Source organism: Trichocoleus desertorum AS-A10, assembly GCF_039962155.1.
In the GTDB taxonomy this organism is placed as follows: domain Bacteria; phylum Cyanobacteriota; class Cyanobacteriia; order FACHB-46; family FACHB-46; genus Trichocoleus.
In genome coordinates, this window is record NZ_JAMPKN010000002.1 from 575,030 (window position 1) to 631,506 (window position 56,477).

56 protein-coding genes and 1 tRNA gene (2 of these 57 running past the window's edge) are annotated in these 56,477 nt (G+C 49.2%); 31 read left to right on the forward strand and 26 right to left on the reverse strand.

Annotated features, from left to right (window positions below; genetic code table 11):
- The 6 genes from NDA01_RS06375 to NDA01_RS06400 all read left to right on the forward strand — a co-directional run.
- Positions 1-207, forward strand: partial view of a four-carbon acid sugar kinase family protein gene (locus tag NDA01_RS06375; RefSeq protein WP_348227272.1) — the 3' end only. It extends 1,119 nt beyond the left edge of the window; only the last 207 of its 1,326 coding nucleotides appear in the window; the start codon falls outside the window, past its left edge; it ends in the stop codon at positions 205-207.
- Between the two features lie 89 nt (positions 208-296).
- Positions 297-1,322 (forward strand): septum site-determining protein MinC, encoded by a 1,026-nt coding sequence (gene minC, locus NDA01_RS06380; protein ID WP_348227273.1) that lies wholly within the window; start codon positions 297-299, stop codon positions 1,320-1,322.
- Between the two features lie 190 nt (positions 1,323-1,512).
- Positions 1,513-2,319 (forward strand): septum site-determining protein MinD, encoded by an 807-nt coding sequence (gene minD / locus NDA01_RS06385; RefSeq protein WP_348227274.1) that lies wholly within the window; start codon positions 1,513-1,515, stop codon positions 2,317-2,319.
- A 113-nt stretch (positions 2,320-2,432) separates the two neighbouring features.
- Positions 2,433-2,714, forward strand: coding sequence for a cell division topological specificity factor MinE (gene minE, locus NDA01_RS06390; RefSeq protein ID WP_190431102.1), 282 nt, complete (start codon positions 2,433-2,435; stop codon positions 2,712-2,714).
- Entirely contained in the window at positions 2,711-3,229 is a 519-nt protein-coding gene (locus NDA01_RS06395; RefSeq protein ID WP_348227275.1) for a (2Fe-2S) ferredoxin domain-containing protein, read from the forward strand. The genes minE and NDA01_RS06395 overlap by 4 nt, the downstream gene beginning before the upstream one ends.
- 405 nt (positions 3,230-3,634) lie before the next feature.
- Positions 3,635-4,267 (forward strand): response regulator transcription factor, encoded by a 633-nt coding sequence (locus NDA01_RS06400; RefSeq protein ID WP_431193330.1) that lies wholly within the window; start codon positions 3,635-3,637, stop codon positions 4,265-4,267.
- 107 nt (positions 4,268-4,374) lie between these two features.
- On the opposite strand, the gene NDA01_RS06405 is transcribed toward NDA01_RS06400, so the two are convergent.
- The 5 genes from NDA01_RS06405 to NDA01_RS06425 form a co-directional block, all read right to left on the reverse strand.
- Positions 4,375-4,734 carry an NIL domain-containing protein gene (locus tag NDA01_RS06405; protein ID WP_348227276.1) on the reverse strand — a complete coding sequence of 120 codons (360 nt, stop codon included), beginning with the start codon at positions 4,732-4,734 and terminating at the stop codon, positions 4,375-4,377.
- Entirely contained in the window at positions 4,734-5,099 is a 366-nt protein-coding gene (locus tag NDA01_RS06410) for an NIL domain-containing protein (RefSeq protein ID WP_431193331.1), read from the reverse strand. The genes NDA01_RS06405 and NDA01_RS06410 overlap by 1 nt, the downstream gene beginning before the upstream one ends.
- A 10-nt stretch (positions 5,100-5,109) precedes the next feature.
- Positions 5,110-5,991 carry a sulfate ABC transporter permease subunit CysW gene (gene cysW / locus NDA01_RS06415; protein WP_190431098.1) on the reverse strand — a complete coding sequence of 294 codons (882 nt, stop codon included), beginning with the start codon at positions 5,989-5,991 and terminating at the stop codon, positions 5,110-5,112.
- Positions 5,981-6,841, reverse strand: a complete 861-nt coding sequence (cysT, locus tag NDA01_RS06420; RefSeq protein WP_348227277.1) for a sulfate ABC transporter permease subunit CysT — start codon at positions 6,839-6,841, stop codon at positions 5,981-5,983. The genes cysW and cysT overlap by 11 nt, the downstream gene beginning before the upstream one ends.
- A 153-nt stretch (positions 6,842-6,994) precedes the next feature.
- Positions 6,995-8,188: a sulfate ABC transporter substrate-binding protein gene (locus NDA01_RS06425; RefSeq protein ID WP_190550931.1), complete on the reverse strand. Its 1,194-nt coding sequence runs from the start codon at positions 8,186-8,188 to the stop codon at positions 6,995-6,997.
- 193 nt (positions 8,189-8,381) lie between these two features.
- On the opposite strand from NDA01_RS06425, the gene NDA01_RS06430 reads away from it, so the two are divergent.
- Positions 8,382-8,454: transfer RNA gene (locus tag NDA01_RS06430), tRNA-Thr, on the forward strand.
- Positions 8,455-8,532: 78 nt separating this feature from the next.
- Here NDA01_RS06430 and NDA01_RS06435 read toward each other — a convergent pair.
- Together NDA01_RS06435 and NDA01_RS06440 are read right to left on the reverse strand one after the other, a co-directional pair.
- Positions 8,533-9,642, reverse strand: coding sequence for a PAS domain-containing protein (locus tag NDA01_RS06435; protein ID WP_348227278.1), 1,110 nt, complete (start codon positions 9,640-9,642; stop codon positions 8,533-8,535).
- Positions 9,643-9,923: 281 nt separating this feature from the next.
- A complete protein-coding gene (locus NDA01_RS06440; protein ID WP_348227279.1) occupies positions 9,924-11,138 on the reverse strand; it encodes an acetamidase/formamidase family protein in 1,215 nt (404 codons plus the stop codon).
- 257 nt (positions 11,139-11,395) lie between these two features.
- On the opposite strand from NDA01_RS06440, the gene NDA01_RS06445 reads away from it, so the two are divergent.
- The gene (locus NDA01_RS06445; protein ID WP_348227280.1) at positions 11,396-12,106 is read left to right on the forward strand and encodes a hypothetical protein; all 711 of its coding nucleotides are present in this window, start codon (positions 11,396-11,398) and stop codon (positions 12,104-12,106) included.
- A 25-nt stretch (positions 12,107-12,131) separates the two neighbouring features.
- On the opposite strand, the gene NDA01_RS06450 is transcribed toward NDA01_RS06445, so the two are convergent.
- Positions 12,132-13,673 (reverse strand): SagB/ThcOx family dehydrogenase, encoded by a 1,542-nt coding sequence (locus tag NDA01_RS06450; protein WP_348227281.1) that lies wholly within the window; start codon positions 13,671-13,673, stop codon positions 12,132-12,134.
- 413 nt (positions 13,674-14,086) lie between these two features.
- On the opposite strand from NDA01_RS06450, the gene NDA01_RS06455 reads away from it, so the two are divergent.
- Positions 14,087-14,626 carry a pentapeptide repeat-containing protein gene (locus NDA01_RS06455; RefSeq protein WP_190550921.1) on the forward strand — a complete coding sequence of 180 codons (540 nt, stop codon included), beginning with the start codon at positions 14,087-14,089 and terminating at the stop codon, positions 14,624-14,626.
- A complete protein-coding gene (gene nfi, locus NDA01_RS06460) occupies positions 14,623-15,282 on the forward strand; it encodes a deoxyribonuclease V (RefSeq protein ID WP_348227282.1) in 660 nt (219 codons plus the stop codon). Before NDA01_RS06455 ends, nfi begins: the two co-directional genes overlap by 4 nt.
- A 12-nt stretch (positions 15,283-15,294) precedes the next feature.
- On the opposite strand, the gene NDA01_RS06465 is transcribed toward nfi, so the two are convergent.
- Positions 15,295-15,582, reverse strand: a complete 288-nt coding sequence (locus NDA01_RS06465) for a hypothetical protein (RefSeq protein ID WP_190431089.1) — start codon at positions 15,580-15,582, stop codon at positions 15,295-15,297.
- Positions 15,583-16,037: 455 nt separating this feature from the next.
- Between NDA01_RS06465 and cynS the strand changes: the two genes are divergently transcribed.
- Positions 16,038-16,478 (forward strand): cyanase, encoded by a 441-nt coding sequence (gene cynS, locus NDA01_RS06470; protein WP_190550915.1) that lies wholly within the window; start codon positions 16,038-16,040, stop codon positions 16,476-16,478.
- A gap of 104 nt (positions 16,479-16,582) precedes the next feature.
- Positions 16,583-17,569: a cation diffusion facilitator family transporter gene (locus NDA01_RS06475; protein WP_348227283.1), complete on the forward strand. Its 987-nt coding sequence runs from the start codon at positions 16,583-16,585 to the stop codon at positions 17,567-17,569.
- Here NDA01_RS06475 and NDA01_RS31850 read toward each other — a convergent pair.
- Positions 17,528-18,514 carry an SAM-dependent methyltransferase gene (locus NDA01_RS31850; RefSeq protein ID WP_431193332.1) on the reverse strand — a complete coding sequence of 329 codons (987 nt, stop codon included), beginning with the start codon at positions 18,512-18,514 and terminating at the stop codon, positions 17,528-17,530. The genes NDA01_RS06475 and NDA01_RS31850 overlap by 42 nt on opposite strands.
- A gap of 230 nt (positions 18,515-18,744) precedes the next feature.
- Here NDA01_RS31850 and xth point away from each other — a divergent pair, with 230 nt between their 5' ends.
- Positions 18,745-19,551 (forward strand): exodeoxyribonuclease III, encoded by an 807-nt coding sequence (gene xth / locus NDA01_RS06485; protein WP_348227284.1) that lies wholly within the window; start codon positions 18,745-18,747, stop codon positions 19,549-19,551.
- A 70-nt stretch (positions 19,552-19,621) separates the two neighbouring features.
- Positions 19,622-20,509 carry an SDR family oxidoreductase gene (locus NDA01_RS06490; protein ID WP_348227285.1) on the forward strand — a complete coding sequence of 296 codons (888 nt, stop codon included), beginning with the start codon at positions 19,622-19,624 and terminating at the stop codon, positions 20,507-20,509.
- Between the two features lie 90 nt (positions 20,510-20,599).
- Here NDA01_RS06490 and NDA01_RS06495 read toward each other — a convergent pair whose 3' ends face one another.
- The 3 genes from NDA01_RS06495 to mnmE all read right to left on the reverse strand — a co-directional run bounded on the left by NDA01_RS06495 (position 20,600) and on the right by mnmE (position 27,803).
- Complete coding sequence (locus NDA01_RS06495; protein ID WP_348227286.1) at positions 20,600-25,225, reverse strand: ELWxxDGT repeat protein; 4,626 nt, start codon at positions 25,223-25,225, stop codon at positions 20,600-20,602.
- Positions 25,226-25,541: 316 nt separating this feature from the next.
- Positions 25,542-26,318: a TIGR00297 family protein gene (locus NDA01_RS06500; protein ID WP_348227287.1), complete on the reverse strand. Its 777-nt coding sequence runs from the start codon at positions 26,316-26,318 to the stop codon at positions 25,542-25,544.
- A gap of 93 nt (positions 26,319-26,411) precedes the next feature.
- Positions 26,412-27,803 carry a tRNA uridine-5-carboxymethylaminomethyl(34) synthesis GTPase MnmE gene (mnmE, locus tag NDA01_RS06505; RefSeq protein ID WP_348227288.1) on the reverse strand — a complete coding sequence of 464 codons (1,392 nt, stop codon included), beginning with the start codon at positions 27,801-27,803 and terminating at the stop codon, positions 26,412-26,414.
- A gap of 85 nt (positions 27,804-27,888) precedes the next feature.
- Here mnmE and NDA01_RS06510 point away from each other — a divergent pair, with 85 nt between their 5' ends.
- Both NDA01_RS06510 and NDA01_RS06515 read left to right on the forward strand, forming a co-directional pair.
- Entirely contained in the window at positions 27,889-28,974 is a 1,086-nt protein-coding gene (locus tag NDA01_RS06510; protein WP_348227289.1) for a mechanosensitive ion channel family protein, read from the forward strand.
- A gap of 6 nt (positions 28,975-28,980) precedes the next feature.
- Complete coding sequence (locus NDA01_RS06515; RefSeq protein WP_348227290.1) at positions 28,981-30,087, forward strand: mechanosensitive ion channel family protein; 1,107 nt, start codon at positions 28,981-28,983, stop codon at positions 30,085-30,087.
- A gap of 23 nt (positions 30,088-30,110) precedes the next feature.
- Here NDA01_RS06515 and NDA01_RS06520 read toward each other — a convergent pair whose 3' ends face one another.
- Entirely contained in the window at positions 30,111-31,547 is a 1,437-nt protein-coding gene (locus tag NDA01_RS06520; RefSeq protein WP_348227291.1) for a protein adenylyltransferase SelO, read from the reverse strand.
- Positions 31,548-31,636: 89 nt separating this feature from the next.
- Positions 31,637-33,886 (reverse strand): RelA/SpoT family protein, encoded by a 2,250-nt coding sequence (locus NDA01_RS06525; RefSeq protein ID WP_348227292.1) that lies wholly within the window; start codon positions 33,884-33,886, stop codon positions 31,637-31,639.
- A 384-nt stretch (positions 33,887-34,270) separates the two neighbouring features.
- Between NDA01_RS06525 and patD the strand changes: the two genes are divergently transcribed.
- The 4 genes from patD (at position 34,271) to NDA01_RS06545 (ending at position 37,605) form a co-directional block, all read left to right on the forward strand.
- Positions 34,271-34,642, forward strand: a complete 372-nt coding sequence (gene patD / locus NDA01_RS06530; protein ID WP_190556670.1) for a heterocyst frequency control protein PatD — start codon at positions 34,271-34,273, stop codon at positions 34,640-34,642.
- Between the two features lie 74 nt (positions 34,643-34,716).
- Entirely contained in the window at positions 34,717-35,313 is a 597-nt protein-coding gene (locus NDA01_RS06535) for a TFIIB-type zinc ribbon-containing protein (RefSeq protein ID WP_348227293.1), read from the forward strand.
- Positions 35,314-35,522: 209 nt separating this feature from the next.
- The gene (locus NDA01_RS06540; protein WP_348227294.1) at positions 35,523-37,244 is read left to right on the forward strand and encodes a dipeptide ABC transporter ATP-binding protein; all 1,722 of its coding nucleotides are present in this window, start codon (positions 35,523-35,525) and stop codon (positions 37,242-37,244) included.
- A gap of 154 nt (positions 37,245-37,398) precedes the next feature.
- Positions 37,399-37,605 (forward strand): hypothetical protein, encoded by a 207-nt coding sequence (locus NDA01_RS06545; RefSeq protein ID WP_348227295.1) that lies wholly within the window; start codon positions 37,399-37,401, stop codon positions 37,603-37,605.
- Positions 37,606-37,620: 15 nt separating this feature from the next.
- Here NDA01_RS06545 and NDA01_RS06550 read toward each other — a convergent pair whose 3' ends face one another.
- Together NDA01_RS06550 and nrtS are read right to left on the reverse strand one after the other, a co-directional pair.
- Positions 37,621-38,385, reverse strand: coding sequence for a class I SAM-dependent methyltransferase (locus tag NDA01_RS06550; RefSeq protein WP_348227296.1), 765 nt, complete (start codon positions 38,383-38,385; stop codon positions 37,621-37,623).
- 78 nt (positions 38,386-38,463) lie between these two features.
- Positions 38,464-38,733 (reverse strand): nitrate/nitrite transporter NrtS, encoded by a 270-nt coding sequence (gene nrtS, locus NDA01_RS06555; protein WP_190556678.1) that lies wholly within the window; start codon positions 38,731-38,733, stop codon positions 38,464-38,466.
- A gap of 304 nt (positions 38,734-39,037) precedes the next feature.
- On the opposite strand from nrtS, the gene NDA01_RS06560 reads away from it, so the two are divergent.
- A complete protein-coding gene (locus tag NDA01_RS06560) occupies positions 39,038-39,757 on the forward strand; it encodes a methyltransferase (protein WP_348227297.1) in 720 nt (239 codons plus the stop codon).
- Positions 39,758-39,887: 130 nt separating this feature from the next.
- On the opposite strand, the gene NDA01_RS06565 is transcribed toward NDA01_RS06560, so the two are convergent.
- From NDA01_RS06565 to NDA01_RS06575, 3 genes are all read right to left on the reverse strand, one after another.
- Positions 39,888-41,012, reverse strand: coding sequence for an iron-containing redox enzyme family protein (locus NDA01_RS06565; RefSeq protein ID WP_348227298.1), 1,125 nt, complete (start codon positions 41,010-41,012; stop codon positions 39,888-39,890).
- 431 nt (positions 41,013-41,443) lie between these two features.
- Positions 41,444-41,587, reverse strand: coding sequence for a hypothetical protein (locus NDA01_RS06570; RefSeq protein WP_190556684.1), 144 nt, complete (start codon positions 41,585-41,587; stop codon positions 41,444-41,446).
- Positions 41,588-41,723: 136 nt separating this feature from the next.
- Positions 41,724-41,957 carry an acetyltransferase gene (locus tag NDA01_RS06575; protein ID WP_190431066.1) on the reverse strand — a complete coding sequence of 78 codons (234 nt, stop codon included), beginning with the start codon at positions 41,955-41,957 and terminating at the stop codon, positions 41,724-41,726.
- Positions 41,958-42,325: 368 nt separating this feature from the next.
- Here NDA01_RS06575 and NDA01_RS06580 point away from each other — a divergent pair, with 368 nt between their 5' ends.
- Entirely contained in the window at positions 42,326-42,496 is a 171-nt protein-coding gene (locus NDA01_RS06580) for a hypothetical protein (protein ID WP_190431065.1), read from the forward strand.
- Between the two features lie 145 nt (positions 42,497-42,641).
- On the opposite strand, the gene NDA01_RS06585 is transcribed toward NDA01_RS06580, so the two are convergent.
- Positions 42,642-42,842 carry a chlorophyll a/b-binding protein gene (locus NDA01_RS06585; RefSeq protein WP_190550864.1) on the reverse strand — a complete coding sequence of 67 codons (201 nt, stop codon included), beginning with the start codon at positions 42,840-42,842 and terminating at the stop codon, positions 42,642-42,644.
- Between the two features lie 312 nt (positions 42,843-43,154).
- Between NDA01_RS06585 and NDA01_RS06590 the strand changes: the two genes are divergently transcribed.
- Positions 43,155-43,646 carry a hypothetical protein gene (locus NDA01_RS06590; protein ID WP_348227299.1) on the forward strand — a complete coding sequence of 164 codons (492 nt, stop codon included), beginning with the start codon at positions 43,155-43,157 and terminating at the stop codon, positions 43,644-43,646.
- 188 nt (positions 43,647-43,834) lie between these two features.
- Positions 43,835-43,990, forward strand: a complete 156-nt coding sequence (locus tag NDA01_RS06595; RefSeq protein ID WP_348227300.1) for a hypothetical protein — start codon at positions 43,835-43,837, stop codon at positions 43,988-43,990.
- Here NDA01_RS06595 and NDA01_RS06600 read toward each other — a convergent pair.
- From NDA01_RS06600 to NDA01_RS06610, 3 genes are read right to left on the reverse strand one after another with little or no spacing between them, the layout of a single operon-like run.
- Positions 43,987-45,129, reverse strand: a complete 1,143-nt coding sequence (locus NDA01_RS06600) for a CO2 hydration protein (protein ID WP_348227301.1) — start codon at positions 45,127-45,129, stop codon at positions 43,987-43,989. The genes NDA01_RS06595 and NDA01_RS06600 overlap by 4 nt on opposite strands.
- A gap of 4 nt (positions 45,130-45,133) precedes the next feature.
- Entirely contained in the window at positions 45,134-46,702 is a 1,569-nt protein-coding gene (locus tag NDA01_RS06605) for an NADH-quinone oxidoreductase subunit M (RefSeq protein ID WP_348227302.1), read from the reverse strand.
- Between the two features lie 12 nt (positions 46,703-46,714).
- Positions 46,715-48,586 (reverse strand): NAD(P)H-quinone oxidoreductase subunit F, encoded by a 1,872-nt coding sequence (locus NDA01_RS06610; protein WP_348227303.1) that lies wholly within the window; start codon positions 48,584-48,586, stop codon positions 46,715-46,717.
- A gap of 406 nt (positions 48,587-48,992) precedes the next feature.
- Here NDA01_RS06610 and NDA01_RS06615 point away from each other — a divergent pair, with 406 nt between their 5' ends.
- The 7 genes from NDA01_RS06615 to ccmO all read left to right on the forward strand — a co-directional run bounded on the left by NDA01_RS06615 (position 48,993) and on the right by ccmO (position 54,362).
- Entirely contained in the window at positions 48,993-49,127 is a 135-nt protein-coding gene (locus NDA01_RS06615; protein ID WP_348227304.1) for a hypothetical protein, read from the forward strand.
- Positions 49,128-49,411: 284 nt separating this feature from the next.
- The gene (locus NDA01_RS06620; protein WP_190431058.1) at positions 49,412-49,720 is read left to right on the forward strand and encodes a carbon dioxide-concentrating mechanism protein CcmK; all 309 of its coding nucleotides are present in this window, start codon (positions 49,412-49,414) and stop codon (positions 49,718-49,720) included.
- Between the two features lie 78 nt (positions 49,721-49,798).
- Positions 49,799-50,146, forward strand: coding sequence for a carbon dioxide-concentrating mechanism protein CcmK (locus NDA01_RS06625; RefSeq protein WP_190431057.1), 348 nt, complete (start codon positions 49,799-49,801; stop codon positions 50,144-50,146).
- A 6-nt stretch (positions 50,147-50,152) separates the two neighbouring features.
- Positions 50,153-50,455, forward strand: coding sequence for a beta-carboxysome shell vertex protein CcmL (gene ccmL, locus NDA01_RS06630; protein WP_190431056.1), 303 nt, complete (start codon positions 50,153-50,155; stop codon positions 50,453-50,455).
- A gap of 160 nt (positions 50,456-50,615) precedes the next feature.
- Positions 50,616-52,694, forward strand: a complete 2,079-nt coding sequence (ccmM, locus tag NDA01_RS06635; RefSeq protein ID WP_348227305.1) for a beta-carboxysome scaffolding protein CcmM — start codon at positions 50,616-50,618, stop codon at positions 52,692-52,694.
- An 85-nt stretch (positions 52,695-52,779) separates the two neighbouring features.
- Entirely contained in the window at positions 52,780-53,430 is a 651-nt protein-coding gene (ccmN, locus tag NDA01_RS06640; RefSeq protein WP_348227306.1) for a beta-carboxysome scaffolding protein CcmN, read from the forward strand.
- Positions 53,431-53,522: 92 nt separating this feature from the next.
- Complete coding sequence (gene ccmO / locus NDA01_RS06645) at positions 53,523-54,362, forward strand: beta-carboxysome assembly protein CcmO (protein ID WP_199295738.1); 840 nt, start codon at positions 53,523-53,525, stop codon at positions 54,360-54,362.
- Positions 54,363-54,395: 33 nt separating this feature from the next.
- Here ccmO and NDA01_RS06650 read toward each other — a convergent pair whose 3' ends face one another.
- Together NDA01_RS06650 and NDA01_RS06655 are read right to left on the reverse strand one after the other, a co-directional pair.
- Positions 54,396-55,004 carry a helix-turn-helix transcriptional regulator gene (locus tag NDA01_RS06650; RefSeq protein ID WP_348227307.1) on the reverse strand — a complete coding sequence of 203 codons (609 nt, stop codon included), beginning with the start codon at positions 55,002-55,004 and terminating at the stop codon, positions 54,396-54,398.
- 375 nt (positions 55,005-55,379) lie between these two features.
- Positions 55,380-56,477 carry the 3' portion of a mechanosensitive ion channel family protein gene (locus tag NDA01_RS06655; protein ID WP_348227308.1) on the reverse strand. Its footprint extends 534 nt past the window's final position, so 1,098 of the gene's 1,632 nt are visible here — the last part of the coding sequence; its start codon lies off the right edge, out of view — the gene reads right to left on this strand; its stop codon occupies positions 55,380-55,382.

The window sequence follows — 56,477 nt, forward strand, 5'->3', positions numbered from 1 at the left end:
GGCATTACCTCCAACGATGTGCTGAGCACAGGCTTAAACTTGCCTACTGCTCGACTCTTAGGCCAAGTTCTGGCAGGCTGCTCAATGGTTTGTACTCCCGACAACCATCCTCTCTTCCCCAACTTGCCTGTGGTGCTGTTTCCTGGCAATGTGGGGGATGCTGATGGTTTAGCTACGGTTTATCGTCGGCTCAACAAACCTAGTTAAAATACAGTCCTACCCTCTCCATGAGGGGAAATGAATCTGCAAAGTCCCCCAGAATCGTTTCAGGTTCTAACCGCTTAGGCACGTTTCGCATGACCTCTGATTCCTCCAACAATCCTATTGCTGCTCCATCTGCTGCCTCCACTCAAAGCAACGCAGTTGTAACTCCTAACCCTGCATCTGCCGAAGCCACAACCACAAGTACAGCGACACCTCTCAATCCAACGGCACCTGCCGAGTCTGCTGCGGAAAGTTCTATTACGGCTGGTGACGCAGTTCCTGATGCGGTTCCTGATGCGACTCCCGATGCAGCTACTCAGCCTATAGAGTCAGCTTCTGCTCCAGAACAACCTCTGATCAAAGACCTCCAGGTGCGGTTTAAGAGTGAAGAGGGGCAATTACTTTTGATGTTGCCTCCCGAAACGGAGACGACAGATCCGCCTTCCCCGACTGCGCTAACTTGGGCGGACTTGTGGCAACAACTCAAGCAACGCTTATCGGGAGGCGATCGCTTTTGGCAACCCGGGACCGTTGTGCATCTCATGGCACGCGATCGTTTGCTGGATGGGCGACAACTGCAAGCGATCGCCGATGCCCTCTTGGAAGTGCAACTGCAACTCAAGCGGGTCTCCACAAGCCGTCGCCAAACTGCCGTCGCCGCAGCCACCGCAGGCTACTCAGTTGAGCAACAAGCTCCTGTGGCTCACCTCAGCCAACCGACTGCTACTCCACCGCCCGCCTTAGCGGACCCGCTCTACATTCAAACCACGGTGCGCTCAGGCGTTGAGATTCGCCACCCTGGGACGATCGTGGTCCTCGGAGACATCAACCCTGGGAGTTCTCTGATTGCAGACGGTGACATTTTAGTCTGGGGTCGGTTGCGGGGTGTGGCGCATGCGGGAGCCAGTGGGAATACCCAGTGTCGGATTATGGCGCTGCAAATGGAGCCGACTCAACTGCGGATTGCTGAGTCTTTAGCTCGCGCTCCTGAAAAGCCACCTGCGCAGTACTACCCAGAAGTGGCTTATGTTACCAGCGAAGGAATACGGATCGCCCGCTCTGCCGACTTCGCTAAAACTCAACTGCTGATCTCTGTCCAGTCAGGCCAAACCTCCTGACATTTTGACGGGAGAATGGTTGAATGAAGAATTCTAGGTTCTGCGTCAGTTTCACCGATATTGGTTCTGGTGCATTGGAAGCGGCGATCGCAGACGATTAATAAGTCTCGCTGAATTAATTTCGGTGAAAATGCGGTTTAAGTTAAAGTTAATTGAAAGTTGAAGTAAAGTTCATTCGTCTAACCACCTCATGAGTCGCGTTATTGTTGTTACATCTGGAAAAGGAGGGGTGGGCAAAACCACCACCACAGCCAACTTGGGCATGGCCCTGGCTCAACGAGGTCGCAAAGTTGTGGTTGTGGACGCAGATTTCGGCCTGAGAAATTTGGATTTGCTGCTGGGCCTAGAAAATCGCATCGTTTACACAGCAGTGGAAGTGTTGGCGGGTGAATGTCGGCTAGAGCAAGCGCTGGTGAAAGATAAGCGCCAAAGCCGTCTTGCCTTGTTGCCTGCTGCGCAAAACCGCACCAAGGACGCAGTCAGTCCCGACCAGATGAAGCAGGTGATTAGTGCCTTAGCCAAAGCTTATGACTACGTTTTAGTAGATAGCCCTGCTGGGATTGAGATGGGCTTCCAAAATGCGATCGCCGCCGCTCAAGAAGCGCTCATCGTCACCACCCCAGAGATCGCCGCAGTCCGAGACGCAGATCGAGTCGTGGGTTTGCTAGAAGCCAATAACGTCAAGAAAATTCGTCTGATCGTCAATCGCCTGAAGCCTGCGATGGTGCAGGTCAATGACATGATGTCAGTGCAAGACGTGCAAGAAATTTTGGCCATTCCCCTCATCGGTATTATTCCCGACGACGAGCGGGTGATCGTTTCCACCAACCGAGGGGAACCCTTAGTTTTATCCGAGACTCCTTCGACCGCAGGCACTGCTTTCAGTAATATTGCCCGCCGCTTAGAAGGCGAAACTGTAGAGTTTTTAGACCTCACCCCTAACAACGGCAGTGTTTTCTCCCGCATTCGTAGATTTTTTTCCACCAAGATTCTCTAAACCGCTTTTCCTAGGTCAAGGCTTTTACTCAGATTGCATTTACCGCATCGCTAGCCTTTAGCCTCTCTTTCTATTCCATGCTTTTGCCAGACTCTTGACCCTCCCCAAGCTCCATGATCAATGAACTGTTAGAACGCTTATTTCCCCGTCCAGGTAACGAAAGTAGCCGCCAAGAAGTGAAGCGCCGTCTGCAATTTGTTTTGGCTCACGATCGCGCTGACCTTAGCCCTGAGTCGATGGATCAAATGCGGCGAGAAATTCTAGACGTGGTTTCTCGTTACGTTGAGATTGACGCTGAAGGTCTGGAATTTTCTCTGGCTAACAATGAACGAGTCACGGCTCTAATTGCTAACTTGCCCATCCGTCGCGTCCGGCAAGAGCCTGAGGAGTCATGAGCGCTAGCGCTTCTTCTGATTGCAACTCCCTTGCCAGTTGTGCTCAAGCCCTAAAGCTCGACCAAATACAGCGGCATGTCTTTATCTGTGCCGACCAGACGGTGCCCAAGTGCTGCGACAAGCAATTGAGCTTAGCATCCTGGGACTATCTCAAGCGGCGCTTGAAGGAACTGAAGCTCGACACCCCTCCTGCTGCGACTGGGGCAATTTCTAAGGAGGCGATCGCGGATTTAGGCGCTGCCGCATCTCCATACGTTTTTCGGACTAAAGCCAACTGCCTGCGCGTTTGTCAGCAAGGCCCCATCTTAGTCGTCTATCCGGATGGAGTTTGGTACCATAGCGCCACGCCAGAAGTGATTGAGCGCATTATTCAAGAGCATTTGATCGGCAATCAAATTGTGTCAGAATTTGCCTTTTTGACTCATCCATTGCCGGATTCGTCCGAGACCACCGCTACAATCGAGCTAAAAGTTGGCGATGCAGCCGCTGAAACCCTGGCAGTAGCGCATGATTGAGCGATCGCAACTCTAACTTTGTGTAGAGGAAAAACCGCCAGCATCATGGCTTAACGATTAAGCGAACCTAAGGTTATTTCTCGCTTCAAAGCACCGATGGCTACTCTTGTTAAAAAATACTAATCAACTCGAATTAAGCCTATTTTGCCAACGATACTTTGATAATGAAAAAACTTGTTAAGTGTGCTGCCAAAATCACCTGCCATTCTTAAAGTAGGTAAATAATTGATGAAGTCAGCAACCTACTAGACTAACTGTCAATTCCTGATCAGGCACTATATTAATGAAGGGATACGTAGCAGACAGTGACAGGTCTAGTAGAATGTGACAACAATACAAAAAGTTCTATCTACAAACTTTAATTAATCCAGGCATGGCGAGTGACAAAGCATGAAGGAAGCGAGCGTGGGAGATCATAAACGGCTACTGCTAATTGATGACGACCCTAATCTAATTCTGTTAGTTAAGGATTACCTGGAATTCCGCGGGTATGAAGTAGTAACAGCAGAAAATGGCCGTGAAGCGCTAGAAATTCTGGAGCAAGATATTCCAGATATGATTATTTGCGATGTGATGATGCCGGAGATGGACGGCTATTCACTCGTAAAGCATGTGAGGGAAGACTCTCGCACTAGCTGGATTCCAGTTCTATTCTTATCGGCCAAGGGACAAAGCCAAGACCGTGTCAAAGGGTTAAACACCGGAGCCGATGTCTACATGGTCAAACCCTTTGAGCCTGAGGAATTGGTGGCTCAGGTGGAGTCCTCGCTGAAGCAAGCATCCCGGATGATGCAGCATCAAACTAAGGGCGTGGATAATGGCCCCAAAATCCAGGTGCCCTTTGATGTCGAGCTGACTCCAACCGAGTTAAAGGTGGTGCAGTTTGTGGCCCGTGGGATGGCCAATCGGGAAATCGCTGACGAATTAAATGTTAGTCAACGCACGATTGAAAGCCACGTCAGCAACATGCTGGGCAAAACAGGTTTACACAACCGCACAGAGTTAGCACGCTGGGCGATTGAGAACAATATGGCTTAGTGGTGGTTCTCAACCACAACGAAGAGAAAAAGCAAAAAAGCAGGGTAGAACGAATTGATTTCAGTTCTACCCTGCTTTTTTGTCTCCTGTCTCCTAATTCCTATCCCTCACAACCAACCGTCTCCATCTGGATTGGGTTTACCCCAAATTGTGATGCTCAGGGATTGCAGATAGGCTAACGCTTGCTGAAGTTGCTGAGGAGTCCCCCGCAGTTCTAGGTCGAACCAGCCATCTTCTTGAGGGTTGGGGCTGAGTCGAGCCGCAGTAATGTTAACGCTGAGGCCATGCTGGGCTGTCAGGTGAGAAATAATTGGTTCTTGACGACGTTGGGCTGGAATCCGCAATTTGATGCGAACTTGGGTTGCGCTTTCAGTGCATTGAGGCAGACGCGATCGCCTAGCACCGAGCACTGTCCGGGGTTTCCCGATCCCGCTAGATTGCTCTTGCTCCAGCATGGGTGCCCGCATCACCAACCATCCTCTTGAGCACTCGAATCATGCCAAATTTCCAGATCTAGCTCATTTAAGTAGAGCAAGGCACTGTCAATTTGGGCAGCGGTGCCTTGAAGTTCTAGGTCAAACCAGCCATCATCTCGCGCGTTCGCCCCCAGCAGAGCCGCTGTAATGTTCACCGTGAGGCCATGCTGAGAGATTAAGCGAGAAATCACAGGTTCTTGATGGTAGTTCTTGGGGATCCGAATTCTAATGCGGGTTTGAGTGTATCTATGATCCGCAGCAGAGTTCTGTCCCGATGGCTGGGATGCGTCAAGAGCCGTTGCTTCTTGGTTTTCGCGATTTAGGGGAGCATAGCGATCGCTGTCATCCGTCAACATGATCTGCCTCCTATTCAATATCTTTGATTTTGGTTTTACGTTCCAAAATTTCCTTCAGTATCAAAGTCACAACCGCCAGAAAAGCGAGCAAAACTGCCGCAGAAAAGGCCGATTGCGTAGCGTATTGCTTATACGCTTCTTCCACAAACAGGGGCAGGGTTTGAGTTTGGCCAGCAATGTTGCCCGACACCACAGAAACCGCCCCAAACTCGCCCATGACTCTGGCATTTGTCAAAATCACGCCGTAGAGCAAGCCCCAGCGAATATTAGGAATCGTGACACGCCAGAAAATCTGCCAATCGTTAGCGCCTAGCGTTCTGCCTGCTTCCTCCTGATCACTGCCTGCCTCTTCCAGAACTGGAATCACTTCACGAGCGACAAAAGGCAGGGTAATAAAGGCACTGGCTAGCACCATCGCAGGCATGGCGAAAATAATTTTGATATTGCCCGATTCTAGCCAAGAGCCAAACCAGCCATTGCGGCCATAGAGCAACACAATCATCAAGCCCGCTACGACTGGAGAAACCGCAAAGGGCACATCCAGCAAGCTAATGAGAAAAGTGCGTCCTCGAAACTGGTTGCGGGCAATCACCCAAGCCGCACAAAGCCCAAACACCGTATTGATGGGCACGACAATCAGCGCAATCAAAAGTGTGAGCTTGGCAGCATGGAGGAAATTGCGCTCCGTCAAGTTGCCTAAAAACGGCCCTACTCCATCCTTAAACGCTTGCACAAAGACGTTGAAAGCGGGAATAAACAAGACTAACGCTAAGTAAAAGAGCGCAATGCCAATTAAAACTCCCTTGACCCAAGTTCTTTGCTGAGTCGGAGTTGGAGCTTTCGGCTGGGAGATCTCAGGATTAAAGGATTTACCTGCCAAACTAGAGCTCATACCGCCGTCCCCAAGCTTGCAATAGATTAATTGCCAAAAGAATTAGAAGCGAAATGCCCAACAGAACTGTGCCAATCACAGTGGCACCCGAATAGTCGTATTGCTCCAGGCGTTGAATAATCAGCACGGAGGCAATCAAGTCTTTGAACGGGACGTTAGAAGCCACAATGACCACAGAGCCATACTCACCGACTGCTCGGGAGAAGCCCAACGCCACGCCAGTCAAAATTGCTGGCATCAAGGGCGGCAATACCACCCGCCGGAAAGTTTGGAACTGAGAAGCGCCTAAAGACCAAGAAGCTTCTTCTACTTCCTTCTCCATGTCGTGCAATACAGGCTGGAGAGTCCGCACCACAAACGGTAGGGAGATAAAGATCATCGCCACCGCTACCCCCAATCGAGTAAAAGCGACCTTAATGCCAAAAGGCACTAGTAGCGAACCGATCCAACCGTTGTCACTATAGACCGTGGCTAGAGTCAAACCTGCTACTGAGGTAGGCAGGGCAAAAGGTAAATCGATCGCGGCATCAATGATGCGTTTGAAGGGAAAGTCGTAGCGAACCAACACCCAGGCAATTAAAACCCCAAAAACGGCATTGATCAGGGCCGCAATCAAAGCTGTGACAAAGGTGACGTTATAGGTAGCCAAGGCGACAGGGCTAGTCGCAATTCGCCAGAAGTCAGCAGGTTTTTCGGTACTTGCCTTTGCAATCAGCGCTGCCACAGGCAACAACAGCATAATTGTGAGATACCCCAGCGTGATCCGCCAAGGCCAAGACAACCCTAAGATCCGTTGAACCGGATTTTTGGGTTGAGGGGAAGCAGATGGAGAAATAGTTGAGACAGCCATAAAGCAATTTAAAGACAGCAGCCTAGGTCAAGCTAGGAGATCAAAAATAAATCGGGGCAGATGCTTTTAGCCGTTGATCTTGAACTCATCAAGTATCCCAAAAGCCTGCCCCGATCGCCCGCACAGAGAGGAGAGTCAGCGAGTGACTACTACCTATTTGCCTTGAATCTGGTCGAAGATAGCACCATCATCAAAGAATTTCTTCTGGACTTCGCTCCAGCCGCCGTAATCTTTTACAGTGGCCAAATCTTTCACTTGGGGATACTTGCTCTCCAGAGATTTCGCTTGGGCACCATTGAGGTCGCTCAGACGGAAACCTGTATTGGCAAATTCTTGCTGGGCTTCTGGAGAGAAGAGATACTGCACAAAGGCTTCTGCAACTTCGCGAGTCCCGTGCTTGTCTACGTTCTTGTCGACTACTGCCACTGGGTTGTCAATCGAGACGTTGACTGCGGGGATGACGAAGGGGAGTTTTTCGCCGTTTTCAGCGGCTAAGAGAATTTCGTTCTCATAGTTGATCAAGGCATCTCCTTGGCCCTGCTTGAAAAAGATGTCACTGGCTTCCCGCGCATCTCTGGGCAGAACGGGCACATTTTTGTAGGCTTTAGCCACAAATTCTTGGGCTTTGGCATCATCCGCACCTGACTTCACAGCAGCATTCCACAGCGCCAAGAAGTTCCAACGGGCACCACCGGAAGTTTTGGGGTCAGCGGTGACAAAGCTTATGCCATCCTTACCGAGATCTGTCCAATCCTTAATGCCTTTGGGATTGCCTTCACGAGTGACGATCGCGGCGACAGAACGGCTAGCGACAGCATCGTTAGGAGCTTCTTTGTCCCAACCCGCTTCAATCAACCCAGCCTTCTCAATCTTTTGCACATCAAACCCAAGGGCCAGATGCACCACATCTGCTGGTAAGCCATCGATCACAGCGCGGGTTTGGGAACCAGAGCCACCGTAGCTGGGCTTGAAAACCACAGTTTGGTTGTGTTCTTTCTGCCACTTCTCCACAAACTTAGGAATAATTTTGTCGTGGGCGGCTTTGGTGACGGCAAAAGAAACTAGAGTCAGTTCAACTTCTTTTTTGGCAGCACTCCCACCTGTAGCACCTGGAGAGCTAGCAGTAGTAGTGTTGCCACCATCGCCAGAGCAAGCGGCGATCGTTACACTCAAAGTCATGCCGACTAGGAACAGTGAGACAAAGCCTCTCAGGGAACTGAATTTCAACCCATTGAACATTTGCGGGCCGCAGCAACGCAGTATGTTGGTCCAGAACTTGAGCGCATTACTAATTACCCGTTGAGCTGGCTCCTCTCGTCGTTTCGAGCCACGTTGCCACAGACCCATAACCTTTAATCTCCTTTCAAACCCCAGTTAGTCGGTCGGGATACCGGATTTCCATCTGAACATAGATAGTACCGAGAGATTTGCAAAAACGCAAATAAATTGTCAGGAGATGAAGCGATCGCTGATTTTCAATTCAATTAAATTTGGGGTGAGGAGTGGTGCAGAATTTGATATACTGACTTTTAGCCAATGCGCTGGTGTAGCTCAGTTGGTAGAGCAGCTGATTTGTAATCAGCCGGTCGCAAGTTCGAGTCTTGTCACCAGCTTTTAAATTAGAAATATTTTTAGCGTGCTATTGCTTAACCGCGATCGCCTGCATCAATCACCCCTGATTAAGTAGCATTTCAGTATTTAGCCGCTAATTCTCGAAGAGTGAGTACTGCGGCAATTTTTCTACTCTGCTCATCATAAATGGGGCGGGCATTCCCTTCTACCAGCACCTCCGTCCCATCTAGTCGCCGGATGCGCCAGCGAGCTTCAGTCACGATCTCGTCTCGCAGTGCAGCGCGGCTCAGGGGGAGTTCTGCTGGAGGGTAGGCTTTACCATCAACTGTATAAAGATGATACGTGTCGGTATAGCCTTCAGGCAGTACATCTAACTTGGCAACTCCGTGGAGCCGAGAAGCTGCCTCGTTGACAAAAGTGATACGTCCCTCGGCATCTGTGACAATGACTCCCTCAATCAGTTGTTGCAGAATGGCATCTCGCTCTGTGGCAATCCGAGCAACATGCTGCCGTTCCAGCACTTCTTTAGTCACCTCAATATTCAGGCTTAAAATCCCGCAGACTTGCCCAGTGGTATCTAAGAGAGGCTGGTAAATGACATTGAAATAACCCTCATACATTTCCCCGGTGCCATGACGATCGTAGCGGACTAGCAATTCCTTCCCCTCATAGGTCTCGCCGGTGGCATATACCTGATCTAGCAGCTCAAAAAAGCCTTGTGCTTCCAGTTCCCGAAAGGCATTTCGCATCGTTAGACCTTCAAAGTTGCGATCGCCAATTAGCTGCTGGAAGCTACGATTATGGATCTCAATTCGATGCTCTTGCCCTCGCATAATGCAGATAGGTACGGGGGCATATTCGAGCATATTCCGAATTTCCGCCCGTACTGCTTCTTCTCGGAGCACACGAATGCGATCTGAGATGTCGCGGCTGAATAGGATTAACCCCTGTTCAGTGGGGACAGCCCGCACTTCGTGCCACGCATACAACCCTGGAAGAAACAACTCAAATTTGACAGCAATAGAACCTGTGATGGCGCGTCTTAGTTCTGCTTCTGCTGGTGTATTGAGCAGTTCGGGAAAAACCTCCCATAGAGAGCGACCCAACAACTCGGCTCGTTTACGTCGCAGCAGAAGTTCCGCACTATAGTTAACGCAGGTATAGTTCCAGTCTTTATCTAGTTCGGTAACTGCATCAGACGTATATTCCAATACTGTCTCAAGATCCAAATTATTCCTCCGTTCCAGGCCAGTCGTATATCAGTAGCATTTGTTAGAAGATGCCCTTCATACATCTAGCGATAGCCTGATCTAAAGTCGCCCGGCTTTTCAGAGATAGTTCTGGAGGCTGAAGTTCGGGTAGTTGAAGTGAGACTCTTAGGTATCAGTCAAAATAAATCTGCTTTGAATATCCAAAGTGACTGGGCTGGGATATTCAAAACAGATTTAATGTTTGCTGTTAGTTGTTTGCTCCTATTTAGGCCCTGGAGCGTGGGGTGCGACTCTGCGGGTTATTTAATTCGATTCACCTTGATCAGATCTTTCATGATCACTCCATGAATTCCCTTGACGATATCCACAACTTGAGTGACCTCAAAATCTACTGCGGCACTACTCAGTTGTAGAGCTTCTTGCCCATTGAGGGGTGTAACTTCTGTGATAAAAGTCAGGCTTTTACGCACTGCATCCTTCATCGCCTCATCCAAATCTTGATTCAGCCCAATCGGAACAAAGGCGATCGGAGTTTCTAGGAACGGTGCGGTAAATGTTTTTTTAGCTGCAAGATCTTTGCGCAGGGTAATCCGAAATGTTGGCTTTAGAGAACACTCGATCGCGGTTAAAGCGACCTCTCCATCTCCTTGAGCACAGTGAGGATCGCCAGTATACATAAGGGCACCAGGAACTTGCACAGGGAGATATAGCGTAGTTCCCGCCGTGATTAAATTCAGGTCAATATTTCCCCCATAACGGCCTGGAGGCACAGAGTTTACGGTTTCAGCATCATTTTCAGGCGCAACACCAATCAGCCCCATGAATGGTTTTAAGGGAATCTCATAGGAAGGCGAACCAGGCGTGTCAGGTTTCAGGATTCCTAATCCAGTAATTCCGTCTCGCTTGAAGTTGGCGTACTGGAGCGGAGAAGCAGTCTGTCCTTTGCGCGTTCTCAGAATCGCCTGAACAGCTTGAGGATCAGTCACGATTTTGATGTATTTGCTATCAGCGACCTTGTCCCCGACAGGATATTCTCCTGGTAGTGCACCTTTACCCTTACGGCTACTCACAAACCCATAGGAGGCACGGTGCTCAATCTTGAGAGTTTCAATTTGCAAGACATCTCCGGGCATGGCTCCTTCGACGTAAATAGGCCCAGTCACGACATGAGGCCCTTTGCCATCATGAGGGACGTTCGCTCGGATAGTTAGTTGATCTTGCAGGATCTCTTTTTCGGGCACTCCTTTCTGAGTCAAAAACTCGATCGCTCCAGCGGCAGTACCATCCCGGGACTGGTCTTCTAAAATGCCTTCGTGAGAGACGGTCTCAATCGTTACAGTGTCTCTGGATCGAATACGTAGAGCAGGCTTAGCCGTCTTGCCATACAAACGTCCCCAAATTACAGTTTCCGGGGTGGATTTAAGCAGATACTCTTTTGCCCAAGCGGGAGAGTTGGAACTCCAAATGCCTAGAACCAATCCAGCCAATAACCAGGTGTGGTTTTGCCTCACCATCCCGCTCACGCCTCACTTGACGACTTCAGCCGTACCATAGCTTCACTCATCCGTATTATTTGTACCCTTCACTACATTCCCTTGTTGAGAAATCAGCGAAATTGTCCTTGAATCAGGCAATTTTTAGCAAAAATCAGTGCGTTATTAGTTCGCGCCGTTGAGGGTAAAGCGCATAGAGACTGACACGAAATTGCTTTGATTTTTTAGCGCGTCGTTCATCAGCAGTTGTTTAGCATCAAGGGTTAGGAGAATCAGCAATGCCACTTCATCATCAAGGCTGGATGCTGCTATCAGTTCTCGCGACTGGGGTGGGACTAGCGATGCCCTCTAAAGCCGAGAACTTGGCTTACGTGAACTACTGGCTACTGGATGCTAAACCCACCGTAAAGACGTTGCACTTAAACCAGCAACCGATTCATGCCTCTTACTCTCTAGAGCAAATCATTCCATCCCAACGCATTCCTGCAGGAAAGTACGCCCTCTCTCTCAATTCCGTCTCGTCTCAGCCAGAGTCTCAGCCAAAACAGAGCTTCAATTTAGAAGCTGAGCAGTTTTATACCGTAGCTCTATTTCAGAAAGGCCAGGTACTCCAAGGGCTAGTGCTGAATGACAAGCTGAGTCGTCCTGAACCTACAGTGAGACTGGTGAATCTCATGCCTGAGCCTGTCCAAGTGACGATCAATCAAGCTCAGCCGAAAGGATTGGAGCTGCAATCGGGCGAGCAAAAGGATGTAGCGATCGCGCTCAATAGTCCCTCGAAAGTTGGTTTAGTGACAGTGCAAACAACTGCTAAATCTAATCCGAGTCACTCTGTAACCAAAACCTTTGGGGTTGGGCCTGACTATGCTTCTGTGGTCGTGATTAGCCCCCAAGCAGACTCACTCAGACTAACTCGTTGGCAGTACGATCGCTGTGCTGTCCGCATTGAAACTTACCAGTATGAAGACGCTTGTGGACATTCAGACTAGAGAAGACAAACAGACTCGCCAACAGCTAGCGGGGGCGACCCAGGGTGGTGATATAGAGCACGGCTTCATCTACCGGAATGCCTAACACTTCATTCACCTGATTATCAAAGAAGCCACCAATGCCGCTGACACCCAAACCCAGATGGATGCCAGCCAGGTTAAGCTTTTGCCCCAAGTGGCCCGCATCCATGTGAAGGTAGCGGTAGACGCGATCGCCATATTGAGCCACCGCAGTTTTCAGGTCCGCCGTATGAAACACCACTGCTGCGGCATCACGACCCAAATCTTGCCCCAAGCATAAGTAGTGCAGTTCTCGCCGGAAGTTTTTGAAGCGGATTTGTCGTAATTCCTGAGAGTGGGGGGCGTAGTAGTAGCAGCCTTCTTCTAAGCCAATCACACCAGAAACTGCAATAAAGGTCTGAATCGAGTTCAAAACAAAATAGTCTGGATACCCATCCAATTCCTGTTCAATATAGTGCTCAGGCTGGTAAGTAAAGTCCAGTAATGCTTTCAGTTCTGCTAGGGTAATTGACTCTCCGCTGTAGGCGCGGGTAGAACGACGGCGGAGTATGGTCTCTTGCATAGCCCCTAAGTTCTCTCCCCAAACAATCGGCTGAGACAGCGTAGAAACTTTTAGGCAAAACGGAAAATTGTATTGATCCGATTGAGCCTTCTCTCGATTGGCTCGTGGTGGTATTTTGGGGATCTTTTTGAAGGCTGCGTTTGGCTGAATCTGAGTAGCTTGATGGAAATAGCTCAGCAACTCTCCATCAGGAATACTGGGATACTCGGTCTGAGTCGCCGAAGGTAAGGCTGTTACCGAAAGCGGCAGATTTTCTTGTACTTCTAGCAAATCGGCCACTGGAATCACTGCGATCGCCCCTTCTTGGTCCGGATCGAGGTAGAGCAACTGATTAAGCGCCTCGTCAGCAAATCCACCAATCAAATGCGGTCGATAGTCATTGAGAGCGCAGGCTAACTCAATGTTGCCCAGCAAGTGCCCAGCATCCAAAAAAATGCGTCGGTAGGCGCGGTCTTGATAGCGCCATGCCGAGCGAGCAAACACCGCAGTCGTGACCAAAGCCATCTGCGTGTCATCTAAAATGGGGTGCCAAAAGCAAGCCGATTGCAATTTCTGCCAAACATTGCTGTCCCAGAAATGCCACAGCGAGTGATTTTTAGACTGATAGTTATACAACCCAGCGGGTAGGAATGGGGTCCCCCGCGAGACTAAATACACTTCTGCCGGATACAGACCCCCCGCTGAAGGCGCAGCCCGTAAATAAACTGGACTTCCGGTTGTGGGAATCATGCCTGTTAAGCCGTAGCTGCAAAATAGCAGGCGCGACAACCGTTGCCACCAAGCAGTCTCTGCATCTTCAGCCAAGACTTCTTGTGGGTCAGTTAAATAAGGCTTGAGATCGAAGGTAGTACCGATCTTGTATTCCTTAAACGGAACAGGCTGACTCTCCCAATCCAAGTGATGGCTTTTACTGGCAAGGGTTTGCGGATCATATTTGGTCCGCTCGTGGTAGTGCTGAGCAATCGAGACTCGAAGTTCTGGCATAGAGATTTCTGGGCAGTGCAGTTACGTCTCTATTTAGATCTTGACATCTCTCAGGGTTAAAGTGTCTGTTTGCGCAGAAACGCAGCCTGGCATCTGACTTGACCCCATATTCATAGTCTGTTCATGACTACAGCGAGAGTATCCCCAAGGCGACAGATGTGGCTAAAGTTTTAATCTGGCACAGTTGGAGGATAAAGCAATGGCAGCAAGCTTGGAGGTTCGACGTAAATAGGTTAAGTAGATAGGTTAATAAGTGCGATCGCAGCCAGGGATTCTTAAAAAAGCGTTAAAGCAACGGTATTTTTTGTCACACTATTTTACATTCTAATTACAAGTTAAGTATAAATGCTCATTATGTATCTCGCGTCAATCCTGAAAAGAGTTTGACGAAGATACTGTCGGGAATGGTTACCATGCAGAGGGTCAGCGCCAAAGAAATACTATCTTGCTATGCCGAAGGGCAACGAGATTTTAGTAACATTGATGCCGGGGAAGTTTTTCTATTTGAAGCTGAGCTACCTAACATCAATTTACAAGGAAGCAACCTAGCCACCGCTCATCTTCCCTACGCCAATCTCACTTATGCCAACTTACAGGCAGCCCAGTTACCAGCAGCGGAAATGAGCAATATTCAGCTTTATCAAGCCGATTTAGCTGGAGCCAATCTACAAAAGGCAAATCTATCGCGAGCGAATCTGCGCCATGCCAACTTGCAAGGGGCGAATCTGGCTGGGGCCGATCTATCTGGGGCAGATTTGTATAATGCCGATTTGAGTCAGGCAAATTTATCCTCTGCAAATCTTAGCCGCACCAACCTAGAAAAGGCCAAACTTCAAGCAGCTCAGCTCGCTGGTTGTAATCTCTATCGCGCTCAGCTCGTGAATTTAGAAACAGCCTATATCGATCGCACTACTATTCTGCCCGATGGTCATCGCGACAGTCATTCTCTATGAAGATCCAACAACAGCATGCTTGGCCCGCCACCGCTGAAGAAGCCACTATAATTCAGCAGCAATTGCGTGGTGACATCATCAAGGAAGACCAACTAGGAACGGTGCAGCGCGTCGCTGGGGTTGATGTGGGCTTTGAGGCAGATGGAACTATTACTCGTGCCGCGATCGCCGTCTTAAGTTTTCCGGAGTTGCAACTCATCGAGCAAGCGATCGCCCGTCGCCCCACCACCTTTCCTTACATTCCAGGCTTTTTGTCTTTCCGAGAAATTCCTGCTGTCCTAGATGCTCTAGAACAAATCGCCACTCCTCCCGACTTGTTGCTCTGTGATGGTCATGGCATTGCTCACCCTCGACGGATGGGGATTGCAGCTCATTTGGGGCTACTAGTGAATTTGCCTGCGGTCGGAGTTGGTAAGTCTTTACTAGTCGGAAAACATGACGAGGTGCTAGAGGAGCGAGGTGCTTGGCAACCGCTTCAGCACCGGGGTGAAACGGTTGGAGCTGTGCTGCGAACCCGGGTTGGCACCAAGCCTCTCTACATCTCCCTAGGGCATCGCATTAGTTTGCCGACAGCACTCGATTATGTGATGCGCTGCACCACCAAGTGGCGGTTGCCCGAAACGACTCGCCATGCTCACAAACTGGCGTCGGGTTAACTATCTGGTTAACTAGGATTCGTGTTGTTGGGCGATCGCGATGGTTTGGTCAATCAGAATTCGCACAATCTCTAAGGCTTGATTCAAACTTTCCCGAGGGCGAATCTGATAGGTGTAGCGTAGACCTCCCTGTCCTTGATCGGCGGGATGCTGCCACTGCAACACAGGATATTTTTGGCCAAAGCCCGTTTGGCGTTTGATTCGCACATGCACTAGCCAAATCGGCCAGTCCCGATAGGTAGCAATAAAGTGAGTTTTGTTTTTGTCAAAGTCACTCCGCTGAGGGGCCAAACTAGACATGCTAGAACCAGCCCCAGACAAGGGATAGCTTGCCTGTACAGTCCTATGGGTAGATGGAACACTTGCTCTAGAAGGAGATAAGGATTGTGGAAATGACCTCGATCCGGTAGTCATGTTCAATTGGCCCCCTGTTGCTTACAATCCCAGCTCTCTTCAGTAGTCTCTACTCAATGCAGGTCAGTGATGAGAGCGACTATCTAGATTACCATCAGGTATGAAAATGCCGCTCCTGCTGCGCAACACTCAAACTGTGAGTGAAAAATACTGATTCTTGGGATACCAGAGCATCCTCCTTTAGAGTTATCTCTGAAGCTAGAATCATTAGACTTGGCTTAAGCGGTAAATGTTCCTGAGGTGACGTTAACACCAAACTGGCTGTACCCGTAACTTTAGTTACAACTACGTAGTGTAGTTTTAGTTACTAGTGGAATCGATGAATATTGAGTGAATTTTTCATGACGATTCCAGCAATTACCCAGAAACTACTAGCTGCGAAGCAAATGCAAGGATTGAGTTTCACAGATTTAGAAAAAATTCTGGGACGCGATGAAGTCTGGATTGCCGCCTTGTTTTATCGCCAAGCGAGTGCTTCTGAGGATGAAGCCAGTAAATTAGTGGAGGCTTTAGGATTAGGGCCAGACGTAGCATCTGAGCTAACTGAATATCCCCTCAAAGGTCTAGGGCCAGTAGTACCAACCGATCCGCTGATTTATCGCTTCTACGAAATTATGCAGGTCTACGGCATGCCGTTGAAAGAAGTGATTCAGGAGAAATTTGGAGACGGCATCATGAGTGCGATCGACTTCACGATGGATGTAGAGAAGGAGACAGACCCAAAGGGCGATCGCGTCAAACTCACGATGTCTGGGAAATTCTTGCCTTACAAAAAGTGGTAGATCGGCAGTTTTCGGGAAAATTGTGATTATATGGGGAGCTTGCATCAGAGAAATTGCATCTACTCTAGAGTAGATGGCTTTAAGGCTCCCTGTTTCCTCAATTAATGCTCCACCATCATCACTCCTCCCATTGCGACCACTCCATCCCCACTGCCTCTCTAGGCCCAGGCAGCACCCCGGTTCAGAAGCTCCGTTTATTGTGGATAGCACTCATTCTGACGGGTTGTTTTTCGCTAGCGGAGTTAATCGTGAGTCACCGCAGCCATAGTTTGGCGCTGCTGGCTGATTCAGGGCATTTGTTCTCCGACACGCTATCACTCGCTTTAGCGCTGTTAGCCACCTGGATCGCCCGTCTACCTGCTTCTGAGCAAGCTCCTTTTGGCTACCGTCGGGTAGAGATTTTAGCGGCTTTAGCCAATGGTTTGAGCTTGGTCGCGATCGCCTGCTGGGTCGGATGGGAAGCGATCGCCCGTTTGCAATCTCCCCCGACTGAAATCCTCAGCTTGCCGATGCTGATCACGGCTGTGGTGGGCTTGGGGGTCAATAGCTTAAATGCCTGGTTCTTGCATCGCGACAGTCACCACGACTTGAACCTGCGGGGAGCCTTTTTGCACATGGTGGCTGATGCCATTAGTTCTGTAGGCGTAATTTTGGCAGCGATCGCAGTTGGCAAGCTGCACTGGCTCTGGGCCGATGGTACGATTAGCTTACTTGTGGCTGGATTTATTGCCACTGGAGCCATTCCGCTGATTCAGCAGAGCTTGAATATTCTGCTAGAACGCACCCCTCAGCAGATTGATGTCCCAGCCTTAGCAGCAGCTTTAATGCAGCACGAAGCGGTGGTTAGCATTGACGCTCTGAAGCTTTGGACGGTCGCTCTGGGCCAAGAAGTGCTGTGTGTGCAATTACAAGTGAATTTGAGCGATGGATTAGCCCGCGATCGCTTGTTAAAGCAAATTCAAGCCCAAATGCAGCAAGAATTCGGCATTCAAGATGTGATAGTGCAAATGACTCTAGCTCCTGGTCAGCAGGCGATCGCGCCGCAACTATCACCGACGCTGAGCGACCAGATTGTACTTCCCAGTCAATAACCCTGCCCCTTGGACCGTGGCAATTCCTTTCAGTGTGTTGCCCTCGACCCGCCCTGTAAACTGAATCGTTGCCGCTTGACCTTGCACTTTTTTGTTAGTGGTGAAGCTAATTTGATTGCCTGTCAACTTGGCATTGCTAATGGCCAACGTGGCATTTCCAGCTGTCGCTGCACCAGTTACTTGCTGAAATTGCTGGCGCAATAGCAAATTGACTGGCTGTCTTCCCAGCGGAGTAGCTAGCGTTCCTTGCCAATTGCCCGCTACCTGCGCTGGCACTACCCAATAGTAAACCGCGTGAATGCGGCCGGTTTTAGGCACTTTCACCGTTAAGGTTTTATCGGGTTTCCAGTCGCCCAGATTAAAGGCATGAGAAACCACTCGCGACCCCGGTTTCAGTTCATTCAAGAGCTTAGGCTGCAACTTAAGGTTAACGGCAGGCAACAAATAAAGTGTGACCACGGTGGCATCGCGGAGGTTGGTTTGAAACAAATCCTGCTGCAAAAACTTGACGCGATCGCCCAAACCCGCTTTTTGAGCGCTGGCATTACTTTCTTGAATTAGCCTCGGGTCGAGTTCTATCCCAACTCCACGAGTGCCGTACTTCTGAGCTGCGGTCAAGACAATACGCCCGTCCCCGGAGCCTAAGTCGTAGAGCTGATCTCGGCCTGTAACTCTCGCCACCTTGAGCATCTCAGCCACGACTTCATTTGGTGTCACCACATAAGGCACCTCCTTCTCCACGACTGAAGTACCAGGAGATACGCTAGGAGCTGGGGTGACGGCAGGAGCCTGCGCTACTGGAACAGAAGCAGACAAAACCGCCGGACTAGAAGCTGAGACGGGAGAGTTTGAGACGAAAGACTGAGTACAACTGGCCAAAAGCGCGATCGCGATTCCTAAACCAATTCCTTTGGCTGCCACAGCCATCCGACGCTGGATCTCCATTTACTCGCCTCCTAACTCACAAGGGTCACAGCCATTATTAACGCGCCATACCACCCTACTCTGCATTCTCCATAACGAGAGGGAATCAAAGTTTAAGGTTCTCCCCTATTATCTCTGCTCAAACTGATCTCGCATTTCACCAAGCCGAACTAGTCAAAGCATCTAGCCCGTGGCATACTCCCCAAGGGAGACTGGAACACCTAGAATTAAGAATCGCTCGCTAAGCCTGCATGAAGATTGCCACCTGGAACGTCAACTCCATTCGCACCCGCCTAGAGCATGTCCTCAATTGGTTGCAAGCCAACCCAGTGGACATGCTATGTGTGCAGGAAACCAAAGTCATAGATGCTGACTTTCCGCGATCGCCCTTCACCGATTTAGGCTACCACCTCTACATTTCTGGGCAAAAGTCTTACAACGGCGTTGCCCTAATCAGCCGCACTCCCTTAGAAGATGTCACCGCTGGATTCACCCCAATTTTAGGCGAAAGCTTAGTAAGTGAACTTGATGCCCAAAAACGAGTGATTACAGGGGTTTTAGATGGCATTCGCATCGTCAATTTATACGTCCCCAACGGCTCCGAAGTGGGCAGCGAAAAGTATGTCTATAAACTGCGATGGCTCCAGGTTCTCCACGAGTATCTCGAAGCTCTCTGCCTCAAAGACAGCAATCCACCCAAAATTTTAGTCTGTGGCGACTTCAATATTGCCTTAGAAGACCGAGACATCCATAACCCCAAAGGCCGTGAGAAACACATTATGGCCTCGGACCATGAGCGTGCTGCTTTGCAAACCGTTCTGGATCTGGGCTTTGCAGATGCCTTTCGCAAATTTACTGCTGATGGCGGTCACTTTAGCTGGTGGGATTACCGCTCTGGCTCGTTTCAACGCAACAGTGGTTGGCGGATTGATCATCACTACCTAACTCCCGCCTTGTATGAACGAGCGATCGCTTGTAGCATTGACGTTGCCCCCCGGCAATTAGAGAAACCTAGTGACCATGCGCCTGTAACTGTCGAACTGGAGGTCGCCCTTTAGATAGTTGCAAACTCTTCAACTGAACTTGCTAAACTGCATCAGATAGTTCACCTTCCAGTTGAGTACCCCTATGTTTTTAGTCACTGGAGCCACCGGAGGGCTAGGTCGCAAAATTGTTCACACGCTGTGTGAGCAAGAAAAAGCGGTACGAGCGTTTGTGCGACTAACCTCCCGCTATGCCGAACTAGAACACCGCGGCGCAGAGATCTTTATTGGCGATTTGCGACAAGAGCGCGATATCCAAAAAGCGTGCCAAGGTGTGCAATATGTCATCAGCACCCACGGTGCAACTGGCTCTAGTGATGGTGATGCCCAAACCCTAGACTACCGCGCCAATATTGACTTAATTGATGCCGCTAAAGCGAATGGGGTGCAGCACTTCGTCTTTATTTCGGTGCTAGGAGTCGATCGCGGTTATGAAGACTCTCCCACCTTCAAAGCCAAGTTTGCGGTGGAGCGCTATCTACAAAACAGCGGCCTCAGCTACACCATCCTGCGTCCCTCTGGTTTTTCGTCCAACCTGCTGCCTCTAGCCGAGCAGTTTAGCAACACCGGAATCTATCTCTTGATTGGCGATCCTCACAACCGTTCCTCCATCGTCAGCACCGACGACCTCGCCAGAATTAGCGTTGATGCTGTTTCTAACGAAGCTGCTCACAATCAAATCTTTGCGGTGGGTGGACCCGAAATATTAAAGCGATCGGATATCCCTGCCATCTTTGGCCGCATCTTTGATCGCGATCCCATTGTGGTGAACCCTCCCTTATTCCTATTCGACAGTGTGAGAACCGCAGTTGGTATAGTTAACTCCAGAACCCAAAAGGCTTTGGGCACTCTCCGAACTCTCCTTGCTAATGAGTTTTTCTGTACTTCCAAGGAGATAGAGCGATTGGAATCTACCTTCCACATCAAAATGGAATCTCTCGAAACCTTTCTCCGGCGCTATTTAAGCGTTTAACTGCTTACAAAAAGAGAGTGAGTTTATTCCCCACTCTCTTTTTAGCTTTTTCAGGTCAGGTCAATGAGGGCGATCGCTAAAACACCACTCTTACAAAGCCCACAGCTCTCTCCCATTGATACCATCATCCGCTGCAAAATAGAGCGTACCGTTGACGTTCGTCAACCCAAGAGGAGACGCGCTATTGGATCCTCCATAGATATCCTGAACAAGAGTTGTGCCCGCAGTAGTGCCATCACTTTTCCACAACTCTGTGCCATCAATACCGTCGTTGGCAGTGAAGTATAGGACGCCATCAACATTGACGAAATTGCCAGCAGCACTACTAGTTGCACCTGCACTGATGTCCTTCACTAGCGTAGTTCCGATAGCTGTGCCATCACTCTTCCACAACTCTGTGCCATTGAGCCCGTCATTAGCTGTAAAGTAAAGCGTGCCATTCACATTGGTGAGATTGCTTGGCTCAGAACTGCTTGTGCCTAAATTGATATCCTTCACTAGCGTAGTTCCGACAGCTGTACCATCACTTTTCCACAACTCTGTGCCATTTGCGCTATCGCTTACGGTGAAGAAAAGTATGCCATTCACATTAGTGAGATTAGCGGGAGCCGAACCGCCTGCGCCTGGGTTAACATCTTTCACAACTGTAGTTCCGGTAGCAGTGCCATCACTCTTCCATAACTCGGTACCTGTAGTAGGTTCATAGGCGGTGAAGTAGAGTGTGTTATTGACACTTACAAGGTTGGTTGGCAAAGAACCTTCTTTTCCAGGATTGATATCCTTTAATAACGTGGTGCCCGCAGTGGTTCCATCAGTCTTCCACAACTCAAAGCTATTTGTAGGGTCAAAGGCCCTGAAATAGAGTGTACCGTTGACGTTGGTGAATAAACCTGCCAGAGATTTGTCGAAGCCAGGGCTAATATCCTTCACCAATGTTGTCCCAACGGCAGTGCCATCACTCTTCCATGGTTCCACGCTATGGGTGCCATCGTTCGCCGAGAAGTAGAGTGTGCCATTGAAATTGGTTAATCCCATTGGAGACGCACTCATAAAGCCTGGATAAATATCCTTGACCATTACTGTGCCTGCCTCTGTGCCATCGCTCTTCCACAGTTCGCTACCAGAAGTACTGTCGTAGGTCGTGAAGTAAAGCGTTCCATTCACATTGGTCGGGTTATTAAGCTCTGAGGTGGTGGACCACCCAGTTTGAAACGATTTGACGAGTGTGGTGCCAACAGCTGTGCCATCACTCTTCCAGAGCCCAACAACAGTGCCATCTCCCGCAGTGAAGTAGAGTGTACCATTCACATTAGTCAGCCCATAGGGAGAAGATCTGCCAGCACCAGGGTTAATATCCCTTACGACCCTGGGTAAGCCACCACTCGTCACAACCTCTAGACCGAAGCTACTAGTTAGCGTGGTTATGCCATCGGTGACGCTGAAGTCAAAGCGATCGCTGCTTACCTCTGCACTTGTATTTTGATAGCTGAGGCGACCGCTGTTGATATCATCTTGCGTGAAAGTTTGCCCTGCGGCGAGAACAACATTATTGAGCCTGAGAATACCCTCTGTTGGTAATTGGTTCAGGGTATAAACAACCTGAGTTGCAGGAGTTTCCTCATCAGTCACTAGTAGAGAGAAATTAGTGATCGTGACCGTTTGTCCCAGTCGTACTGTTCGGTCTGCATTATTGATGATTACAGGCGCGTCGTTCACCGGATTGATTGCAATCTGGAAACTGTTGTCACTGAGCGTATTCCCCGCGGCATCCACCACACTAAAGCTAAAGCGATCAATGCTCACTGGATGTGGCTTTCCATTGTGCTCATAGCTGAGGCGATCGCTATCAATATCATCTTGAGTGAATGTTTGATTGGAATTGAGAACAACTCCATCCAGCTTTAGTGTTCCCTGAGCTGGTAAGCTTGCGAGCGTATAGGTGAGCTGAGCTGCATCATTGTCTATATCCGTCGTTTGTAGCTGAGCGGAACCGAGGGTAACGGTGGCTCCTTCATTAACAGTTTGCCCTGCATTTACTGCCAACACTGGAATTGCATTTGCCCCAAAATTGAGGTTGTCAACCGTCTGACCTGCGCTCAAACTGACATCGTAAGTGTCAGGACGACCGAGGGTTAACATCCGCACCCCAGAACCAGTGGCGAGAAATAGAAATTGTCCATCATCACTCACCACCATCTCGCGATCGTAGGTATAAAAGGGGACGGAATCGCCAACATTTTCGCCAATGTCCAAGCGATACAGTTCTTGCCAAGTTTGAGTACTAAAAGCAAGTACTTGATCTGTGACCGAGTCAGCAGCATAAAGAATATCTCTGATTGGGTCAAAAGCAAAGCCACCGTCTAAGTTACTCAAACTCTGAACTGAGTTGAAGTTAGCATCTAAAATCGAAATACTGCTTCCCAGCTGGAGTGCTACCAGTGAGCCATTACGATTGACAGCTGAACCATATCCCAAAAATGCGTTTGTATCAGCCTGTCTAGGAAATGAATCAGTGGTCGCATTGTAGGTGAACATAGGACCACTAGAAATATTGCTCTCTGTCATGAAAAAGAGATTACGGTCAGCACTACGGCTAATATCTGTGTTTTGACGTACTTGACCACCAAAGCTTGAGCCAGCAGTATCTGCACGAACTGATAGAGTATCCGTGCTCAAATTCAACTCGCGGAAAGGAGTCCAACCAGAGCCTTCATATTGTGTACTCAGAAATCCTTTGCCATTGGCAGCAATTTTAAGATCCCAACCTCCGCCCTCACCAAAATCTAGGTTGTAGGTCAAGTTAGTAATAGCTCCAGTCACTAAGTTGACCTTACGCACAAAGCCTTGAGTTGCGCCCCGCAGACCCTCAGCAATATATAGAAAGCTGCTATCCGGTGTAATATCACCCCCATTGAGCGAGTTGCCAACATCAATGGGAGTGAATAAAGTCCGCGTCGCAATGTCATAGCGCTCCAAATCACCATCATCAGTCGTAATGTAAAGGAGAGCTCGCTTAGGGTCAAAAATCAGATCTCGATGATTGGCGATCGGAATAAACAAGCTTTGATCTGAGGGGCGAGTGCCAGGGAATGTTTGTCCCCATCCAGCTTGAGGCACCTCAGCCACGGCATACGCACCTGGAGCTAGGGCAACGAAACTGTAATCACCGTTAGCATCCGTCGTGGTAGAAATCTCGTTAGTATCCAGTTGGTTGTTTTGGTTCTGGTCGAGATAGATCGTCCAGCCTGCTAAACCTGCCTCATCTGGATCCTGAATACCATCACTGTCGCGATCGCTCCACTTTGTACCTTGAATAGAGGCAGTGGTGGGAGCAGGAACAGATGTAGGCGTAACTGAGAGATTGAGATTGTAGTTGGTGTTTGTGTATTCTGTTTCAGGAGAGACCTGTAAATAGTAGGTACCTGGTGCTAAAATCTCGACAAAATCTGGCACGAAAGTATTGGAAATCGTAGTTATGGTTTGGAGAACTTCACCCTCATCCACTACCCCATTATTGTTAGCATCCTGAGCCAGCTTTAAACTGACTACCCCACCCCCACCAGTAAAACTAAGCGATTGCCGCCATTCTTGAGCCGTTGACAAAGTGAACTCATACCAGTCAGAACTGTCGCTGTTGCCCACAAAGTCAGTTAGACTAAGTGGCGTAGAGCCAAGGCCAATCGCGCGAGCTGTAGCTTCGGAATTACCTGCATAGTCGCTGCCTGGACGACCTTCCCCTTGACCGAATGTTAGGTAGTGCCCATAGGCTTGCTGATAATTGAAGCCTGCTGCAATCAGGTCAGGATTGTTTGCTAGATAAACTTGAACATCAAAGTTCGGAGAAGCGAGCCGCCCTTCTGCCAAGCCATAGCGCTGGAAGTGCTCATAGATGCCTCGTTCATTAAGCCCAGCCGCCACTAAATCTGGGTTGAGGGAGCGATAGTAGTTCAAGTCGAAGGCGGGCGAAAAAACTCGACTCTCCCGCAACCCGTACATCTGAAAGTGCTGTAGCAACTGAGTATTGTTCAGTCCAGCATCAATCAAGTCTGGGTTGTTCGTTTTGTAGTAGTTGAGGTCAAAGAAGGGAGTGAACTTTCGGCTTTCATTCAAGCCATAAGTTTGCAAGTGCTGTAAAGCCAAGTGGCGATTGCCTGCAAAGGCTTGATTCACATCTGGGTTATTCGTTAAGTAAAAGTTGAGATCTACAAACGGAGAAAACGCTCGGCCTTCATTCAACCCATACATCTGTAAGTGCTGCAATACTCCAAATCGGTTATTGCCATAGAAGGCAGCTACGTCTGGATTATTGGCGAGATAGAAGTTGAGGTCTACAAAGGGAGAGAAAATGCGAGCTTCGCTCAAGCCATAGGTCTGTAAATGTTGAAGAGCCTGCTCGCGATTCCCTGCAAAGGCTTGGTTGACATCGGGGTTATTCGCCAAGTAAAAGTCAAGATCTAAGAAGGGAGAAAACGCTCGACCTTCTGCGACACCAAAATCTTGCAAGTGCTGGAAGAGCTGCTGATTGCTAGTTAGACCTGCTGCTGCCAAGTCAGGATTACGAGCTTGGTAGAATTGGAGGTTGACAAAGGGAGAGAAGATGCGACCTTCACTCAAGCCGTAGGTAAGGAAGTGAGAAGATGCCTGCTCATCTGTAAGTCCAGCCAAATCAGGATTAAAGGCACGATAAAAATTAGCATCGAACAGCTGGGCAGGCATAAATTATCTTCCTTGCAAATAACGACAATCCGCAACACTAGCAGTAAGCTCTAGTTCCCTCACTCAGGTAGAATAGAGCGCAACTAGGCTTTATGAGCAAAAAATTGAGGGCTGATATGGCTCAGTTTAGGTATAGCTTTCGCTTTCAACTGAGACTAGTGAAACTACAAAGATTCACAGAGATTTTACGGAAGCCTCAAAGATTTTAAGGCCTTTTAGGTATTACTCTTTCTCAGATATAATTCTTGTTTTTTGGTCAGCACTAGTGATATCGCTTCAGGAATGCGATCGCCTCAGTCTCTACTTCTGCAAGGATCTAAGGAGAAATTAACCAAGCTAGTAAAATTGCTGCAACTGCCCCAATTAAGGTATTCAAGATATTCACCACTTCATTGGTGAGCCAATCATATTTAGATTGCAATGTTGCCCCGATCACACTTTCTAGATTAGTGGCAATGAAGGCTGCAATAATGCACAAAGCAACGCCTAACAAACTAATTAAACCCACGCCCCATCCGACAAGGGCGATCGCGGCAGAAGCTACAATTCCCGCTAAAGTGCCTTCTAAACTGACAGCACCTTCAGTTCCGCGCGGTACAGCTTGGAGGGTGGTAATCAAGAAAGTGCGTTTACCGTAGGCTTTTCCTACTTCACTGGCTGAGGTATCCGAGAGTTTGGTGCTAAAGCTCGCCACATAACCGAGGAGTAAGAGAGGGATAAAGAGACGAGCGCTGTTATTAGGGTTCAGCAGAGGAATCAGAAACGCTCCTAAGGCACATAAAGCTCCGACTAATGCAGAACCCCATACATTCTCTGGACCTCTTGCTCCAGAACGCTTCTCAGCAATTCCTTCTGCTTCCTTTTGGGCCATGCCAATCCGAGTTACAGCAGAGCCAACTAGGAAATAGAACATCACGACTACATATCCCTGCCAACCCAATGTTCCCCAAATTAGAACACCCAAGAACCAAGCATGGAGTAGACCTGCTGGGGTGAGAAGTTTCTTGGGGGAGAACCAGGCGATCGCCGCTAGAACAGAGTTAAGAGCCAGAGCAATTAGCCAGGGATTGAAGGACGCGAGTTCAGCAGGCATATCTCAGGTTGCATTAATGGGGATGTAGTCATTCAAGCAAAAATTATTGGGCTTGCACCCCTGCTTTGAATTTTTTGAAGATTACTCCTGGGGTTATTTACCGATACAAAAACGACTAAAGATGCGATCGAGAACTGATTCGGTGACTTCTTCGCCTGTGATTTCTCCCAAGGCTTGAATGGCTCCGCGTAGGTCAATGGTCCAGAAGTCGAGGGGGAGGCGATCGCTCATGGTGGCTTGAACTTGCTGGAGGGCAGCTTTGGCGCGAGTGAGGGCGGCGGCTTGGCGTTGGTTGATGGCTAAATCGAGGTTGGCAGCTTGCAAATTTTCTGTTTGGACAGTAGCGAGGATGGCTTGCTCTAAGTCAGCAATGCCTTGATTTTGGGCGGCGGCTGTCCTCACAACCCGCCGAATCGGTGCGGGATAAGTGATGGATTCTAGATGGGAAGTGGCGACTAGATCGATTTTGTTGATGACTAAAATTAGCGGTCGGTGCTGCACTTGGTCGTAGATGGTTTGGTCAGCCTCGGTCCAACCCGCCTGAGCATCAATGGTGAACAGTACCAAGTCAGCGGCTTGGGCTGCTGATCGCGATCGCTCTACACCAATTTTTTCTACTTGATCCTCGGTATCGCGGATTCCTGCGGTATCCAACACTTGTACGGGGATACCACCGACTACTAGCTGAGATTCCACCACATCACGGGTGGTGCCAGGGAGATCGGTGACGATGGCGCGATCGCTACGGCTCCAAGCATTGAGTAAGCTGGATTTGCCCACATTGGGACGACCGACGATCGCGACTTTGAGGCCAGCCCGCAGCAGTTCTCCTTGTTCGGCAGTGGCCAGAATCCGAGCCACTTCAGCCACCACTTGATGCAGTTGGGTCTGAATTTCAGGTTCATTCAGGGGTGGCAAGTCTTCTTCAAAGTCAATCCGGGCTTCGATTTCGGCCAAGATATCTAAACAGGTGGTTCGGAGTTGGCGGATGGGATGGGCGAGTTTACCTTGCAAGCCTGCCAGAGCGGTTTGAGCGGCTTGAGGCGACCGCGCTCCCACTAAATCGGCAATGCTTTCGGCTTGGGTCAAGTCGAGTCGGCCATTCAGGAACGCTCTTAGGGTAAACTCTCCCGGTTGTGCCAGTTGTGCCCCTTGTTCTAGGCAAAGCTGTAATACTTGCTGTACGGCCATGATGCCACCGTGACAGTGAAACTCGACGACATCTTCACGGGTGTAGGAACGGGGAGTCAGCATTAGTAGTAGTAAGGCTTCGTCTACCACTTGTTGGGTTTCGGGGTGGCGCACATAACCATAGAGAATTTGGTGACTCTGCCAAGTTTGCTGTCCAGGGGCATGAAACAAGGTTTTGGCGATCGCGACTGCTTCAGCCCCAGACATACGAACAATGCCAACACTCCCTTGTTGCGGCACAATGGCTGTAGCGATCGCCGCGATCGTTTTCCCCTGTGTGACTCTCCTAGACATGATTGCTCCGTAACTAGAAGGCTTCAATTACTTGCCTACCCTTCATAATAGGGTCTGGGATGGAAACGCCAAGAGGAATCGTCCAATGTTGGATGCTTTGAGCACTGGCACCGGAATTGAGTTAAGTTTGCTCGCATTGGTGGGGCTGCTGCTAGTGTTTGGCAGTCGTCGGCTTCCCAGCTGGGTCAACTTACTGCTCGATCGCTTTGCCTCGCCAGGGGTGAAAGAGTTTTACCAAAAAGTCGTGGAGCCACACCAAGAACTGGGATGGATAGTGGCAATTTTGGGATTGGTAGAACTTCTAGCACTATTGATTCCTGAAAAGCGGGGGCAGGCGTTTGTTGAGGTACCTGTCAGCCTGGGTCTAACTATTACAGCAAGTTGGTTTGTTTCGCGGTTATTCAAGCAATTTTTTGAGTTTTATATTTTAGAAGCTGTTATTAAAAGTGGACGGAAGTCGAATAGTGAATTCCTGATTTTGATGCAACTGCTGGTAAATATTGGCATTGTCATCATCGCGATCGTGCTCTTTGCCCAAACACACCGCATTAACATCGTTGGCTTAATTGCCAGCTTGGGCATTGGTGGTTTATCAGTGGCTTTTGCCGCCCAGAAAACATTAGAACAACTCTTAGGAGGAATTGTTTTATATCTCGATCGCCCCTTTGTCGTAGATGACTATATTGGCTTACCAGATGGTGTGTTTGGACGAGTGGAATCGATCGGTTTACGCTCAACTAAAATTCGCACATCTGGCAAAGGAACTTTAGTAATTGTGCCTAATAGCTCTCTGACACAGTTAACAATTGAGAATTACACAGGCGGCAAGAAAGTGATGGCTTTGGTTTACTTGAATTTCTATCAAGTCATTGCGATCGCCGACCGAGCTTTAGTTCAGCAAATCATTATTGATAGTACAGATGATATTTTTGGCATTGATACCCAAAACACGATTGTCACATTTAAAGATTTCACCGATGCTTTAGGACAGGCGCGATCGCAAGCTCAAGTTACCTTCTTTATTTTGGGCTCAGAAGAAGTTTCGATGACGCTGCGGCGGCAACTTCTTGACATTGCCAATCAAACCATTACAGAAAAACTAAAATCCTACGGCATTACATTTGATATCGAAGAGCCAACCATTTATGTGGATGCTCCCATCACCATCTAAATCTAGATGAACATTGCTAATTCAGTTTCTAGCTTCCTGCAAGTTGATGTTGCCAGAGCGATATTGCAAAGAGCAACCGTTTTCTTATTATTTTTGCTGCTTTCTTTACTAGTTGGCCGATACACTCCTGAAATTGTCAAGTTAGTAATTCGACGGTTTTCGCCAGAGCAAGTTGCGGAAATTTACGACCATTTAATTGAACCAATTAAACCAATTTTCAAGGTTGCTGGCACGTTCGTTTTAATTTCCTGGTCTCTAGCTTGGATTCGAGTCTATCCTGCGTTTTATGGCTTTATTAAGCCGTTTATTGATCTAGCAGTCGTTATAAGTTTAGCTTGGCTTTCTTCTAGGTTATTTCGGCAATTTGTTCGCACCTATGGCATTGATTTAGTGCGGAAAGTGGGCCGAGAAGTCGATGAGCTGTTGCTGGTGGTAGAAACGTTAGCCAATGTCTTAATTGGATTTATTGCTGTCTTTGCTTTTGCTCAGAGTCAGCAGTTTAACTTAATTGGCTTGATGGCAAGCTTAGGTTTAGGGGGGTTGGCGATCGCCTTTGCTGCCCAAAAAACTTTAGAACAGTTGCTCAGTACAGTTGTTCTCTATCTCGATCGTCCCTTTGAACCCGGTGACTACATTCGTTTACCCAGCGGCTTATTTGGTCGAGTCGAATCCATTGGTTTGCGCTCAACCAAAATTCGCACTGCTGCTAAAAGTACACTGTTCATTGTGCCAAATTCGACTTTGGCTAATTTAGAAATTGAAAACATTACTAGGGGCAAGAAAATCATGGTCTTGCTCTATCTAGACTTCCTAAATAATCTGCAAGATCGAGAGCAAGCTTTAGTACAACAAGTAATTATCGAAAGTACAGATTCAGTGTTTGGGATTGACCCAGGCAGTACCAATATTACTTTTACTCAGCAAGCTCCACCTCAATCGACGCAAGCCAGAGTCACATTTTTTATCTTGGGTTCTAGTGAAAACTCCCTGCAACTCAGAAAACGATTGCTAGAGGTTGCCAATACTAAAATTTCTCAACAACTGAGAAACTTCGGTATTGAGTTTGTACTACAAGAACCCACAATTTATATTGAATCTCCCATCACCATATAGCGTTGATTGAAGCGCAATCGCCCTTAATTTCCACTACGAATCTTTGCTAGCAAATCATAGAATGGTTGCCAGTTGTCTTCCTCGGTGATTGGTGCCCAAATCGCTTCAATTTCAGGGCGGAGCAATGGTGTCGTGGGGTTATGTCGGTTGAGTCTTTGAGCGATGTGCTCCATTTCCTCGATGGGCTGGCTGATTAGCAGGGTGTGATAATGCTGCCGCCAGCTATCCAAACAGGCTTTTTGCTCATCAATGGTAGCAAAGTCAGCAGTTTGAAGAATGCCGCCATCTTCTCGCCAACTGGCATTGAACTGTTGTTTTAAATCGCGGAAGAAAGCGTGATATCCCACTTCACACACTTCCAGCAATTGCAGCGTCCGTTTAATCAATTCATCGGTCTCGGCTTCTGGTAGCTCAGCGAAGCCGAGTTTATTGAGCATGCGTTGGCGATAGACAGCATAGTAATAGTCGCCAAACTTGGCTAAGCCTGCTTCCATATCCGCGATCGCCATGACCGCAGACAAAGGCGTTTGCAGCATCTCTAGATTGAGCTGACAAATTCCCGGTTGGTTGCCATAGCAATAGCGCCCAGAATAATCGAAATATGCTGCCGTAAACCGCAGATCGTAGCGATCCATAAAGGCATAGGGGCCGTAATCGAAACTCTCCCCGGTAATCGACATATTGTCCGTGTTCAGTACGGCATGACAGAATCCTACCGACATCCACTGCGCCGCTAGTTCTGCGACTCGCTGCACTAACTCGGCATAAAACAACGCATAGCGATCGCTCTCTCCTTGCAGGTGAGGATAGTAGTACTCGATCACATGGTCTAGCAGCTTTTGAATCAGATCTTTGCGTTTCAAATAGTGCAGACGCTCAAAGGTACCGAAGCGGATATGCGATCGGTTGAAACGCACCATTACCGAGGAGCGAGTGGGGGAAGGTTCATCGCCACGCCACAAGTTTTCTCCCGTTTCAATCATGCTCAAGCAACGAGAAGTCCGCACGCCCAGATAGTTCAGCGCTTCCGCCGCCAAAACCTCCCGCACGCCGCCTTTTAGTGTCAGCCTACCGTCGCCACCGCGAGAATAGGGCGTGGTGCCAGAGCCTTTGGTGCCAAAGTCGTAAAGTTCGCCATCGGTGCCGCGCACTTGCCCGTAAAGGAAACCGCGACCATCCCCCAAAAAGGCGTTATATTCACCAAACTGATAGCCGTGGTAACGCATTGCCAGCAGCGGTTGGCGACCCTCAAATCTCCCGAACGCCTCAATGAAGTCTTCGTCTGTCACCGCTTGTGGGTCGAGGCCGATTTTGGGCAGCAGGTCATCGTTGCGCCACCGCAAAATTTGGGCAGGAAACGCAGCGGCAGCGACCACATCAGAGTAGTCTTCCCCCAGCGATTCAAACGCAGGTTCGTAGTTGAGGGCAAGAAAGGGATTGGTACGAGCAGCGGGGGTCATGCAAGATCACAGGTAGTCGTCCGGACTCCTTCATCCTGCCACTGATCCACCTGACTTGTGTGCTGAGTTAGTAGCGCGATCGCCTTGGTTTAATCTTCTACTTGGTTCAAACGGCGAATATTCAGCACATCACTCAGTTTCTTAACTTGGCTAAAGGTACGCTCTAGCTGAGCATGGTCGCGAATATCAATCCCTAGGTTGATCGTAGCGGTTTGGTCGGGGAAGGTCTTGACCTGAGCATTGCGGACGTTGATGTTGTTGTCGGTCAGGCGAGACAGAATATCCTTCAGCACCCCGACGCGATCAATCACATCAATTTGAATATCCACTGGATAGTTTTGAGGTCTGGCCCGCTCCTCGTCAATCGGGTTCCAGCTCACAGGAACGAGGCGATCGCCAGGGATTTGGTCGCTGTTTTGACAGCCTTGGCGATGGATCGAAATGCCATGACTCCCACGCGTCACCACCCCGATAATGCGCTCACCAGGAACAGGGTTACAACAACCCGCCAAGTGATATAGCAACCCTTCGACTCCCGCGATTGGAGACTTGCTAGTGGGAGCAACAGGGACAGGCCGCGTGCTGGTATGCAGCGGCAACACTTCCGGCACAGGTACTACAGGTTGTTGCGCCTTGACCGTTTCTCGTAAACGGTTAACGACCAAGCTGAGGGTGACTTCTCCATAGCCCAAAGCTGCCAGCAAATCCTCCACACTATGGTAGTTGCAGCGCTCTGCCGTTGCTTGCATGGGTTGAGACTTAAGCAGGGCATCAAAGCCACTCTTGCCTAGTTCTTTTTCTAATAGTTCTCGACCACGCAATAGATTCTCGTCTCGGTGCGATCGCTTGTACCACTGCCGGATGCGGTTGCGAGCACCACTGGTAACAACGAAGTTCAGCCAGTCGAGGCTGGGGTGTGAGTTCTTCTGCGTCAGGATCTCAACGATATCGCCGTTCTGCAATGGCGTATCTAGCGTGACGATGCGGCCATTCACCTTAGCGCCTGCACAGTGGTTGCCTACTTCGGTATGAATGCGGTAAGCAAAGTCAACTGAGGTCGCGCCAGGACAGAGAGGCACCACATCACCCTTGGGCGTGAAGGCATAGACATCGCCATCAAATAAGTTATCTTTGACGCTCTCTAAATATTCCTGAGCATCCTTGAGGTCACTTTGCCACTCCAGCAACTGCCGCAGCCAAGTGAATTTCTCATCGGCAGCAGTTAGTAGCGTACTGCTACCACCCGTTTCCTTATATTTCCAGTGAGCGGCGATCCCGTATTCTGCCACGTGATGCATTGCTACAGTCCGAATCTGGACTTCTAGGGGGCGTCCATTCAGGCCGATGACGCTGGTATGCAGAGATTGATAGCGGTTGGACTTGGGCAAGCCAATGTAATCTTTAAAACGACCGGGGATCGGGCGGAACGAGTCGTGAACCACAGCTAAGGCGCGGTAGCACTCATCGTTGTTTTGCATAATCACCCGCACCGCAGCCACGTCGTAAATCTCGTGGAATTCTTTTTGCTGCCGCTGCATCTTTTGGTAGATGCCATAGAGATGCTTAGGACGACCACTAATTTCTGAATGCTGCACTCCAATTTGCTGAAGGCGATCGCGCAGAATTTCTGCTACCTTGTTGAGCCGATCTTCGCGATCCGTACGCTTTTCGGACACCAACTGCTGCATTTCACGATAAGCTTCTGGCTCTAGATACTTAAACGATAAGTCTTCCAATTCCCACTTAAACCGACCGATCCCCAGGCGGTTGGCAAGTGGTGCAAAGATTTCTCTGGTTTCCTGGGCAATGCTACGGCGCTTGGCATCAGGCAGATGTTCTAGGGTTCTCATATTGTGCAAGCGGTCGGCCAGCTTCACCACAATCACCCGAATGTCCTGTGCCATTGCCAAAAACATGCGGCGGAAGTTTTCGGCTTGGCGTTCCCGTTTGCTAGAAAAGTTAAACTTTGACAGCTTGGTGACCCCCTCCACCAACCGTCTCACCTCTGGGCCAAAGCGTTCTTCAATCTCTTCGGCTGTCACCTCGGTATCTTCTACCACATCGTGCAAGAAGCCCGCAGCAATCATGGCGCTGCTGCCTCCCAAGTCTCGCAGCAACCCTGAAACGGCAACAGGATGAGCGATGTAAGGTTCCCCAGAGGCGCGGTATTGCCCTTCATGCAGCTGATAGGCAAACTCGAATGCCCGACAAATGAGGTTTGTTTCCTCAAAATGACCAGTCGCATTGGCCTCAGAACCTTTTTGCTGGGTGAGTAAGCATTCCTGAAGCCAGTCAGGAACGACAAAGGGGGTAGTGGGAACTGTTGCCGTTACGTTCATGCTGTGGAAGTGAGGGAAGAATAAGGGGCGGTAGAGTATGGCTGATTCTACTGCATCTAAATGTGTTTAGATATACAAGCATGCCCAGCCAGTAAGCAATTAGTTATTGTGATAGAGGTTGTATAGAGATGCGATAGCTGTTGCAATAGAGGGGACTTGCGGTGCAAATCCACGGAAAATAATTGAAAAACCGTGATCCCCGCCTCGCTGGAGCCAAATCACGATGATATTTGAGTTAAAAAATACTAACGAATATAAGGTTGATTTAATTAAAGTTGGCAGCTTGCCTTTAAACTTTAAGGTCGCAGCCTCAAAGCTGCATCAAACCTTAGGTTTAATAGTAGGAACAAACTCTTATTCTAATCTTAACTAAAGACGCGCCGAATGTTGCCAGAGGCTCATCGCCAAATCTATCAAGAATTTCTGCGATCGCTAGAGCAGCTTCAAGTAAAAGCGACTCAAGCGAAGCCTGATCCCGCTGCCTTAATCGTGGCATTTCAAGAGATCCAGCAGTTTTTTCAGCGCCAAGTTCTAACGCTCAGTTGGGAAAATCATCCTGATACGACGGTGGAACAGCGTGTACAGTCTTATCAAATTGAAATGAATAAACAACTCAAGTTGATGGGAACGGACGTCATGTTCTTGCAAGCAGCTCGCCAATCGAGTACGGCTCAGCAGCGCCAGGTGCAGATTAGCGATCGCCTGAATTTGCTGATTGGGTACTGTAATGTGCTGTTGCAAGTGGATGAGGGGTGACGTTTACCCTGATTCCCCAACCTGATACCCTAATCGTTAAATCGGCAAGTTCTACTGGAGAGGGAAGCTAGCCTGTGCAATGTCCCAAAGATCGACGAGTAGAGCTGGTAGATAGTACGCTGGCTCCTGCGTTGGCAGCGAAGTGCTGCCCTGATTGTCAAGGTACTTGGATTCCAGCGACGGAGTACGAATCTTGGCAAGCTCATCAACCTCAGCCAACGGTTGATGCACTGCCGAAGGTGCTGGATGTGGAGTTTGTCCAGTCTCCGTTTGATACGAAGGCTGCGTTGTGCCCGGAGTGCGGTCGCTACTTATCGCGGGCAAAGGTGGGCGTGAGAATTCCTTTTTATGTGGAACGCTGCCTGGATTGTGGCGGAATCTGGTGCGACCACGGGGAATGGGATGTTTTAGAGAAGATGGGGCTGCATACGGTAATTCAGCAGCTTTTCTCTAGTGAGTGGCAAACCCGCATTCGAGAGAAGGAGTACGCGATCGCGGAGCAACAGGCAACAATTGATAAGTTGGGGCCAGAGTTGGCGGCGCGGGTGTTTGAGTTGGCGGAATATTTACAAGCGCACCCGAATGGGGATTTTGGGGTGGCCTATTTGATGCGACGGTTTGACAAGCCGGAGCCGTTAAAGAAGACTTCTATGAGTCAGGGGCCTTCCTGAAACCAAGCCCTTGGGGGCGCTTGCCCCCAAACCCCCGCTGAGGGACGGTTGCGTCCCCCAGACCCCCTACAAACGAATCTAGCTGTCAGCGTTTCGATACTTTTAGTTCTTCTGTTTCCTCATTCCTGCCCCCGTTATCTACCCCTAAACTCCTAACTCCTCACTTCTCTCCCCTTTCATCGTTCATCCCTCCTCTCTCCTTCTTCCCTATGCCTTCCGACGCTCTGTTTTGTGTAGAAAATCTCCGAGTTGCCTATCCTGCCTCAAGCCGGGGGCAGAAAGCTGACGGGGGAATCGATTGGGCGGTGGATGATGTGTCGTTTACGCTGCAGCCAGGCGATCGCTTGGGGTTGGTGGGGGAGTCGGGTTGTGGCAAGTCTACGTTGGGGCGGGCGGCGATGCGGTTGTTGCCTCCTAATAGTCAGGTGGAGGGGCGGGTGACGTTTCGGGGGCAGTCAGTGTTTGATTTGTCTCCGGGGGAGTTGCGGCGGTTTCGGGGGGAGGCGGTGGCGCTGATCTTCCAAGATCCGATGACTCGGCTTGATCCACTGATGACGATTGGGGAGCATTGTCTGGAGACGTTGCAAGCCCATCGACCCCACCTGTCACGAAAGGAAACGAAGGAACGTGCGATCGCGACATTGGAGGCGGTGAAGATTCCGGCGAGTCGGTGGACACAGTATCCGCATGAGTTTAGTGGGGGGATGCGGCAACGGGTGGCGATCGCGTTGGCGTTGTTGCTTGACCCAAAGCTGATTGTGGCGGATGAGCCGACGACGAGTTTGGATGTGACGGTTTCGGCGCAGATTTTGCAGGAGCTGACGCGGCTGTGTGCAGAGCGAGAAATGGCGCTGCTGCTGATTTCGCACGATTTGGCGATGGTGGGGGAGTACTGCGATCGCATTGCGGTGATGTATGACGGCAAGATGGTGGAAACGGGGCCGACAGTTTCGGTACTAGAAAAACCCCAGCATCCCTATACCAAAGCTTTGTTGGAGTCCGCGCTGCATATTCAGGCGGTTCCGGCGGATGCACCGATTCCATTACCAGATCTTTCGAGTTCTGAGTCTGCTGGCGATGAGTTAAGTTCAAGGGCGATCCCCGACCCTTGGGCCTCCCCGGAAGCGTTGCTGCGGGTAGAAGATTTGAAGCAGTATTACACGCTGGAGCAAAATTTCATCGCGCGTCTGTTTAACAAAGAAGAGCAGACGATTAAGGCGGTGGATGGGATCAACCTGGATCTGTACCCAGGTGAAACGCTGGGTTTGGTGGGTGAGTCGGGGTGTGGCAAGAGTACGCTGTCACGCACGATTTTGCAGTTGATTCGGCCTACGAGCGGCAAGGTGGAGTTTCTGGGAGAAGACCTAACTCGCCTCTCTAAGGAAGCAATGCGGCAGCAGCGGCGACAAATGCAAATGGTGTTTCAAGACCCGCGCGCTTGCCTTAACCCATTGATGACAGTGGGTCAGAGCATTGGCGATCCGTTGGTGATTCACCAGTTGGCAAACTCGGCTGAGGTGAAGCAGCAGGTGTTCTACATGCTGAAGCGGGTAGGACTCACGCCTGCCGAGGAATTTTACCAGCGCTACCCAGCAGATCTTTCCGGAGGCCAACAACAACGAGTGGCGATCGCCCGTGCCCTGATTACTCGCCCGAAGCTGCTGATCTGCGATGAGCCTGTGAGTATGCTGGATGCGACGGTGCAAACGCAAGTACTGGAGCTGATGCGGGAGCTAAAACAGGAGTTTGAACTTACCTATCTATTCATCACTCATGATCTCTGGGTGGCGCGTTTCTTCTGCGATCGTATTGCGGTGATGAATGGCGGCAAGATTGTAGAAATCGGCTCAACCAAGGAGATTTTTACCAATCCGAAGCACCCCTACACTCAAACGCTACTGGGGGCGGCTCCGCTACTAGCTCGACACTAATCGCTTGGCACCCAGTAACGCAACTTGTGAGGAAGCATTGCAATTTAGGCTAGTGACCTCAATCGTGATCTAGCTTGAAGGTAAGCTCTGCGATCGCAACATAGGCAGAGTTTGAATAGATCGTAATCGGGCGTTGCGATCGGGAGCAAAACCTATGGCAGAACCAGAAGTATTGGACTGTCCCAAGTGTGGCAAGAAAGGCTTGGTGCGGTGCCTGCACAGCGAGGATGATTTGTTTCAGTGCGTCTATTGTGACTACAGCCACGACCTGACGAAAGCTAAAGACGCTGATGGAGGGCCAGGCACAGTGTTTCTAGCGATCGCATCTGCTCTTCTAATCGCTTTACTCTTGCTGGGTTGAGGATAGAGGCTAGGTTTAAGGCTTGAGGGCGATCGCGCGAATCCGGCGGTAATCGGCTACCCAAATGCCATTTTGGTAGAGTTGAGGACGGATGCGCTCAGCAATTTGGGCAAGAAAAGTTGCTTGTTGTTCAGTGGGAACGGCTTGTAGAAAAGACTGGGCAAACATCTTGATCCAATTTTGGATGCCGTCTGCGTCGGTGAGGGGCGTAGGGCGATCGAACAACGCCGCAAAACAGACTTTAAAGCCTTGCTTTTCCAATAGGGCTGTATATTCGCCAATGCTAGGGAAGTACCAAGGGTTAAGGGCTTCGGGGTTGGGATGGCCGCTCTCTTTCAAGCCTTGCTCTAAGGCAGAAGCGATCGCTTGCACATTGCCTTTGCCGCCGAACTCGACCACCAAGCGACCTCCTGGTTTCAGTGCTTGCCACATACTAGCGATCGCGGCTTCGGGTGGCTTGACCCAGTGCAGCACCGCATTAGAGAAGATGGCATCAAACTCTTCTATAAAAGCTAGGTTGATGGCATCAGCGACTTCAAAACGTAGGTTGGGATAGTTTTGCTGGGCTTGGGCAATCATGCTGGCGGCACTATCAATGCCAAGAACTTCAGCACCGCGATCGCTAATCTTTTGAGTGAGTGACCCAGTGCCACAGCCTAAATCGAGAATCTGTTCCTCTAGTTGCGGATCGAGTAAATCCAGTAATGCCGCACCATACTCAGCGACAAAACTATGTTTGCGATCGTATAGGTCAGCGTTCCACTGATGAGTTGTCATCATCTTCATTCCCCAAAACTGCTGCTGGTTCAGTTTATTCGTGGGGGCATCAATTCACAGGAGAGCCGAGATAATTCTTGTTTAAATCTCCTGTGTACTGACTTCAATCAAGGGCCTACTTTGCTGCCCTCGACAGCGGCTGGTATGTTGCCCGTAGACATTGACGAGATAAGGCATGAGATAAGTTAAGGCTCCAGAGATCCAGCGATCGCGGGTCATGTCACCTCGGAGCGTCGCAGAACCGTGATTGATCACAAACAAGAGAGAGCCAACGAATAAAGCTGTTTTCAGGCCAGTGGGAATAAACTCTTTGTCGAACAAGCTAGCCAGATAGCCTTTGATTCCCTTCATCGCCAATGAGCCATCACATCTAACGCTCAAGTTAAACTATTTCACCTATTGAAGCTGTGAACAAATAGCAAACATTTTGAGCAAAATGTGTTATGAGCAGCGATATAACTGCTTTAGTTAGTAACTAGTTGAGCTAAAGGAGTGATCGCCTCTTGAAGCTAGAGATTATCACTTTCTTTACTTTGAGAAACAATGATCCCAATCACAAACAGACAAACCAAACCTTTAGATATAGAACTGGTGGCAGAGGTTACAGAAATGCTAAGCAACTATCTTTTGGATAGGTGTTTAGTTAAAATACTTCATGCTTCTCTCATCTAGACCGCTAAAAGATATATTCTTCTGCCCTGAAGAGTCAAACTTTTATTCAAACTGTATAGAAAATCTAGTTCTCAAGCATTGCGTTGGTTCAGAATCTATTATTGAATTTGGCTCAGGCGACGGTAGTCCCGTAATCCAAGCTTTACTCAGAACTGAATTTGAAGGCACTGTTCACGGCTTTGAAATCAACCCTTTAGCTTCTGACGTTGCCAACGAAAAGATTAGCGAACAAGGCTTAAGCGATCGCTACCAAGTGCACTGTAAATCCTTCTTCGATTCCCTTAAGTTTCAGGCAGATTACTTAATCTCAAATCCCCCTTACTTACCGGCTGTAGACAACAAACTTTATCAGCCTTTACTACATGGCGGCATTGATGGAATCACTATCACCAAGAAGCTACTCTCTTGTAATCATAAAAATGTTTTAGTCATGGCTGCTAGCTATTCCGATCCTCAAGGATTGGTAGACTACGCCAGTGAGCAAAACTACTTCGTTTCCGACTTCATCATTTCACCCTTATCCTTCGGCTACTACAGCTCTGACCCCAAAGTGCAAAGTAGAATCGCTGAAATGCGTCGAGAGAACCGCGCCTTCTACTCCGACAACCTATATCTCCTAGCCGGAGTGCTATTCACCAAGCAAGAAACCACCGATAAAGAAGATGTCTCCCCGGAACTCATGCGGTTGATGACAGCGCTGTAAAACTTACACTGTGGTACCTCTCCTCAAAACCCCTCTCTTCTTAGGAGAGGGGCTTTTAATATGTTTTTGCAATATTTTTTCTAACTCCCCTTCCCTAGGAGGGAAGGGGCCAAGGGTTAGGTCTTATATCTCAATCTAACGTCGCTGCCGTATCTGCTTCTCGTACCGATCGCACCATTGCATCTCCCGCGCGATCGCCAATCAGCTTCTCTTGGTCATATCCCAACACAATCTGCCAAGCCTCATTAGGATAGCGATCGGCCAGAGGCAACGCCACATCATCAATCATCCAACGACCGTGACGCTCATCCTCACGGATATGTAACTCCCAGTAACCGGAGGCAGTATCCGATAGGTTCAAGCGTTGTGCCGCCGTCATGTAATTACGATAAATCCAAGGGCCAGCAATTTCAAAGTAAGCCAAGCCACCGTTGTAACGGAGGTAGTGCTGCTTGCACTCAGTTAGCAAGAAGTTATGGTTAATGCTCGCCAACACTTCCCAAGGCACCAAGTCAAAATATGCTTCTGGCTCTGTGCTCAAGCCCAACTCAGCCATCATATTCGCGAAGAAAGTTGAGTGCTTGCGGTTCAGCCGTCCGTTGCCGTACTCCTCCAACAACACGCGAACTAATGTGCAATGCACCTCATTGCTGGCACCACCCAAAATCCGCACCAAACGGCTCGCCTCTACCAAGCCATCAAAAGACGCGATCGCCAACAAACGACGATACCCCGCCAAAGTCGCTTCTTCCCGGAGATAACGGCTACTCGCATTCAGAGGTGGATCGAGGTCAGCATCAGAGCGCTCAATCAGCGCTTGCTTCACCGCTGCCAGATCCAACTGCTGCAACGCTGCCACATCCAACTGCTGGCCTTCCCAGCCCTGCCAAACCGACTCAATGCGGTTACGAATTTGTTGTAGATAGAACGATCGCTCATTGATGTAATGGCGCAGATCGTCATACCAGAAAAACTTGAGGCGATTAATCCGATACAGCACTCGCTGCACAAACCGATGAGCCGCTTCCGCTTCTGGCTGCTCATTTACATAAGCTGCATCTAAAGCGATCGCCAAAACTCGCTCAAAACCCTGAACCAATCCTGGCTCCGCCTGCACTCTCTGGTCCAGATCTTCTAGTTCCAGTAACCGAACAAATTGTTGCTCCGCCTCCAAGTAGTTCGGAGCTACTTGAGCTTCGGATACAGTGCTGACTCCAGCCTTCGGGTTCTGGAGCATCATCGTACTGCTCTGCATGAAATCTTCCTTTGTGTTGAAAACAGCTAATCGCGATCGCTCAAAAGCTCTCCGCTACGAAACCCCAGGACACGAGTGCCAAAGCAGTGCCAGAAGTTTACTGTCTTCAAAGTAACGAAACCACATAAACTCTCCGTCCATCCCCAGAAGGACAGCGACTTCTACCTTTTGACGTGTCAGAAGTAGGAAAGGATGTTCGGCTCCGCTGTTCGCGTTCGCGTAGCGCCTCGAAGGGAAGTGTAGGAGGAAGAGGAAAAGAAAGGATGAAAGGTAATGAGGTAAAAGCCAAAGTATCGAAGCGCTCACACCTTAACTCGTCTGGAGGGGTCTGGGGGACGCGGCCGTCCCTCAGCGGGAGCTTGGGGGCGAGTGCCCCCAAAGGTTCGGATTTACCAGAAGCTAAGCGTGGCAAACCTAAACGTGACAAAACCCTAAACCACCACTCCCGCAAAGAAAACCATCATTACCAGCCAAATCCCCAAACCACAAGCCAAAATCACCATCACCTCCCAGGCCAATGAATGACCCGATGATCCTGGCACACCCTCATGCAACAATTTATTATGGCTAGCCATCTGACTACCCTCCTAAATCTAATTGCCTATCCGAAAACTCAGAGCCGTCTGAGACGCTCAACCCTGACAAATTGTCTTCGGATAGAGTCTTCAGCATTTAGCCTACATAGATCATAGCAACACCATAAGACCTATGTTAGGAAGCCATTGCAGCAGGAGAAGTGTTCTCCCGATAATGACTATCTAACCAGCAGCGCGGCAAAGATTCACCTGAAGGAAAAATCAGCTCCGTTTTAGCAAAGGATTTTGGATCTTGCTCCTCTTGACCATCTTGAATACGACCCTGCACCTTATCGTGCATAGGATTGGCCAAGTCTTCAACAGAAATCACTTCAATCAAAGCGTCATCGTTTTGTTGCTTAAGAAACATAGATAATCTCCTAAATTTAAGTTTCAACCTGAAGATAACTAAAGTGACGAAACCGTTAGATCTTGCAAGCTTGGCTCAGGCTAATGCAGAGATGCCTAGCTCAACGCCCCCCTTTAGCTATATCTTCGACTTTATGAAGCCTGGCAACCCATTAAAGTCTGAGTTTCAACCGTTTCACTACACAAATACTTCCACTACACGAATAAGTCGTGATTAAAGCGTCACTAGCCAACCAGTTTGCATTAAGAAAGCTGAACGATCGTCAACCTTAATTACAAGATCTCCTTAGCGAAATCAGCAGCTCAGTCTTGAGTGGTAGATTGATTGGAATTAGCAGGTTCTTGCCATCAACCTATCAGCTAGGAAATATGTACGATAAGAATTCCAAGAAAGACTGGGTGAGTGCGGGTGCCACTGCAACCGTAGGAGCAAGCCTTGCTGCAACCTTTTCTGTGCTTCAAGGACGTGATCCGTTCGTTGCCTTTGTCATCCTGGTTTTTGCAGTTGCAGTTGCCTTAGTCATCGATCACTATTTGTAAGATTAATAGTCACAGTCACTAAAGTTTGAATACGAAAAAACTTCACACCTTCTGGGGGAGATGTGAAGTTTTTTGTATTGATTATTTAATTTTTGTAGCTGAAACCTAAATTTGTTTTTTGCTTTCAAAAAGAAGCAAGCGTTGATTAGTGGATTAGGTTAAGAACGTCACGGACAACACTGAATCCAGCTAAATCCCAAAGCAGATAAGCAGCAAAGCCGATCATCGCCAGACGTCCATTCCACAATTCTGCTTGAGGCTTCCAGCCCAAAAGAAATGCGTTACGGTCAATGCCGTTATATGCGGGAGCTACAGGAGGTAGTTCAGTTGCTTTGTTGGTCTGCATGTTTACATTCCTTAATAATCAAGGGATGCCTCCATGCTATGTCCGGGTTCAACTTCTGAGGTCTGCCATTAGAGCTATCTATCGTCTCTACCTAAAAGTAGACCTTAAGAGCAATTCCCCATCTCACTCCTAGAACTGTGCGATCGCGTGCCACATTCCTCAGAGAGTCATCCAATCGGGTGAAAGTTAGGCAAACAACCAGTAGGTTTACGGAAAAGCGATCGCTGATCGAGATGTTTCAATCATCGGGTTGGGTCAGTCAATCTGACAACTACTGCCCCCTTGCTCCATTGACCAGAGGAAGACGTTGCCATGATTCATCACATTTCTATCCCCGTTGAAAATCCACTCCACGTCGCTCAAGTTCTAGATGAGCTGCTCAACGGTAAAGTTGCTCCTTTTCCCTCTAACCCCAACAGTTACATGGTGATCGCGGGTGATGCGTATGGCACCATGATCGAGGTTTACCCTGTAGGCACCGAGTTAATGCCAGGAGGCTCCACCAGCCCTGTGACTTTTAGCCAAAATGCCTTTACTTCTCCCTTCACTGCGGTACATGCGGCGATTTCTGTTCCTGCCAGCGAAGAGCAAATTGTTGAAGTCGGTGCAAGAGAAGGATGGCACACGGTCTGTTGCGATCGCGGTCCCTTCCAGGTAATCGAGTTCTGGATTGAGAACAAACTGATGCTAGAACTTCTTCCCGCACCTCTTGCTACCTGCTATCTCAATTTCATGGAACCCGAAAACCTAGCGCAGTTCTTTGCAGGTGCCCCAATCCCCAGACCTGTCGCTGCCACTGTTTAAGTTGTTAAAGCCATTGCCTGATTCTCCCCGCTAGCCGCGATCGCCACCTTCCTTCAGAGCGATCGCGGTTTATTTCATGGAGGGAATGTGATGGCTGACTCAGACGACATCAATTTGTGATGCCAAGTTCATAAATCATCCAAAGCGATTGGCTAGCATACAGTTGCAACTGACATCCTGAAACCGCTATGAGACGATTCCGACAAGGGCTGCTGATTCTGATCTGTCTTTATGGGCTATATCTCATCAAGACAGCCTTGGGAATTGACATTTCTCAGCGCTACACAGCTTGGGAGGTCTTCAAGTTACCAGTCAAATCCTTGATGCATCGCTCCTCTGGCTAATACCGATCTGGAACGTTCACAATCTCCAAACGAGAGGGAATAAAGCGATCCATCCACTTTTCTAGATAGGCTCGATTAGCTTGGCGTTGCTTCGGGTCTTCTGTATCGAGTGGGTGAGGCATCAAACCCCGAATCGCTGCCGTCGTCACACAGAACATCGACTTTTGGAAGCTCTCACAAATTTTTACCCGCAGATCATCTTCCCCCCGGAGTCCCTGCCGATAGATGTCATGCAAGTAATCTGGCAAGAAATGCCGCATATCCTGCATTAGTAGCGTCGGAGGAATACCAGCTCCACCAATCGGTAGTGGGTCGGCATACAGCGCTCCATAGATAAACTGGTCCTGAAACACTGGAATTTGTTGAGCTTGAGCGTTGTAAGATACCGTGCCGAGAAAAGGGGTGCCTCGGAAGAAAATGGTATCTACATAAGGAACCGCTGCATCCATCAAGAACGTCAGCCCTGCCGATTCGGGAATAATGTCATACACCTGACCTTTCACTTCGACGGCGTAAACCAAAGGTTGATTGGCAGCAGCAACCAAAGCATCTTGCACATGTTGCACCACCTCTGCGATCGATTGAATTTCCTTGCGATCGAAGCGATCAGAGAGGTCAATGAACATGTCGCTCATTACCCGCCAGAACAGTCCCAACACCTTGTAATAGGCAAGTTGCCGAATCTGTTCTGGCAAAAAGTCTGGAAACACTCGTTGCAAACCGCTCACCAACCAATTATTTTTGGTCTTGGCTTGCATTACCCGCTGTGCCCGCTCTAAAAATTCCGGTGAATCTAGGTAAGTATCCAGATCGCCACCACCATGCCATAACATGGTTTTCATCACGTACTCGGCATACTCGTAATTAATCCGATCGTGATTCCAAAATTGCAGCAGTTTCCCTAGAGAAACTTCCCCATTGAAATATTTGAAAAACGGGAAGAGTTCTAAAAACTGATGGTCAGCAATATAGATCAAGTTTTTAGAGTAGGCATCCAGCACAATGCCATAGCTCTTGAGGATACCTACGACTTCTAAAACATTGACCTGACTATTGGCGAGAAGTGCCTCTCCCGCTTCTAGCCGATGCACATACTCTGCCAAGGGATGATTAGAGGGTTGCTGGATAGTACTGACCATCGGTTTAGTTCGCCTCCAGAGCGATCGCCGCTGAACTAGTTAGTAGAGCTTCTTTTAGCAGCTTTTCAGTCGGATCAGCCACTTCAGGGATAGGTGTCGCTTTGACCACCACAGTTTCGGGTACAGGTGCCATCGCTGTAATCGTCGCTTCACCCCAAACTGTCAACCATTTAGGTTGAATTCCTAAAACCACGATCAAGATTGCCAGAAAAATGGCAGGAGCGCGATCGCGCCAGGTGACAGGGGGTAAGTTTTCCACTGCTTCTGAGAGCCGCCCGAAGAAAGCTCGGTTCATTAACAAGAGAAAGTACACCGCTGTTAAGCCAGTGCCTACCATGCAGAGCAATGTCTGCACCGGAAATACCGCGAAGCTGGCCCGGAAAACAATGAATTCAGAGATAAACCCGACCATGCCAGGAATGCCAGCACTCGCCATCACTCCCACAATCATCAAAGTGCCGATTAGGGGCAAGCCGCGCTCTGGATTCAACAAACCTCGGACGACGTTCAAGTCGCGCGAACCTGCTTTGGTGTAAACCACACCCACCAGCAAGAACAGCATGGCGGAAATTAAGCCGTGGCTGACCATTTGCATTAAAGTGCCGATCAAGCTCAAAGGAGTTGCCGCCGCCATCGCAAGCAGCACGTAACCCATGTGAGCAATGGAGCTGTAAGCCACCATTTTCTTCATGTCGGTTTGGGCGATCGCCGCCAATGCCCCATAGAGCACACTCACAACCGCCCAGCTCGCTAACCAGGGCGCAACCACTTGCCAAGCGTCAGGAAATAAACCATACCCAAACCGCAGCAAGCCATAAGTGCCCAGCTTAAGCAATACACCCGCCAGCATTACTGAAATGGGAGTAGAAGCTTCTACGTGAGCATCGGGCAACCAAGTATGGAAAGGAAAGAGAGGAACTTTGATGCCAAACCCTACCAAAAGCAGGCTTAGCAGCACCACCTGTTGTCCCAGTGGGAGCGTATGGGCGATGACGGTTTCGTAGTCGAAGTTGAAAGAGCCGCTCAGCCAAGCTAGGCCGAAGTAGGAAGCCAAAACTAACACCCCAGAAATGGCGGTGTAAATCAGGAATTTGGTAGCCGCATAACCCCGACGAGCCCCACCCCAAATGGCAATCAGCAGGTACAGCGGAATTAGTTCTACCTCATAGAACAGGAAGAAGAGCAGCAAATTCTGCGCTAAAAACGCCCCAGTCACAGCAGCACTGAGCAACAGAAGCAAGCCATAGTAAAGTCGGGGTCGCTGAATTTCCCCATCGGTGCTGTAAATAGCAACGCCAGTGAGCAAACAATTCATCACGACCAAGGGCAATGACAAACCATCGACTCCCAGACGATAGGTTAGTCCCAAGTTATCTAGCCAGGGCAGTGCTTCTTGAAACTGTTGTCCTGGTTCGAGCTGGATAAACTGACTCGCCAATGCCACCGACAAACCTAAGGTGATAATGGCAAACACCAAAGCCAGGGTCCGATAACGATGGGAAGCCAAAGTTTGAGGCCAAAATGCCACAAAAATTGCTCCCAAAACAGGTATCCAGATTAAGCCACTGAGCATGATCTCTCCTCCTTACGCTGCTGAACCCATCAGAAAATTGATGATGCCATTCACAAGAGACCTGTTCATAAACAAGCCCAAGAAGGTGATGCTCAGAAAAACAATCAGAGCATAAAACTGGCTTTGGCCCGAAGCACTGTACTTCAGCGTCTCACCACTAAAGATGGAGGCGATACCCACAAAGTTGACAAAGCCATCAACCACGTAGCGATCGAACCAAGAAGTAACTCGCGATAGCACATCTACACTCAGCACCACACTGACGCGGTACAAGCGATCGACGTAGAAATCGTAGGCCAGCAAGTCTTGCACAAATCTCAATGGAATCAAAATTGGTCTGGACAAAGTTCGGGTCAAGCCAATCGTTGCCCCTATCCCACAACCGATCGCACCTGAAAGAACTAGTAGGAGGACCGCCCCTAGGTTCAAGTAACTCCAGTCAGGTAACAACAACAGCTTTTGCATCATCAGGGGTACGAGCAGCGTCAGGATGGTCAAGCTCACCATCGGTACTGCCATTTGCCAAGGTACTTCTGGAGCTCGTCGAGATTTAGGCTGCGCAGCGCCTAAAAACACCAGGCGAAATACCCGCGTCAAATTAATGGCACTCAGGGCATTGGCAATCAACAAAATTGCTACGATCCACGGGTGCTCCGTCCAGAAAACATCCACCCCTCGCTCTAGCGCCCAAAAGCCTCCCAGGGGGAATAAGCCAACTAGACCCGCAATCCCCACCAAAAAAGCGATCGTGGTTGCTGGCATCCGGGACCACAAGCCACCCATTTCTGTTAGGTCTTGGCTGTTGGTGGTGATGATTACCGAGCCGCCACTCATGAATAGCAAGGCTTTAGCAATTCCATGAGTAAACAGCACCAGAAGGGCAAACCCGCTCCACTGCATACCCACTGCAATGAACACCAAGCCCAAGTAAGCACTGGTGGAGTGAGACAAGGCCCGCTTGATATCTATTTGGGCGATCGCTACCAAAGCAGCCCCAATCGCCGTTACTGCCCCCAACACCACCAACGTGGCTAGTACCACAGGGGACAAGCCCAGAATGGGTTGTAACTTGATCAAGATATAAGCGCCACAACCGACCACTAGAGAATTTCGTAGCACCGAAGCGGGGTTCGGGCCTTCCATCGCTTCATCTAACCAAAGGTGCAGCGGAAACTGAGCGCACTTGCCCGCAGGTCCTGCAATCAAAGACAAACCGAGCAACGTTGCCGTTATAGGTGATAAATTTGCTGTTTCAGCCCATTCATATAAATCAGAAAAATTTAAGCTACCCGCCATGTTGGAGAGAGCCACCACCCCCATCAACAGCAGCAAATCCCCTACCCGCTTGGTTAGAAAAGCATCACGAGCCGCAGTGACAACCAGAGGCTGAGCATACCAAAAACCTACTAGCAAATAGGTAGACAGCGTCAGGAGTTCCAAAAGCCCATAGCTGAGAAACAGCGAGTCACTCAGCGCCAAGCCGCTCATCGCTGCCTCAAAAAATCCCATCAAGGCAAAGAAGCGAGCCAAGGCCCAGTCCTTCTCCATGTACCCCAAGGCAAAGAGCTGCGACAGGAAGCTCAGAATTGTGATCAATTCCATTGCCCCGACACTAACTGAAGAGATGTCGAGGGCAAAGGACAAGTCTAAATCAGCCACGCTCAGCCAATGAACTATGTACTGCTGTGGCGCTTGGTTCCAAGTTGCTCGGAAGAGCAACGTGCCATGGACCAAGGCAACAACCGTCATCAAAATATTGAGGTAAGCGGCTGGTCGGGGACCGGTGCGACGCACAATGCCGGTTGACCACGGCAGGGTAACGAGCGCACCCAGTAACCCATAAAAGGGAACCCACCAGCTGGACTGGAGGAGAAACTGGTTCATTGAAATCGCCCTTGAAACTTCACCATCTAGTGCTGCTTAGAAACTCCCCAGAGTCAGCGAACCAACCCCAGAGAGCTCAGTTAAAAGTGGCCTATTAATCAGTGGATTAAATCTTTATTAATATCCAGCTTAACGCCTCAACCCCGATAAATCTAGGGTTTATTCGCTAAAAAATCATCAAAGGCAATCCTAACTTTTACTTATATAAGTAATCATAACTTGGCCTTTTAACAACGCGATCGCAAACGTATCTGCCGCTATGGTGAGGGGTGATTCGACTATTACGTCGCCCCGTTCATTGCAGCAGAGATCTCAATCCCTTATTTAATCCATCATCTCATAAGGGCATCCATACTTTTTGCTAGATTTCTCTCCAGCACCCGACTAAATTCGTTGGTCTAAATTTATGTCAGCTCAAGATTCTAACCCAGGACAGATTTCAATTTCAGCCATTACTGAGCGCTTTAGCAAACGTCCAGCGGCGCAGCTTGGCAAGCTAGTTGCCGTCATCAAAAAGCCTAAAAATCGCCTGAGAAAGTAAGCTTTTTAGCAAAAAAATTTCAGATGCACAAAATTGACCTTTAAATTGATTATTTAAAGAAAGCTAATATTCAATGGAGTTTGCACTTCAAGCAGAATTAATTAAATTTAATAATAAGCGTTATTAGATAATATCATTTTGTCTTATATTGCCAATGAATAGACCGTCCTCTATTCTTTAACACAGGATGTTAAAAGATCCGCTGAAGCTGAAACAATGACCCTTTCCGTGAATTTTTCAGCTCAGTTCATTCCAATATTTTTATCTAATCCGGGAGATAAGCGATGCCAATTGCAGTGGGCATGATTGAAACCAGAGGCTTTCCAGCTGTTGTAGAAGCCGCAGATGCAATGGTTAAAGCCGCTCGCGTAACCTTAGTCGGCTACGAGAAAATCGGTAGCGGTCGCGTCACCGTGATCGTGCGGGGTGATGTGTCTGAAGTTCAAGCTTCTGTAGCGGCTGGTGTAGAGTCTGTGAAGCGGGTCAACGGTGGCGAAGTGCTATCGACTCACATCATTGCTCGTCCCCACGAAAACCTAGAATATGTGTTGCCCATGAGCTACACCGAGGCGGTGGAACAGTTCCGGACCTGATTCCGGGTGCCAAGGCTATAAAGCTTTGGTTCAGTATTTTTTAATCCAGCGCTCAAAGAGAGAAAGGAGTCAAAACTCATGGCAATTGCAGTGGGTATGATCGAGACCTTAGGCTTCCCAGCGATTGTGGAAGCCGCAGACGCAATGGTCAAGGCCGCTCGCGTCACCCTAGTTGGTTACGAGAAAATTGGTAGTGGTCGTGTCACCGTCATTGTGCGCGGCGACATTTCTGAAGTCCAAGCATCTATAGCAGCAGGGATTGAATCTGTGAAGCGGGTCAACGGGGGACAAGTGTTGTCTACCCACCAGATTGCTCGCCCTCACGAAAACCTAGAGTACGTGTTACCCATCCGTTACACTGAGGCAGTGGAACAGTTCCGCGAGAGCGTAAATGGTCCTCGCTCTCTCCCCTACACCAGACCCTAGGCTTGAATGCTAATTGCTAAAGTTCGCGGCACGGTTGTCAGTACACAGAAAGACCCTAGTCTACAGGGTAGTAAATTCCTCTTGTTGCAGCTGATCGATGAAAATGGCAACCTTTTACCAGAGTATGAGGTAGCAGCAGATTGTGTCGGGGCAGGGTTGGATGAATGGGTACTGATCAGCCGAGGAAGCGCAGCTCGTCAGCCTTCTAGCCAAGAAAAGCGCCCGATTGATGCGCTTGTAGTGGCAATTATTGACACGGTTACGGTTGACAATTCCCGGCTTTATAGCAAGAACGAGGTCTATCGTTAGTCGCCCACTAACAGTTGCTTAGCAGCCAACTGGGTAATGAATTGTTGGCTGTTCTTGCAAGTCTGAGCCAGCAGTTCTCGTCGGGGCGGGTCTACACCTGCCCTAATCAACCATTACTGCTGAAAGCCAGCATGGCTATTTCAGTTAGGAGATATCAGTTATGGTAGTCCGCAGTCCTGCGGCCCCTCCCACTCCGTGGTCCAAAAGCTTGGCCCAACCGCAGATTCATGAGACGGCTTACGTCCACTCTGTCTCCAACATTACTGGAGATGTTCATATTGGTGCCAATGTCCTTGTTGCTGCTGGAACCCATATCCGAGCGAATGAGGGCAGCCCGTTCTATATCAGTTCGGGTACCACTATTCAAGATGGAGTGGTGATTCATGGTCTAGATAAGGGCCGAGTGCTTGGGGATGACCAGAATCAATACTCTGTCTGGATCGGCAGCAATGCTTCGATTATGCACAAGGCTTTGATTCATGGGCCAGCCTATGTTGGAGATGACTGCTTTATTGGTTTCCGCTCCACAGTGTTTAACGCTCGGATCGGCAAAGGCTGCATTGTGATGATGCATGCTTTGATCCAGGATGTGGAAATTCCGCCGGGTCGGTACGTGCCCTCCGGTGCAGTCGTTACCAATCAGCATCAGGCCGATCGCCTCCCCGATGTAGAACCTTCGGATATTGAGTTTGCGAGGCACGTGGTGGGCATCAACGATGCACTGCGTTCTGGTTATCTCTCTGCTGAAGATATTGCTTGTACCATACCCATTCGTAATAAATCAACGGAGCCTCATACCTCTGGGCTTGATACCCCTAAGGTAGATCAGGGTTCTGGCAATCGCAACCATCAAGAGTCAACTATGCAACTAAGTTCAGAAGTACTGCAACAAGTGCGCCAACTTATGGCTGGGGGTTACCGAATTGGAGCTGAGCACGTGGATCAGCGTCGCTTCCGTACCAATTCCTGGCAAAGCTGCACTCCCATTCAGGCGAATAGCGAATCTCAAGCGATCGCGGCACTACAAGCTTGCCTAGCCGAGCATCAGGGGGAATACGTCCGTCTGTTCGGCATCGACACCAAGGGTAAGCAGCGGGTTTCTGAATTAATTATTCAGCGTCCTGGTGATCCGCAAGTAACTGCCTCTAGCAGCGCCACCAGCCGTAGTAGCAACAACGCCAACCACAGCACTTACCAATCCAGCTACACCGCTAGCGCTAGCGGTAGCAAGCTCCCTGCTGATGTCCAACAGCAAATTCGTAGCTTGATCAATCAAGGCTATCAAATTGGTACGGAACATGTAGATGCACGTCGTTTCCGGATGAACTCTTGGACGAGCTGTTCTCCGATTCAATCCACCCATGAAGGTCAGGTATTTGCTGATCTAGAAGCTTGCCTCAATGAGCATCAGGGGGAATATGTGCGACTGTTCGGCATTAACCCCAAAGGCAGACAACGGGTAGGCGAAATCATTATTCAACGCCCTGGCGAGGAGTCTGGTGCTCAGACCCATAGCACCACCCGCAGTGTCGCTACCTCCAGTGCCTCTAGCTCAGCATCAAGTGCTAGCTCCACTGTGAGTAGAGACTTACGCGATCAAGTTCGACAACTGCTAAATCAGGGCTGTCGCATTGGCACCGAGTACGCTAATGAGCGCCACTACCGCACTAATTCTTGGAAGAGCGGTCCTTCGATTCAAGCCAGCAGCGAATCTCAGGCGATCGCAGCCTTGGAAGCTTTCCTAGCAGAACATGCAGGCGAGTATGTCCGCTTAATCGGTGTAGACCCTCAGGCCAAGCGTCGCGTCGTTGAGCAGGTGATTCAACGTCCTGGCGATAGCAGCCGGAATAGTCAACCTAGTGGTCAAGCCAGCAGTCACAGCAGCAACGGTGCCAGCAGCTACAGCAGCTCTGCAAGCAACGGCCATAGAAGCGCTGCAACTAGCTCTGGTTCTAGCAGTGGTTTGCCTGCGGAAGTGCAACAACAAGTTCGCCAACTGTTAAACCAAGGCTGTCGCATTGGCACTGAGTACGCAGATGAGCGCCGTTATCGCACCAGTTCTTGGAAGAGTGGCCCCTCCATTCAAAGCAACAACGAATCTGAAGTGCTCGCTTCGCTCAGGGCGATCGCGGGTGAGCATGAAGGTGAGTATGTGCGCTTAATTGGCGTAGACCCCAAAGCTAAGCGGCGGGTGTTGGAACTCCTGATTCAGCAGCCTACCGCAGTCGCTCAGCGTTAATGATGTAAATTCCGGTGGAGGTTCTGATCTGCCAAGGTCACCTAATACAGCCGATTCTTGTTTGACCCTAGAGGTGCCCACGCTCATGTCTTTGCCACCACTTCACCCCCCTGCAAATCCTGAAATCTATGTACGGGGTGACGTGACAATTCATCCAAGCGTTGCGATCGCACCGGGAGTGCTGATTCAAGCAGAATCTAACAGCCGGATCATCATTAATGCGGGAGTATGTATCGGCATGGGCAGCGTCCTGCATGCTTACAAAGGAACTTTGGAGCTGCAAGAAGGCGTGAACTTGGGTGCAGGTGTTCTAGTCATCGGTGAAGTGACCATTGGCGCGAATGCTTGCATCGGTTCCTCTGCTACCCTCTTCAATTGTGCGATTGAAGCAGGACAGTTGCTACCCTCCGGCTCTTTGTACGGAGATTCCAGCCGTCAAGTAGCTGTGGAGAATGGTTCAGGAGCGAGTGTCCAAACACCTCCTGAACCTGCATCTGCCAAATCTGAGCCTGTCACTGCTGCAACTACGACATCGGCACCAAGCGAGACCACTGCAACACCAGAGGCAGCCTCGAAGCCGACCCCAGATCAATCCGCCCTAGCAACAAAATCTCCGGAGCCGCCACCGACTCAAGTTTATGGGCAGGCTTATATCAATCGGCTGTTGGGAACGCTCTTACCCCATCGACAAGCGCTCAATCAACCAATTAATGATGATTTAGCGAATGATGCCTAAGGAGGGCGGAGAATTCGGCTAACGACTTCTACAATTTAAGGAAGAATCATGACCCGAATACTCCGCTTCTATAGGTTCTGATTAAGGTTTAGATGATGACACCTCCGAACATTCCTCCTGCCTCTGAACGGCTCCGTCGCATCCAAAGCCTCAAGGAAAGCGCTCTCGGTCTCGTCTGTACCCAGAGTTTTCCCGCCATCATTGGCACTGCCGATATGATGCTCAAGTCGGCGGGTGTGACCTTAATTGGCTACGAAAAAACAGGCAGTGGTTTTTGCACTGCGGTGGTCCGGGGCAGAATTGCGGATGTCCGCCTGGCGGTGGAGATGGGGGCAGAAACAGCTGAGAAGTTTGGGGAACTGGTGTCTGCCGTAGTCATTCCTCGGCCCCTACCCAACCTAGAAGCCGTATTACCTATTGGTACTCGCTTAGCCGAGTTAGCTTTAGAAAATTCCCAAAGCCGTTTAAGTAACTTAGCCGTAGGTCTGCTGGAAACCAGAGGCTTTCCGGCGATGGTTGGTGCGGCAGATGCCATGCTGAAGTCGGCGGATGTGCAGCTGGCTGCCTACGAAACAACGGGGGCTGGCCTGTGTACGGCAATTATTCGTGGCTCTGTAGCAGATGTAGCGATCGCGGTTGAGATCGGGATGCAAGAAGCTGAGCGGATCGGAGAATTGCACGCCGTCATGGTGATTCCCCGACCCTTAGACGACTTGGAAGCAACGCTGCCAACGGCGGCTTGCTGGATCGAACAAAAACCTGATCCTTTACCAATCCTGCTCTCAATTCCAGTCAAGGAAGAAGAGAAAGAACTCGTCGAGCTAGAGCGAACTGAGGTCCAGCCTCTAGCCCTTCCTGCCCAAGCGCCTGAACCAGATTTGTTAGAACTTCCTGATCTCCAAAAGCTACCGAAGCGATTAGAAGAACTTTAACCGTACTGGCTAGTTTTTTAGAGCGATCGCCCGCTAGGATTCTATTTCCAAAACTCCCTTTCTTTTGGCATGAATACTTTTCATATGCCGCTTCACGGTGTTGACTGTGATGTATAGCTTTGTGGCAATTTCTTTATAGGAATAGTTGTCTTGATACAGTAACCAAACTTCTGATTCTCGGGGTGTGAGACGATATTGCTGTACTTCCGCGATCGCTTTATTTTGCATCGCTTGATACCGATCTTCAAGGGTGACTAATACAAATGGAGATTCGCTGTTCTCAGGCTTCAGCCAACTAGCCCGCACCCGAATAGTATTGAAATTAGGCGTAGTAACTTCTGACTCCACAACTAAGGCTGAGCTACCTCGTTGGTGATTTCTCACTAGAACCTCACACACCAGCCAAATTTGCTGAGGGGCACGATGGGGTTGAGTTAAGTTCTGAGTCAGCTGACCACAAACTTGGCGGGCGTAAGAATTACCATGCACCCAGTCACCAGCGGGTGTTAAGAGCAAAATGCCATCCATAAAACATTCAATGGCTTCTTGCAGTAGAGCAGGTTTTAATCTTGAGGTTAGTCGTCGGTCTAAAACTTGAATGGATCGATCAGTTCTTTCAGGGGCATTGATTAAACTGTTCATTTCGGGGTTACTGAATAAGTATTTTGAAATTTGAACCTACAGAGTTTTAGTTGGACTTATTTCAGATCACTCAATAGGTTAGGCTTCATTTTTTTATGCGCTTAGCTCATAATTTCGAAAGGAATTACCTTAAAAACGCAAAGCGTTATAAAAATTAAAATTGTCAGCAAAAATCTACTAACTCTCTCTAAAAAGAGTTACCATTCTGGCAGTATTGTCGAAAAGATTGGCTTTTTACCTAATACTGAGTGTCGAAAACTTCTTTCTAAGCGATCGCCCTTATTACCCTTCACCCAAAAGGGCGATCGCGCATCTCCTTGCTATGATTCAAGGCTCAATTACAGATTTAGCTTGAGCATTTAAGGATCTTGTTTTCTAATCATGATTGCCATTATTTGCAGTCTCAGGTTCACCGAAAGCGTCCACCTGCAACTTAGCTGACAGTTGTAGAATCGCCTTTTGCAGTTGAGGAGAGAGTTCTAGCGAGCCAGAACGGATATGCAGATCTCGTTGTGGTAAGGGAACCTCGATCTGGCGTTGCCGTAATAGTGCTTCTATACGGAAGTAAAGCTCACTCTTTAGGAAAAACTGTTTGCTCGGCTCCGCTGTCCACACCAACAATTCAAAGTTAAGTGCATGTTCGCCAAATCCTTGAAACCAAACTTGGGGTGGCGGCACAGTTAGAACTCCCCGATGAGCCTTGGTCGCTTCTAGCAGCGTGAGGCGCACCAGATTAGGCTCTGAGTGATAGGCCACGTGCACAGGCAGGTGCAAACGAACAATGGAGCTATGGTAGGTCCAGTTTTTCACCTCTCCTTCTAGCAAGCGCGAATTCGGCACAATGATCGAGATCTGGTCAAGGGTACGAATAATCGTGCTGCGGGCTCCAATGCGCTCAATCGTGCCCTGATATTCCCCGACTTCAACAAAGTCCCCCACCTGCACGGGTCGCTCAAACAGCAGCACTACGCCACTACCAAAATTCTTGGCAATATCTTGAAAGCCGAAGCCAATCCCTACGCCCAGGGCACTAGCCACGATCGCTAATGAGGTGATGTCCAAGCCCCAAATTTGCAACAGTACAATGGAGCCAATGAAGATCAGCGTGTACTTGGTGATGATGGTAACTGCTTCTTGAGCACTGCGGTTGATGCCAGAGACACTCAAAATTCGCGATCGCAGGACATTGGTAACGGCTCCCGCTAAACCGACTAAACCTAGCAGCAAACCGACCAGAATCAGCAAATCGATGATCGAATAGGCTTGCTTGCCCAAGCTAATGATGGGAGCCGTAAAACTCGTCATCAACGCACTGATAGCGCTGTAGGTCCATCGCCGGGACAGCGGAAACAGATTCATGACATAGAAGACTGACCCTAGCCAGAGAATGCTGCGAGCGATCGCCAAGCTTAGATAAAGCAGCAGATCGAGCAAACGAGGTTGTCCCTCAGGTACTGCATGCAAGTTGGGAAA

Bases quoted from the DNA above. Each gene is read 5' to 3' on its own strand.
- cysW (WP_190431098.1), bottom strand. From the start codon at position 5,991: ATGAGCTCTAGTTTGGCAGGTAAATCCTTTAATCCTGAGATCTCCCAG.
- NDA01_RS06450 (WP_348227281.1), bottom strand. From the start codon at position 13,673: ATGCCAGAACTTCGAGTCTCGATTGCTCAGCACTACCACGAGCGGACC.
- minE (WP_190431102.1), top strand. From the start codon at position 2,433: ATGATCAATGAACTGTTAGAACGCTTATTTCCCCGTCCAGGTAACGAA.
- NDA01_RS06600 (WP_348227301.1), bottom strand. From the start codon at position 45,129: ATGGTCAGTACTATCCAGCAACCCTCTAATCATCCCTTGGCAGAGTAT.
- NDA01_RS06615 (WP_348227304.1), top strand. From the start codon at position 48,993: ATGTCAGCTCAAGATTCTAACCCAGGACAGATTTCAATTTCAGCCATT.
- NDA01_RS06500 (WP_348227287.1), bottom strand. From the start codon at position 26,318: ATGCCTGCTGAACTCGCGTCCTTCAATCCCTGGCTAATTGCTCTGGCT.
- NDA01_RS06520 (WP_348227291.1), bottom strand. From the start codon at position 31,547: ATGACCCCCGCTGCTCGTACCAATCCCTTTCTTGCCCTCAACTACGAA.
- NDA01_RS06650 (WP_348227307.1), bottom strand. From the start codon at position 55,004: ATGAACAGTTTAATCAATGCCCCTGAAAGAACTGATCGATCCATTCAA.
- NDA01_RS06445 (WP_348227280.1), top strand. From the start codon at position 11,396: ATGCCACTTCATCATCAAGGCTGGATGCTGCTATCAGTTCTCGCGACT.
- NDA01_RS06405 (WP_348227276.1), bottom strand. From the start codon at position 4,734: ATGCGGGCACCCATGCTGGAGCAAGAGCAATCTAGCGGGATCGGGAAA.
- NDA01_RS06475 (WP_348227283.1), top strand. From the start codon at position 16,583: ATGCTCCACCATCATCACTCCTCCCATTGCGACCACTCCATCCCCACT.
- NDA01_RS06590 (WP_348227299.1), top strand. From the start codon at position 43,155: ATGATTCATCACATTTCTATCCCCGTTGAAAATCCACTCCACGTCGCT.
- ccmL (WP_190431056.1), top strand. From the start codon at position 50,153: ATGCTAATTGCTAAAGTTCGCGGCACGGTTGTCAGTACACAGAAAGAC.
- mnmE (WP_348227288.1), bottom strand. From the start codon at position 27,803: ATGTCTAGGAGAGTCACACAGGGGAAAACGATCGCGGCGATCGCTACA.
- NDA01_RS06410 (WP_431193331.1), bottom strand. From the start codon at position 5,099: ATGTTGACGGATGACAGCGATCGCTATGCTCCCCTAAATCGCGAAAAC.
- NDA01_RS06540 (WP_348227294.1), top strand. From the start codon at position 35,523: ATGCCTTCCGACGCTCTGTTTTGTGTAGAAAATCTCCGAGTTGCCTAT.
- nrtS (WP_190556678.1), bottom strand. From the start codon at position 38,733: ATGAAGGGAATCAAAGGCTATCTGGCTAGCTTGTTCGACAAAGAGTTT.
- minC (WP_348227273.1), top strand. From the start codon at position 297: ATGACCTCTGATTCCTCCAACAATCCTATTGCTGCTCCATCTGCTGCC.
- xth (WP_348227284.1), top strand. From the start codon at position 18,745: ATGAAGATTGCCACCTGGAACGTCAACTCCATTCGCACCCGCCTAGAG.
- NDA01_RS06580 (WP_190431065.1), top strand. From the start codon at position 42,326: ATGTACGATAAGAATTCCAAGAAAGACTGGGTGAGTGCGGGTGCCACT.
- patD (WP_190556670.1), top strand. From the start codon at position 34,271: ATGTTGCCAGAGGCTCATCGCCAAATCTATCAAGAATTTCTGCGATCG.
- cynS (WP_190550915.1), top strand. From the start codon at position 16,038: ATGACGATTCCAGCAATTACCCAGAAACTACTAGCTGCGAAGCAAATG.
- ccmM (WP_348227305.1), top strand. From the start codon at position 50,616: ATGGTAGTCCGCAGTCCTGCGGCCCCTCCCACTCCGTGGTCCAAAAGC.
- NDA01_RS06490 (WP_348227285.1), top strand. From the start codon at position 19,622: ATGTTTTTAGTCACTGGAGCCACCGGAGGGCTAGGTCGCAAAATTGTT.
- NDA01_RS06495 (WP_348227286.1), bottom strand. From the start codon at position 25,225: ATGCCTGCCCAGCTGTTCGATGCTAATTTTTATCGTGCCTTTAATCCT.
- NDA01_RS06560 (WP_348227297.1), top strand. From the start codon at position 39,038: ATGCTTCTCTCATCTAGACCGCTAAAAGATATATTCTTCTGCCCTGAA.
- NDA01_RS06455 (WP_190550921.1), top strand. From the start codon at position 14,087: ATGCAGAGGGTCAGCGCCAAAGAAATACTATCTTGCTATGCCGAAGGG.
- NDA01_RS06575 (WP_190431066.1), bottom strand. From the start codon at position 41,957: ATGTTTCTTAAGCAACAAAACGATGACGCTTTGATTGAAGTGATTTCT.
- cysT (WP_348227277.1), bottom strand. From the start codon at position 6,841: ATGGCTGTCTCAACTATTTCTCCATCTGCTTCCCCTCAACCCAAAAAT.
- NDA01_RS06545 (WP_348227295.1), top strand. From the start codon at position 37,399: ATGGCAGAACCAGAAGTATTGGACTGTCCCAAGTGTGGCAAGAAAGGC.
- NDA01_RS06515 (WP_348227290.1), top strand. From the start codon at position 28,981: ATGAACATTGCTAATTCAGTTTCTAGCTTCCTGCAAGTTGATGTTGCC.
- minD (WP_348227274.1), top strand. From the start codon at position 1,513: ATGAGTCGCGTTATTGTTGTTACATCTGGAAAAGGAGGGGTGGGCAAA.
- ccmO (WP_199295738.1), top strand. From the start codon at position 53,523: ATGATGACACCTCCGAACATTCCTCCTGCCTCTGAACGGCTCCGTCGC.
- NDA01_RS06440 (WP_348227279.1), bottom strand. From the start codon at position 11,138: ATGGTGAGGCAAAACCACACCTGGTTATTGGCTGGATTGGTTCTAGGC.
- NDA01_RS06625 (WP_190431057.1), top strand. From the start codon at position 49,799: ATGGCAATTGCAGTGGGTATGATCGAGACCTTAGGCTTCCCAGCGATT.
- NDA01_RS06595 (WP_348227300.1), top strand. From the start codon at position 43,835: ATGAGACGATTCCGACAAGGGCTGCTGATTCTGATCTGTCTTTATGGG.
- NDA01_RS06525 (WP_348227292.1), bottom strand. From the start codon at position 33,886: ATGAACGTAACGGCAACAGTTCCCACTACCCCCTTTGTCGTTCCTGAC.
- ccmN (WP_348227306.1), top strand. From the start codon at position 52,780: ATGTCTTTGCCACCACTTCACCCCCCTGCAAATCCTGAAATCTATGTA.
- NDA01_RS06465 (WP_190431089.1), bottom strand. From the start codon at position 15,582: ATGTCTAGTTTGGCCCCTCAGCGGAGTGACTTTGACAAAAACAAAACT.
- NDA01_RS06395 (WP_348227275.1), top strand. From the start codon at position 2,711: ATGAGCGCTAGCGCTTCTTCTGATTGCAACTCCCTTGCCAGTTGTGCT.
- nfi (WP_348227282.1), top strand. From the start codon at position 14,623: ATGAAGATCCAACAACAGCATGCTTGGCCCGCCACCGCTGAAGAAGCC.
- NDA01_RS06510 (WP_348227289.1), top strand. From the start codon at position 27,889: ATGTTGGATGCTTTGAGCACTGGCACCGGAATTGAGTTAAGTTTGCTC.
- NDA01_RS31850 (WP_431193332.1), bottom strand. From the start codon at position 18,514: ATGGAGATCCAGCGTCGGATGGCTGTGGCAGCCAAAGGAATTGGTTTA.
- NDA01_RS06565 (WP_348227298.1), bottom strand. From the start codon at position 41,012: ATGCAGAGCAGTACGATGATGCTCCAGAACCCGAAGGCTGGAGTCAGC.
- NDA01_RS06620 (WP_190431058.1), top strand. From the start codon at position 49,412: ATGCCAATTGCAGTGGGCATGATTGAAACCAGAGGCTTTCCAGCTGTT.
- NDA01_RS06570 (WP_190556684.1), bottom strand. From the start codon at position 41,587: ATGGCTAGCCATAATAAATTGTTGCATGAGGGTGTGCCAGGATCATCG.
- NDA01_RS06605 (WP_348227302.1), bottom strand. From the start codon at position 46,702: ATGCTCAGTGGCTTAATCTGGATACCTGTTTTGGGAGCAATTTTTGTG.
- NDA01_RS06585 (WP_190550864.1), bottom strand. From the start codon at position 42,842: ATGCAGACCAACAAAGCAACTGAACTACCTCCTGTAGCTCCCGCATAT.
- NDA01_RS06550 (WP_348227296.1), bottom strand. From the start codon at position 38,385: ATGATGACAACTCATCAGTGGAACGCTGACCTATACGATCGCAAACAT.
- NDA01_RS06610 (WP_348227303.1), bottom strand. From the start codon at position 48,586: ATGAACCAGTTTCTCCTCCAGTCCAGCTGGTGGGTTCCCTTTTATGGG.
- NDA01_RS06425 (WP_190550931.1), bottom strand. From the start codon at position 8,188: ATGGGTCTGTGGCAACGTGGCTCGAAACGACGAGAGGAGCCAGCTCAA.